This is a genomic window from Alcanivorax sp. HI0007 (assembly GCF_001635525.1).
Lineage (GTDB): Bacteria > Pseudomonadota > Gammaproteobacteria > Pseudomonadales > Alcanivoracaceae > Alcanivorax.
The window spans coordinates 55,845-104,950 of record NZ_LWEJ01000093.1 but is presented as its reverse complement, the minus strand read 5'-3'; the positions used below and the strand labels follow the sequence as shown (position 1 = coordinate 104,950).

Sequence of the window (49,106 nt, the reverse complement as noted above, 5' to 3'; positions counted from 1 at the left end):
GATCGGTACGAACACCGCCACCAGGGTCAGGGTGGTGGCCACCACGGCAAAGGCAACCTGGCGGGCCCCCTGGTAGGCGGCCACCAGACGGGTTTCCCCCTCATCGATGCGGCGCTGGATGTTTTCCAGCATGACGATGGCATCGTCCACCACCAGGCCAATGGCCAGGATCAGCGCCAGCAGGGTGAGCACGTTGATGGAGAAATCCATGATGCCCAGGCCGATAAAGGCCCCGATGATGGATACCGGAATGGTCACTGCCGGAATCAGGGTGGCCCGCAGGTTGCCCAGAAAGGCGAAGATCACCGCGATCACCAGCACCACGGAAATGCCCAGGGTCACCAGTACTTCCTTGATGGAAGCGCGGATAAACAGGGATTCGTCGTAGTTCACATCCAGGCTGATATCCGCTGGCAGGCTGGTGCGCACCGCTTCGATTTCCGCCTGCACGTTGTCGGAGACTGCCACGGTATTGGCCTTGGACTGGCGGATGATACCCAGGCCGATGGCGGTTTCGCCGTTGGCGCGCAGCACGGTGTCATCACTTTCCACGCCCAGTTCCACCCGGGCCATATCCCCCACCCGCAGCAGGTAATCGCCCTGGCGACGCACCACCAGATCCTCGAATTCGTTCACCGAAGACAGGCGGTTGTCGGCCCGCACGGTAAAGGCACGGGACTGGGATTCCAGCCGCCCGGCGGGCAACTCCACGTTGTTGCTGCGCAGGGCCTGTTCGATATCGGTGACCGTCACCTGGTTGGCGGCCATACTCTGACGGTCCAGCCAGACGCGCATGGCATAGCGGCGTTCCCCGCCGATGAAGACTTCCGATACCCCATCCAGCACCGCAAAACGGTCCACCAGGGAACGCTCGGCAAAGTCGGTGAGTTCCTGGGGGGCCAGGGTACTGCTGGTCAGGGTGACCCAGATAATGGGCCGGGCATCCGCGTCGGACTTGGCGATCACCGGAGTCTCCGCTTCTTCCGGCAGCCGGTTGAGCACCCGCGACACCGCATCGCGCAGGTCGTTGGCGGCCACGTCCACATCCCGGTCCAGGTTGAATTCCACACTGGTACGGGCGGAGCCCAGGCGGCTGCGCGACTCGATCTTGCGCACCCCTTCCACCCCGGCCACGGCCCCTTCGATCACCTGGATAATCTGGGTATCGATCACTTCCGGGGCGGCGCCGGCGTAGTCCACCGAGATGGACACTTCCGGCGGATCGATGTCCGGGTATTCACGCACCGACAGTTTCATCAAGGCGCTGATACCGAACACCACGATCAGCAAGCTGATCACGGTGGCGAAGACCGGTCGCTTGATGGAGATATCGGAAAGAATCATGCAGCGGCCTCGCTGTCCGCCTGATCGGCGTCCGGCGAGGCGGGTTCCAGCAGGGCCCGCTGGCCCGGCAGCAAGGCTTCCGGGTTATCCAGCACCTGCACCGCCTGACCGCTACCCAGCCGGGAATGGCCGTTGACCACCACATCCGGCTGGCCGGTCAGGCCGCTGGTAATTTCCACCCAGCCATCACGACGGCCACCCAGGGTGACCGGATGGCGTTCGGCTGTGTTGTCGCCCGTAACGGTGAACACATAGCTCTGTGCCCCCTGGGTAATGATCGACTGCTCGGGTACCAGCAGCGCATCACGCTCGGCCAGTTGCACCGACACACGCAGAAACTGCCCCGGACGAATCCGGTCCTGGGGGTTTTCCAGCCGGGCCCGGGCGGTCAGGCTGCGACTCGCCGTGCTCACCCGGGAATCCAGGTCGGTGATAGTGCCTTCGAACACCTGATCCGGAAACGCTTCATTGCGGGCCTGCACCGGCAGCCCGGAAACCAGCCGTGCCAGATAGCGTTCCGGCACCTGGAAATCCACTTCGATATAGCCCAGGTTATCCAGGGTGGTGATGGCATCGCCGGTTTGCAGGTAACCGCCCGCATCCACCTGTCGCAAGCCCACCACACCGGCGAAGGGCGCGCGGATGGTATGGTCATTCAGATTCGCCCGGGCGGCGTCGCGACTGGCCTTGGCCCCATCCAGGGTGGTGCGGAAGGTGTCCACTTCAGACTGGGAGATGGCGCGGCTCTTCACCAGTTTCTGGCCGCGCTGGAAATCGTTCAGCGCGCGCTGATATTCCGCCTCGCTGCGCGCCAGCTCGGCGCGGGCATTGCGATCATCCAGGGTGACCAGCACCTTACCCTGATCCACCTTCTGCCCCTGACGGAAGTGGATCTGCGCCACCCGACCGGGGACTTCGGTGAGGATCATCACTGCCTGGGCGGCCCGCGCCGTCCCCACCGCCTCCACCCGATCAAACAGGGAACGTTCGATGCTCGGCGCCAGATTGACCACCGTGGGCGGACGCTGCCCCATGGGGGCCGGCGCTGGTGCGAGGAGCCACCACAGGCCAGCACCTACCAGCACCACCAATATCAGGGCGGCGATAATCCGCTTCATGAACGTCTCCAAACGATGATTTGCAACAAACCGAAAAGGAAGCTTAGCGCCCAATTATGCAAGCAATTTGTAGAGGGAGCGTTAAAGTGACAGGTAATTATGAAGGAAATTCAGTTTTAGCGCAGATTGTTGCCACAGGAACGTCGCTGGCGGCGTGATGAAAGAACCGCGAGGTACGAGTTGCGAGAAGCGAAAATCTGCCTTTCCCGGTGTTCCGGTTTTGATTTTCGTCACTCGCTTCTCGCAACTCGAGACTCAGGTAATCGCGCCGCCAGCCACGCTCCTACAGTAAGGATGTGATCTCGGCGACCAGCCAATAAAAAGCCCGCCGGGTGGCGGGCTTTTCAATAGCGTCGCGCCTTCAGGCGTTACACCATTTCAGCGCGCATCTTTTTCTTGTCCAGCTTGCCCACGGAGGTGCGCGGCAGCTCATCCACGAAGATGACGCGATCGGGAATGCCATAGCGGCTGATGATGCCCTTGTCAGCGTAATCCGCCATTAGGGCCTTGATGCCTTCCTCATCCGCATCGCCGTTCTTGACCACCAGGGCCACCGGGCGCTCGCCCCATTTTTCATCGGGTACGCCGACCACGGCACACTCACCCACGCCCGCATGCTGCAGGATCATGCCTTCCAGGTCGATGGAGGAGACCCATTCGCCACCGGTCTTGATCACATCCTTGATGCGGTCAACGATCTTCAACCAGCCGTCTTCGCTCATCACCGCCACATCCCCGGTGTGCAGCCAACCGCCGGCCCACAGTTCCTCGGATTTCTCCGTGTCGTGCAGGTACCCCTGGGTCAGCCAGGGCGCGCGAACCACTACTTCCCCCTGGCTCTTGCCATCGTGGGGCACGTCGTTCATTTCCCCATCGACGATACGCAGCTGCACCATGGCCACCGGACGGCCGGTGCGGGTGCGGTAGTCCGCCTGGGTTTCCAGGTCGGCCTTTTCCAGTTCCGGGGTCAGTTGTGCCAGGGTCAACAGCGGACAGGTCTCGCTCATGCCGTAACCGGTGTAGATATCGATGCCGCGCTCCAGCGCGCCCATGGCCAGGGCCTTGGGCAGAGCGGAACCACCAATGATCACTTTCCAGCCACTCAGGTCGATGCTCTTGGCCGCTTCCGCCTGCAACAGCATCTGGATGATGGTGGGTACACAGTGGGAGAAGGTGACCTTCTTGGTGACCAGCAATTTCAGCAAGCTGGCCGGCTCATAGCGACCCGGGTACACCTGCTTCACACCCATCAGGGTGGCCATGTAGGGAATGCCCCAGGCATGCACGTGGAACATGGGGGTAATCGGCATGTAGACATCGTCTTCGTTGAAGCGACCCTGACCGATCCCGGACATGGTGTTGCGACCGGCAAAGGTATGCAGTACCAGCTGACGGTGGGAGAAGTACACGCCCTTGGGCAACCCGGTGGTACCGGTGGTGTAAAAGGTGGTGGCGCGGGTGTTTTCATCCAGCTCGGGGAAATCATAACGGGCCGGCGCCTTGGCCAGCAGGTCTTCGTACTCACCGGCGATGGGCAGCGCATCGCTGCTTTTCACGCCGTCGTCGTCGAGCAGAATGTAGGTCTTCACCGGCTCGATGCGGTCCTTCACCGCTTCCAGGATCGGCAGGAATTCGCTGTTCACCAGGATGGCGTCATCCTCGGCGTGGTTGATGGTGTAGAGCACCTGTTCCGGGCTGAGCCGCACATTCACGGTGTGCAGTACCGCCCCCATCATGGGAATGGCGAAAAACGCCTCCAGGTAACGGTTGGTGTCCCAGTCCATCACCGCCACGGTGTCGCCGGGCTTGATGCCCTGGGCTGCCAGGGCGCCGGCCAGACGGTGTACCCGCTCTTCAAATTCCCGGTAGGTAAAATCCCGATCACCGTAGGTGATGGTCTGCTCCGGCGCCTTGCCCACGCCGGCTTCGAGAATGCGGTTGATTACCAGCGGCGGCTCCACGGCGGAGGGGGTGCGCTGGATAGTGAGATTACTGCTCATAGTGGCTCCGTTACCTTGTTATTCTGCCGATAAGGGCGGGGCTGAAAGCGCCCATACCTGTGGGTATGTAAGGCGCTCCAGACTGACACAGTCCCCCGCACGGGTCATCCGTTCAGCTGTGCCAAAGGTAACAAAATACTACCCGGTGTAGACGCTGTGTCTAGCACGAGTTGCGACAAGCGAGTCACGAGGAGCGAAAAGCTGTGGGAAGGGTGCACCGCGCCTCAGTGCACCCTTCCCATTCAGGGGCGAGTGAGGGTTTTCGGGTCCAGCAGTTTTTCCAGTTCGTCCCGGGACAGGTCGGACTGCTCCTCGGCCACATCGATCACCGGGCGGCCACTGGCAAAGGCGTCTTTGGCGATCTTCGCTGCCTTCTCGTAGCCAATCACCGGATTGAGGGCCGTGACCAGAATCGGGTTCTTGCCCACCCCTTCCGCCAGACGGTCTTCATTGAAGGTCATGCCGGTGATGGCCCGGTCGGCCAGGTTACGGCAGCTGTTGGCCAGCCAGCCGGTCATGTCCAGCAGGTTGCTGGCCACCAGCGGCAGCATCACATTGAGCTGGAAGTTGCCGCTCTGGGCCGCCACCGCATTGGCTTGATCCAGCCCCATCACCTGGGCCGCCACCATGGTCACCGATTCGCAGATCACCGGGTTCACCTTGCCGGGCATGATCGAAGAGCCCGGCTGGGTGGCCGGCAGTTGCAGCTCGCCCAGACCATGGATGGGGCCCGAATTCATCCAGCGCAGATCATTACTGATCTTCATCAGTACGACCGCCAGGCCACGCAGGGCAGCGGACAGATTCAGCGGTGCATCCAACGCACTCTGGGCCACAAAGGGATGCGGCATTGGCGTGAAGTCCAGTCCGGTTTCCTCTGCCAGTTGCCTGGCAAAGGCCGCCGCAAAATCCGGGTGGGCATTGATGCCGCTGCCCACCGCCGTGCCGCCCTGGGGGATGGCCAGCATTTCATCCCGGGCCCGGGCCAAGCGGCTGCTGGCATCCTGCAATTGCAGCACCCAGGTCTGCAGTTCCTGCTCCACCGTCACCGGCATGGCATCCATCAGATGGGTTCGGCCGGTCTTCACCAGCTCCCGGCCTTCCCGGGCACGCAACCCCAACGTGGCGATCAGGTGTTCCAGTCCCGGGAGCAATTGTTCGGTGACGGCCAGTACCGACGACACATGAATGGCGGTGGGAATGGTGTCGTTGCTGCTCTGCCCCAGATTCACATCATCATTGGGATGAATCTCGACACCGGCGTCGGCGCACAGGTGCGCAATGACCTCATTCACGTTCATGTTGGTGCTGGTGCCAGAGCCGGTCTGGAAAATATCCACCGGGAATTGGTCCAGATGATGGCCGGCCAGCAAGTCATTACAGGCCCCGACAATGGCAGCCTGCTTGTCCGCTGGCAGCTGTTCCAGCCGGAGGTTGGCCTCCGCCGCGCAGCGTTTGATGCGTACCACCGCCAGAATAAACCGCTCCGGCAACGGACGACCGCTGATGGGAAAGTTGTCCACTGCCCGCTGGGTCTGGGCACCCCATCGGGCCGTTTTGGGCACCTGCACCTGGCCCAGGGAATCGGTTTCGATACGGGTGTCGGTATCGTGGCCGCTCATGATGGCCTCCTGGCAATGAATTTTCTCCATCATGGCACGGGAAATAGGTCAGATCATCCATCCTCCCTTCACCACATCATGGCGTTTTCCATGGATACTAGGGCCATGCTGCCAGATACCGATTCTTCCCCGGTGGACCCAACCCTGTTCACCGACCTGCCCTGCCTGCCGGGCGTCTACCGCTTTTTTGGCGAGCAGGATGAACTGCTCTATGTGGGAAAAAGCATCAATCTGCGACAACGGGTAAAGAGCCACTTTGCGGCCCGGCACCGGGATAAAAAGGAAGCCCGGTTGTGCCACCTGACCCGCCGTATCGAGCATCAGGTCACTGCCGGCGAACTGGGCGCACTGTTGCTGGAAAACCGGGAAATCAAACAACGCCAACCCATCTTCAACCGTCGTCAGCGCCGTTACCGGCAGCTGCATACCTGGCGTCTGCAAACCAACCGTCAGGGTTTTCTTGTTCCAGTGCTATACCGGCCGCTGGTAGATAATCATGGCTGGCAACAGGACAGCTATGGTCTGTTTCGCAGCCCGCGGCAGGCAAAAGGCATGCTGGATGGCAAGGTGCGTGAAGCCGGGCTCTGCCCGCGAATCTGTGGCCTGGAAGGGAACGGCAAGGGGGCCTGCTTTGCGCATCAGCTGGGCCGATGTCAGGGTGCCTGTTGCGGCAAGGAAACCGTGGAGAGTCACAACCAGAGGCTACAGAAAACCCTGGAAGACCAGCATATCCAGGCTTGGCCTTACCCGGGTGTGCTGGTGATCCGTGAGCAGAACCCGCAACAAACCGACTACCATCTGGTTGATCAATGGTGCCATCTCACCACCCTGCAACATAAACCGGAACCGATGACCATTACCCCGGATGCGGATGCCAGCTTTGATCTGGACAGTTACCGGGTGCTGATCCGTTTTCTGGATCAGGGGGTGGAACACTATGTGTTGTCGTGATCCTGCCAAGGCCTAGGGGGGTGGCACCTTGGCAATGATTTCGCTGTGCCAGGTGCCGCCCGGCATGGCAATGCGACCGTACTGCTGATCCCCAAAACTGACCTGCCCCACCAGCGGCATGCCGCCGCCGCTCTGGCCGAAGTCCGCGCTCTGCCCCAGCAAAAGTTCGTTTTCAATGGTCAGGCTGGGCAAGCCGTCACTGTTCTGATCACCGGATTTCAGCACCACGTTGCCGTTTCGCCAGCCGATACTGCCGCTGACATTGGATAGCCGGAACGCTGACTGGGGGCTGGATACTTCGGCCAGTGACAGGTATGCATTGCCATCCAGATTCATATAGCCCTCAAAGCCCAGGGTTGCCAGACCATCGGCAGTGGCCGGGTAGAGCACGAAACGAAACTGGTCCGCGGACAGATTGAAATCCCACAGTGCCACATTGGCGGTGGTTCCCCCCAGATCACTGAGACTGCCCGCCCCGAGCAGGCCCCGTACCTGGTAGTGAGACAGGGTATCGGTGCGCAGCATGATCCCTGACGCCAGATCCGGAAAGGCCGGGTCGGAGTCCCCCAACGTCAGGTACAGGTCCCTGGCTTCCCAGAGCAGGTCATTATTGAGCAGGCCTACCGCCACATCGCTGGCGGTGTTGGCGAACAAGAAATGGGAATGGGTCTGCCAGTTATCCGCCGCCGCCGCGCGCACCAACGGATCAGCGCTATTCGCCGCGTCCCAGAATCCAGGGGACTGCACCATAACGGTAGCGTCTGTCCGCAGACCCACATTGCCGGAGGGCCCTTGCGGATAAGCCAGGATATCGGCATCGAGCTTGCCCAGCGTGAGGACAACGCCCCAGTCATAACTGTCCGACCAACCGCTGGTGGGGTTGGTGACAGTCAACTGTTCACTGTAGGCATGCAGATGACCGTTGCGCAGCAGGACGGCAAACGCCGATTCACCGGCGGCGACCCGGGTCGGATGAAACACTCCCCCCGCACTGGTACACAAACCGCTATCCGGCTGCCCGCTGCTAAAGCCGCCACCAAAGCACAGGCCTGCCGGGCCGGTGCTGTTCTGCACCACATCCAGAATGGCATCCAGTGCAAACATGGGGCCGGAACCATTGCCGAGACGGCGCCAGTTCACCAGCTCCATACGGGTACGGTCACCGTCTGCATGGCCCAGGCGAAGCTGAAAATCCGTGTCGTAATCCCACTGGGTCTGTATCGTCAGGCCTTCTGAGCGGGGGGTATTGATTCCGGCATAATCCCAGTTGCCATTTGGCGCTGTACCATCATAGCCATAGCCGAGCCCACCAGCAGACACCCGCACACGGGCGTCTTTCAGCCCACCGAGCCAGGCACCGTAAAGCAGGGGCTGACGACCACTGCGATCAAAGTTTCCCGGCGATGCCTTATACATCAGGTCGAATTCCAGCGCGGTATAAGTGTGATCCGCTTCCAGCAACAAGCCATTGCTGTCGATACCGATAATGCCCGTGGCGGGTGCATGTCCCCCGGCGGAGCCGTTGGTAAACCGGTTCTGTATGATCAGATTACCAATGCTCATCTCCGCACTGCCGGCTCCGCCCTGGCGGTATATCCAGTCACCGGTCATGGAAAAGTCCAGATTCGCATGCTGGCCATTCGTGCTAAAGAGCCCCTGGTTTACCAACGTCAGGTTGCCTTGTGAATACAACCCGACCTGGCCCAAAGAGTGGCCCGCATAAGCTGGGTTCGTCCCGGTTTCCAGGGTCATCCCGTCCAGGGTAAAGAAGGAAGGCTGCCAGTCATACTGCAATGCCAGTAGCGGAACGCCGCCATCGCTGCCCACATCCAGCTGCAGTTGTGCACTCAGCGGATTGCCATCGCCCTGCAGGGTGAGACCATTCAGTTGCGTGCAGGCATGCTGGTCCGTCACTCCGCCACTGCAGGTTCCTGCTGGTGCGTTACCTCTATCGGTTATCCAGTTCAGCTGTTGGGCCTGAATGGCGCCACCGCTTTCCAGATTGACGGTGAGACCGTCCTGACCGCGGATATCAGCCAGACCACTGTCATCAAGAGGCGTCATGGCAGTGACCGCAGCGGACAGTGGCAATACCGCCAGGATCAACAGGGGCCGGCGATCAGAAACCATACAGAAACGCCCTCCCGTCAAAACGCATCTGCATGTCGCCGTTGGCGCTCGCCGAATCACTCATTCGAAATGCCATTGCACTACCAGGATTGTTATCCAGCATGAAACCGGGCGTAGCGCCATCGTCCACTTCCACCGCCATGCGTCCGATATTGAGAAAGGTATTCATGTCCTGATACTCGCCCGGCCCTTTCGCAAAGGGGTAATCCAGCTGAATTGCCGCCAGACCATCAGGGTTACAGGGGGAAAGCAGGCAGTTACCGTCAGCATCTTCAAAACGACTCAGGTCACGGTAGCTGGATCCGCTATTACTCAGATATGCCCCTTCCAGCCGGACATCTTCAATGGCAAGGCTGCCATAGAATTCTTTCAACACCAGCCAGTTTCCTTCCCTGGCGACAAACTCCAACCCAATACGACAGGGGTCCGGGTTGCCGCCACACGCAGTATCCGGTGCATTGTCCTCACCAACATTATTTCGCAGCCGCAGGGTTAGCTGAATGGCATCACCGCCAATGACTGAGTGAAGCTCACTGTCGTTAAGGGGAACCATGGAATCGGTTTTCCCCGTCTGAGGATAAATAATGCTTAGCAGCAACCATAGCGCCACAAACATAAAAGGGATGTATTTCGATGGCATACCATATCCAGACATATTTCCCTCTCTCAGCAGAACATGGTGCTGCCGTAGCAGTTTTGTTTCGGCGCCAGATCAAACTCGGGGTGTTCCAGCAGCAACCCCGGCGCCCCCAGCAATGCAATGGCTTCATCAATGCCGCGGTTACCAAGATCCGCATTGGGGTTGTAAACATCCAACAGCTTCACCGAAGGCGCGTTGAGCCACCATCCGGTATTCGCCGGCACCGCATAGCTGCTTGAGCAACGGGGGGTAGCATTACTGGTGGCACAGATATCAAAAGCGCCAGGAGGCAACTCTTCCGTCGGCGTCAGTTTGCTGTAACGGGGGTATGCAATGGGCTCTCTCTGGAAGGAAAGAAAGAAATCTGAGGTATCTTCAAATGTCAGTTTATGAACGTTACGAAGATCGGTATTGAGGCTGGCGAAAACCGTATCCATTACTGCCTCAGCGGCACAGGCAAGGGGGTTAAAAAAACCACAACTTCCCCCCAGGAACTCAAGGTTGTTGGTTTTCAGTTCTGCAGCTTGCAGGCCAAGCGTCTGCATTCTTGTGCCGGCAATATCAACAAAGAGTGCATCAGAAATATTATTGCCACAGTCATCATGTCCTATGCTGGTCCTTCCCGTACACCCTGTTGCTCTTATTGTAAAAATACTCAGCAACCGGGCCTCAATATCCATGGTCAGTGATAGTTCAGAACCCAGAAATCCGCTGACACTGTTTATCCCCGAATGGCACCCCACAACGCCAGAGCCTGTTACGGCACCGGTATTACAGGTAGTGGCAAACGCTGTGTTTTCCTGATTCACCGCATTGTTCGTGTAATACCGGCGCCCCGCACTGATAGCACCATCTGCGGATTGCGCGCCAATTTTTATACCGGCAATCTCACGTAATGTGGTTGAGTCGTCATTCTTAACCGCGAACTCGATATACGGCCTGTCCAGTGTAAAGGGGCTTACAGGATCGCCGATATCCGTGCCGTTTCTTCCCATCAGGCTCAGGTAATCAATATCAATATCACAACCTGCGTGACCGGAAAGATGATCGTTAATGCCGCCACAGCCGAGCTGTAATTTTGAAACGTTAAGATTTAACTGAAGCTCTCCGTCCAGACCAATTCGATAGAATTCAAAGGGTGTGGAATAGGGGTTGGGATTCGACAATGCGCTGCCTGATATTTTGTCGGAAACGATCAGTCCCTGACCCGTAACAGCTCTCATCTGATCCTCATCAAGAGGACTCATACCTCCAGCATTGAACGCGTAGGAAGATGAAAACCAGAACAATATAAGCGCAGCTGATATTTTTACTGACGGAATTTTTTTTGTTTTATTTTCCATAAAAATTCTCTAATCCCCTGCGCCATAGCTGGTAAATTTCATGTAATTCACCTGTAAACCTTCTGCTCTGGCATCTCCAAGGTTTGCAGCGCCTGTACGAATAACGGGGAGAGTGTTGGTACCGGGAACTCCCAATAACGTTGATGGGTTCATCTTGTTCACCGTGGTGTAATCAGACCCGGCACTGATGTTGTAGCTGCCTCCATAGCCACATTGGTAATCACTCCCGCTATTAGCGGTACAATTAACTGCCTGACGATAATAGCGATCCGCAACACCTCCGGAGCCTCCACGAGGGGCATAATCACCACAGTTGCTTCCCCCCGGGCAGGAGTACTGATCCTGTCCTGGCCGAACATCCACCGCCGTGATCATGTAAGCGAACGCATCAAAGTCATCGCAGCTTTCACACTTGCGAAAGAAGATGCCGTCACTGGTATCGTTGTAGGCATTGCGATTTGGAGAAACCGTTGTCGATACCGCTGGACAGCCAACCCCACGACAGGGATACCAGTCCCCCCAACGTGAGTAGCCATGGGTAACAAAGTAGGAATCATCCACCGCATGAGAAGGCGTTGCGCCAGGGGTGTTGCTCAATAACGCTGCCCGGGCAGTGATATAGCCGGCATCCGCACTGTCCGGTACTGCCAGCGAGTAGAAATGATCATGAACCGCTGTATGGGTAGGGACATCTGGAAGACGCGGGATTTCCAGAATGAAATTACCGTCCTGAGACGGCACCGTATCCAGGGTCAGCGCCTGATAGTAAAGCTGTCCCAGCGGAACATAGGCATCCACATTTTTGAAATGCAGACCTTCGAGGGCATCGAACCTCACCGGTTGCCCCACCACATCGCTGGCGCCCGGACCATCATGCTGTGCTGCAGAAAACCGGAAGTCGCCCTTCAGGCGACTGTGGTAAAGGATGGCAAAGGTTTCGTTACCCGGTTGGGTAAACTGGAAAAGGCGGAAGGCTGAATTGGCCGCATTACCGCGAATGATGGTCTGGGTTTTCAGCAAATCCCCGGTACCGACGGACAGGTTGTTATTATTACCGGAGCGACCTACTTCCAGTTCTCCCCAAAAGGAAAAGGTGTATTCCGGCTGGGCACTGGGTGCCAGATATTCATAGATGGTGCTGTCCGGGTTATTGGGATCACTGTTGAGGACGGTGCCTTCGTAGCTGACTCCGCGGGGCGAAAATGCGCGTAACAGGTACGGGTTATCATGGGACGCAAAGTCACTGATCAGTCCACCACGAGGGCAGCCGAGGCTTGAGGCATCACAGGACGTGCCGAAATTGCCGCCGCTTTCATCCCAGTGAAATCCCCCGGTACCCGCACCGGAAATGTTCACGCCATACCAGCGCAGGTCTCCGCGTTGCAACGTGGTGCTACCTACCGGATCTGAGCCCACCTGCTCGAAATAACTGGTGGGCTTGATCAACCAGCGAAAATCCTCGAAGCCGATAGCCAGGCCCGTGCCGGTCACCTGAGACAGGCTTTCTTCATCCAGGGATTCCAGTGCAGCCTTACCCACCATGGGGCCAGCCGCGAGGACAACCAGCAAAACACGGAATAACCTGATGCAGTGTCTGTATTTGGGTCTGGTGAGCATGCTCACCTCATTGCGTTTGTTATTGTTTTATGTAAAACCGTTCACTTTTGTGACCACCCGGTCACAAACAAACCTAGCGCAATAACTATGCAACTCAATGCTCAAAAAGAAACAATATGTTTACCTGGCAGATAGGCTTTTGATTTGAAAGGGCTTCGCCACTTATTTCTGTGATGAGCGGTTTGGTCAGAAATTGGGGATATTTGGCCAACCGGGAAGGTTGTGGGTAACTATTGCGGACGGGAGAGTGCTCCGCCCTGAATCCACGGCGGCTATGGCTCTTTCTTATTTACCAATACAGAAGGAGGAAAAGATACGCCCCAGCAAATCATCCGCGGTAAAGGCACCGGTGATTTCTTCCAGGGCTTTCTGGGCAGCGCGCAGGTCTTCCGCCAGCAGCTCGCCAGCGGCATGATCGTGCAATTGCTGCTCGCCATTGTCCAGGGCGGCGAGAGCCTGTTGCAGGGCCGTGATGTGGCGGCGACGGGCGGAAAAGCGGCTTTGCCCTTCACCCTGCCCCGTTCCTTTAAATCCGGCGACGGCTTTCAGGTGCTCCCGCAGTTCCGGCAAGCCGTCACCGGTGGTAGCTGAGATCACGAAGCTACCGTCATCCCGGGGCCCGGTCGGGATGCCGGACAGGTCTGCCTTGTTCAGCACCACCGTCACCGGCAGATCCAGATTTTCCAGTTGCTGCTGGCTCTGTGGTAGCAAGCTATGGATATCTTGTGGATTAACATCTCCCTCCCGGGAATCCACCATGACCAGCAGGCGGTCGGCTTTTTTCATTTCCGCATAGGCACGGCGAATGCCCTCCTGCTCCACCACATCGGCGCTGTCCCGCAGGCCAGCGGTATCAATCAGGTTAAGGGGCATGCCATCCAGCTGAATGGATTCGCGCAGCACATCCCGGGTGGTACCGGCGATATCGGTAACGATGGCCGCATCGAAGCCGGCCAGGGCATTCATCAGCGAGGACTTTCCGGCATTGGGTTTGCCGGCGATAACCAGGGTCATGCCCTCACGAACCAGGCGGCCCTGATTGGCTTCCTCCAGCACCCGCAGGCATTGCCCGCGTAACTCACGGAGATCCCCGGCCACCTTGCCATCAGAGAGAAAGTCGATTTCCTCTTCCGGGAAATCAATGGCGGCTTCCACATAGATGCGCAACCCGATGAGCTCCTCCACCAGGCGATTCACCTGGTCGGAGAACACCCCCTGCAGGGAATGCAGGGCGGCTCGTGCTGATGCACTGGTGCCCGCATCGATCAGGTCGGCGATGGCTTCAGCCTGGGTCAGATCCATCTTGTCGTTGAGGAAGGCCCGCTGGGAAAATTCCCCCGCCCGGGCCTGACGGGCGCCAGCCGCAATGCAGGCTGCCACCAGCATATCCAGGATCACCGGGCCGCCATGGCCCTGCAGCTCGACCACGTCTTCGCCGGTAAACGAGTGGGGTGCCGGGAAGGCAATCACCAGCCCCTCATCGATCACCTGGCCCTGGGCATCTTTGAAGCGGGCAAAATGCGCCATTCTAGGGGTCAGTGAGCGATCACCCACCAACTTCCCGGCGATCTCACTGGCCCCGGGACCGGACAGGCGAACCACGCCCACGCCGCCACGGCCTGGCGCTGTGGCAATGGCAACAATCGTATCCTGGGCAGTATTCGACATGGGCTAATTCAGGCAGACCGGCAAAGGAGCATCAGCATAAAACAAAACCGGCCGGGAAATCCCGGCCGGTTGATAAAGAACAGCAGCGCGGGGCTGTTACCCTTCGTTTTCGATCTTGCGGGTAATCGCCCACTGCTGGGCAATGGACAGCAGGTTGTTGGTCAGCCAGTACAGCACCAGACCTGCCGGGAACCACAACATGAAGACGGAGAACACCACCGGCATCCACTTCATCACCTGGGCCTGCATGGGGTCCGCCGGCGTCGGGTTGAGGCGGGTCTGCAGGAACATGGAAGCGCCCATCAGGATTGGCAGGACAAAATACGGGTCCATCACTGACAGATCGTTGATCCACAGGAAGAACGGGGCCTGACGCAGCTCCACCGACTCCAGCAGCACATAGTACAGGGCAATAAACACCGGCATCTGAACCAGCATGGGCAGACAGCCGCCCAGCGGGTTGATCTTCTCGCGCTGGAACAACTTCATGGTTTCCATCTGCGCTTTCTGCCGATCGTTCTTGTTCTGCTCCTTGATGCGCTGCATCTCCGGCGCCACCTTGCGCATTTTCGCCATGGAGCGATAGCTGGTAGCGCTGAGCTTGAAGAAGATTGCCTTGATAATGAAGGTCAACAGGATGATGGCCACACCCCAGTTCCCCACACCGGCACCGATGTCGATATCCATGCCAAACACGGACACCTCACCGCTCTGCAGGAACACCAGCAGGGCAAAGATGGGCTGGGAAATAAACCACAGCCAGCCATAGTCCACGGTCATGTTGAGACCGGGGCTGATCGCCTCCAGCTTGTCCTGCTGCTTGGGCCCGGCATAAAACTCGGCGTACAGCACTTTTTCTTCACCGGGAGCCACCTTGACGGTGGGAGAGACGAAGCGCAGCAGGTACTGGCCTCGCTTTTCCAGATGGACGCTGGAGTATTGATTCCGTTGCTGGGCATCCGGTACCCAGGCAGAAACAAAGTAGTGTTGCACCATGGCCAACCAGCCGCCCTCGACCGTCAGGTTCAGGGGCTGGTCCGCCATGTCGTCAAAATCGAGTTTATTGTAGGGCTTCTCGCTATCCCAGTAGGCAGCCCCCAAATAGGTGGGCATGGGGATAAAGCCATGGTTCGCCAGACCCGGGTCATCACTGCCGTCGCGCTTGATCTGGCCATACAGGGCACCGGACCATTCGCTGTTCCCCTGGTTGCGAACAATATGGCTGACGCGAACCAGGTAGCTACCGCGCTCGAAGGTGAAACGTTTGACCAGCTCGGCGCCATTGTCCTGACGCAGGGTCAGATCCACATTCAGTTCCTGGCTGCCCTCATCCAGCTGATAGCTCTGCTCGGCTGTACTCCACAGCGGACGGCCCGCACTGGAATCGGTTCCGTTCTTGCCAATCAGTCCACTCTGGGCCACATAGGTACGGTTGGCATCCTGCTCGAGCAACACAAAGGGCTGATCCGGGGTTTCCGCATGGCGAGGGAACTCCGGCAACGCCAGGCGGACGATATCGCCCCCCTTGGGATCGATTTCCACACGCAGCACATCGGTGCTGACACGGATACGTTCCTGACGGGTGGACTGCTCGCTGGATTCGGATGCGGGAGCTTGAGCCTGTTCTGCGGGAGCAGAAGGAATGCCGCTATCGGCAGTCTCGGCCTGAGGTTCGGGGAGATCCAGCCCGTCGTCATTGCCTTGCGCAGTCTGCGCAACCTCTTCAACGGCGGCTGGCTGGGTCGGGTTGGCATAATCCTGTTGCCAGGCCTGAATCATCAGGTAGGAAACGATGGCAATGCCGGTGATCACTAGGGCGCGCTGGATTTCCATAACAGGCTATTCTGTGGCGTGAAAAACGGGCCGCAGTTTCTCAAGCTTGCCCGCACTTAGCAAGCAGCTTGTCAAAGAGCTTGCCAAGCTGGTCTGTCACTTCTGCCGGATCCGGGTGATCAATGCGTCCGCGGACCAGCAATATAATGTCCAGTCCTGCCAGTTCGTGCTGGCGTAAACGGAATTGCTCCCGGGCTCTGCGTTTGACACAGCCACGGTCAACCGCCCGCTTTGCGCGCTTGCGGCCAATCACCAGGCCCAATCGGGGCAACTGCTGCTGATTCGGACACGCCAACAACAAAAACGCCGCATTGCCCACCTTCCATTTGGGGTGGTCGAATACGGTCTGATATTGGGTTCCGGTAAGAAGTCTGTGCTGGCGGGTAAAAGCCTGGGTTGTCGGCACTGTTACCTCAGCCAGGAGGGCGGAGTAAAACGGTTGGCTCAGGCAGCCAACCGCTTACGACCCTTGGCACGACGAGCGGCCAGAATTTTACGACCGTTTTTGGTCGCCATGCGAGCACGGAAACCGTGGGCACGTTTGCGTTTGAGTACGCTGGGCTGAAATGTGCGTTTCATGGTGTCTTCCCCATGGAATGAGACAGCAATTAGAAGGCCGGCAAGTCTAGGGAAAGGGAAATCCCCTGTCAATCGGCTTTTCAGCCTTGTGCAAAGCGGGCTGGAGAGAACTGTTAATAGAACTTAAATATTTAAATGTTTTTAGTAGTAGTAGTTTTAATAGGGGAAGCGGCTTTTTGTGGATAAGCAAGGAAAGTATATATTTATCAATGCGTTGCTTCGTTGATAACTTGCGTACCATTGTGTGTAAGTACTGGGGACGAGCGGGGGACGAGCTGTCATTAAATGTGGGTACAAATTATCCCGGTTGTTGTCCACCGGGTTGTCCCTGTATCCCCGCACAGGGTTATGGCCCTACTTATCCACAGAAATAAAGCCAGAAAAATCCCCGCTGTCCTGTGGATAGTTATCGCTTGGAGGGGGTAGAATGACGGGCCAAATTGCGGTTCGTTGACCGAAATTTCATTCAGTTCATAAAGACGATTCAGGGCCCGAAGTGCCGCTGGACTGTGAGTCCTTTCGCGGTCGGGTTCCTTGTTCTTTCGCGCCTGCGGGCAGAAGAGCGGTATCGTTCAGGATAATAAGGCGTGTGCGTGTCTGAAGAGCTCTGGCAACGCTGCCTGACCCGACTCGAGGATGAGTTGCCGTCACAGCAGTACAACATGTGGATCCGGCCATTACAGGTGGCTGCATCTGCGGATGGCGCCGAGCTGACGCTGTTTGCACCCAACCGGTTTGTGGTGGACTGGGTACGCGACAAGTACATGGATCGCATCGGTGAGGTGCTGGGCGAATTGCAGAGCGGTGCGCTGCCCCAGTTACGCCTGGAGGTGGGATCCAGCCGTATGCCCACCCCGCCGCCACAGACGTCCTCTCCGGCCCCTGCCAGCGCGGCTGCGCCCTCTTCCGGTCATATGCGTACCCCTGAGCTGGCAGAGAGCAAACCGCAGCCCACGGCGCTGGGCGGGGCCCGCAAACATCGCAGCAATCTCAATACCGGCTTTACCTTTTCTACCTTTGTTGAAGGCAAGTCCAACCGCATGGCGGCTGCTGCTGCCCAGCAGGTGGCGGAGAACCCTGCCAGCCATGGCTATAACCCGTTGTTGTTGTATGGCGGTGTGGGCCTGGGCAAGACCCACCTGATGCACGCGGTGGGTAATGAGCTGCTGCGGCGCAACCCCAATGCCAAGGTGGTCTACCTGCACAGTGAGCGGTTTGTGGCAGACATGATTTCTGCCCTGCGCAACAAGACCATTAATGAGTTCAAGCGCTTTTACCGCTCCGTGGACGCCTTGCTGATTGATGATATTCAATTCTTTGCAGGTAAGGAGCAGTCCCAGGAAGAGTTCTTCCATACCTTTAATGCGTTGCTGGAAAATGGTCAGCAGATCATCCTCACCTGTGACAAATTCCCCAAGGAAGTGGATGGTCTGGAGGAGCGGCTCAAGAGCCGGTTCGGGTGGGGGTTGTCCCAGCCCATGGAACCGCCGGAGCTGGAGACCCGCGTGGCGATCCTGAAAAAGAAGGCGGAAGAAGCCAAGGTGGATTTGCCCAATGACGCGGCCTTCTTTATCGCGCAACGAATCCGTTCTAATGTACGGGAACTGGAAGGCGCGCTGCGCCGGGTGATCGCCCATGTGCGGTTCACCGGGGCGCAGATCGATATCGGCCTGATCAAGGAAGCGCTGAAGGATCTGATTGCCCTGCAGGCACGGCAGATCAGTATCGACAACATCCAGCGGGTGGTGGCCGAGTACTACAAGATCAAGATCAACGACCTGCTCTCACCCCGGCGGACCCGTTCGGTGGCGAGACCCCGGCAAGTGGCCATGGCCTTGTCCAAGGAGCTGACCAGCCACAGCCTGCCGGAGATTGGTGAGAATTTTGGTGGCCGTGATCACACCACCGTGCTGCATGCCTGTCGCAAGGTCTTGCAGCTGCGGGAATCCAATCCGGAAATCGAGGAAGATTATCAGAGCCTGTTACGGACGTTGACGTCCTGATGGGGAAGTCCGGCCCGGTGGCCGGTTCTGTGCATAGTAAGGGGCCGGGAGCCTCTGGCCCAAATAACCAGAACGGGAAAGCGCGATGAAATTCTCAATCAATAGAGAACAACTGCTCAAGCCCCTGCAACAGGTGGCCGCAGTGGTGGAAAAACGGCAGACACTGCCGGTGCTGTCCAATGTCTTGCTGGAAGTCGGCGATGGACAGCTTTCCATGACCGGCACCGATCTGGAGCTGGAGCTGGTTGCTCGCCTGCCCCTGGAGGGGGAGCACCAGGCAGGTGAAACCACAGTCCCGGCCCGCAAGCTGGTGGATATTGCCAAGAGCCTGCCGGCGGAGGCCGACATTCGCTTTGAAGTGGATGGTGAGCGCATGCTGGTCCGTTCCGGTCGCAGCCGTTTCACCCTCTCTACCCTGCCTGCCTCCGAGTTTCCCAATCTGGAAGAAGATGCCGCTGGCTCCACGCTGGATATTCAGCCGGGGGTATTGCGGGGTCTGATTGATCGCACCGCCTTCTCCATGGCCCAGCAGGACGTGCGCTATTACCTCAATGGCATGCTGTTCGAGTTGAAGCCAGGGCGTCTGCGCGCGGTGGCCACCGATGGCCATCGTCTGGCCCTGTGTGATGCTGAGCTGGATATGCCGGTGGAAGAAGCCTCGGTGATTCTGCCCCGTAAAGGGGTGATGGAGCTGTCCCGTATTCTTGGCGATGCCGGTGAAAATGCTCGCCTGACCGTGGGGCGCAACCACGTCCGTATCGTGGTCGGGGCGATTACGTTTACCTCCAAGCTGGTGGACGGCAAGTTCCCCGAGTACGACCGGGTGATTCCGAAAGAGGGCTCTCGCACTATCATTGCGGATCGGGAAACCCTGCGTCAGGCCCTGGCCCGGGTAGCGATCCTGTCCAACGAGAAATACCGGGGTGTGCGGGTGCAGTTGTCTGAGGGCAGCCTGCGCATCGTTGCCAACAACCCGGAGCAGGAAGAAGCGGAAGAAGAAGTGTCCGTGGACTTCAATGGTCAGCCCCTGGAGATTGGCTTCAATGTGAGCTATCTGCTGGATGTGCTGAATACCATGGCCGGCACCCAGGCAGAACTGGAAATGGGTGACAGCAACAGCAGCGCCCTGGTGCTGGATCCGGAGAGCAAGGCGGCCCTGTATGTGGTGATGCCCATGCGGTTGTGATCGCTGGCTGATCCCAGGTCTGCAAAAACCCGGCTGCGATGCCGGGTTTTTTTTGGCTTAAGTGTTCTGTGTTCTGTTCCTTTCCATTTAGGCGCTGTGCCCTGCCCCTCTCCCTGGGCTACAATCGAGTGATTCATTTCTGGCCGCAATGACGGCCTCCCTGGTTGTGTAGTGGGTGGATTCCTTTCTATGTTGAGTCGTCTCCAGCTCGGAGATTTTCGCAATTACCGTCAGCTGGACATTGCCCTCTCCCCTTCCCTGAATGTGATCCTGGGCGACAACGGTAGTGGCAAGACCAGCCTGCTGGAGGCCATCTATTTTATTGGCAGCGGCGGCCGGTCGTTCCGTGGTGGCAGGTTGTCCCGGCTGGTCCGCGACGGTGCCCCGGCGGCTACCCTGTATGCGGAAGTCGTGTGCGAAGAGAAGCATCATCGGTTGGGGGTGCGACGTACGCCTGGGGGTATTGATGCCATCAAGCTGAATGGTGAGACGCCCAAAGCCCTCAGTGAAGTGGCTGGACTCTTGCCGGTCCTGGCGCTACACCCCACTTCAGTGGAGCTGGTTTTTGGTGCCTCGGCCCTGCGACGGCGTTTCATGGACTGGGGAATGTTCCACGTGGAACATGAGTTTATGCCGGTATGGCGCACTGCCTCGGCAGCCCTGAAGCAACGAAATGCCCTGCTGCGTACCGGGCGTCCGAACCCACGGGAACTGGGGTTTTGGGACCAGCAACTGGCCCAGACTTCTGATAGAATCGAAGGGTTACGCCGTCGCTATTTGCAGGCGCTGCAGACGGGGCTGGATACGGTGTTGTCCCATCTGGCACCGGAGCTGAAAATTCGCGTTCAGCTGCAGACGGGGCTGCAAAAAGATGAGAGCTATGCGGATGCGCTGTCTCGCCTGCGCCAGGATGATATCCGGCGTGGGTTTAGCCAGGCAGGGTTTCACCGCAGTGATATTCGTATTGAAACCCGGGGCGTGGTGGCACGAGATCGCCTCTCCCGGGGCCAGGCCAAGCTTGTTGCCTATGGCCTGGTGCTGGCTCAGCTGCCCCTGATCAGTCAGGCAGGTAAAGTCTGTACCTTGCTGGTGGATGATCTGGCGGCAGAGCTGGACGAAGAACACCGTAATCAGATGCTGGGGTTTCTGGCCTCCACAGGTCACCAGACACTGATTACCGCACTGGATCAGCCTCAATGGGAGGCGGTGGTGCAACAGAATAAAGCGTTACGGGCGATCGAGAGCAAAATGTTCCACGTGGAACATGGCCAACTTCGGCCCCTCACCGGGAGTGAATAAGGAAATACCATGGCGGAGAAAAATTACGATTCATCCAGCATCAAGGTGCTGAAAGGGTTGGACGCCGTTCGCAAGCGCCCTGGCATGTACATCGGGGATACGGATGATGGCACTGGCCTGCACCATATGGTCTTCGAGGTAGTGGATAACTCCATCGACGAAGCCCTGGCTGGGTTCTGCTCCGAAATCCGGGTGGTGATTCATCCGGATGAATCCGTGTCCGTCCAGGACAATGGGCGGGGTATTCCTGTGGACATGCACGAAGAAGAAGGCGTGTCTGCCGCTGAAGTGATCATGACCGTGCTCCACGCCGGGGGCAAATTCGACGACAACACCTACAAGGTGTCCGGCGGCCTCCATGGTGTGGGGGTTTCCGTGGTAAATGCCCTCTCCGAAGAGCTGAAATTGACCATTCGCCGTAACGGCCAGGTCCACGAACAGATCTACCGTCATGGTGTACCGGCGATGCCGCTGGAAGTGGTAGGCAATACCGACAGCAGCGGTACCGCCATTCACTTCCGCCCGTCTGCTGAGACCTTCACCAACATCAAGTTTCACTACGATATCCTGGCCAAGCGCCTGCGGGAGCTCAGCTTTCTGAACTCCGGCGTGCGTATCCACCTGCTGGATGAGCGTAACGGTGAAGAGGATGTGTTCGAGTATGAGGGGGGTCTGAGTGCCTTTGTCAGCTATCTGAACGAAAACAAGACGCCGCTGAACCAGGTATTCCATTTCCAGTTTGACCGGGAAGAAGACGGTATCGCCGTGGAAGTGGCCATGCAGTGGAACGATTCCTACCAGGAAAACCTGTTCTGCTTCACCAATAATATTCCCCAGCGGGATGGGGGTACCCACCTGGCCGGGTTCCGGGCTGCCCTCACCCGCACCCTGAACAGCTATATGGAAAAGGAAGGTCTTCTCAAGAAAGAAAAGGCCAACCCCACCGGGGATGATGCCCGGGAAGGGCTTACCGCGGTGATTTCCGTGAAGGTCCCCGATCCCAAGTTCTCCAGCCAGACCAAAGACAAGCTGGTGTCGTCCGAGGTGAAAAGTGCGGTCGAACAGACCATGGGCGAGCTGTTCCAGGATTACCTGCTGGAAAATCCCCAGGAAGCCAAGGCCATTTCCTCGAAGATCATCGATGCGGCCAGGGCCCGGGATGCCGCCCGTAAAGCGAGGGAAATGACCCGTCGTAAGGGCGCCCTGGATATTGCCGGCCTGCCCGGCAAACTGGCGGACTGCCAGCAGAAGGACCCTGCCCTGTCTGAACTCTATATCGTGGAGGGTGATTCTGCGGGGGGCTCTGCCAAACAGGGTCGAGACCGCAAGAATCAGGCGATCCTGCCGCTCAAGGGCAAGATCCTCAACGTGGAAAAAGCGCGTTTTGACAAGATGCTGTCTTCCCAGGAAGTGGGCACCCTGATTACCGCCCTGGGCTGCGGGATCGGTCGTGACGAATACAATGTGGAAAAACTCCGCTACCACCGCATCATCATCATGACGGATGCGGACGTGGATGGGTCCCACATCCGTACCCTGTTGCTGACTTTCTTCTTCCGTCAGATGCCGGAACTGATCGAACGGGGTTACGTCTACATTGCCCAGCCACCGCTCTACAAGGTGAAGAAAGGCAAGCAGGAGACCTATCTCAAGGATGACCTGGCCATGGAGGAGTATCTGACCACCCTGGCGCTGGAAAAAACCGCGCTTTATCCGGGGGACGATGCCCCGCCTATCAGTGGTGAGCCCCTGGCGAACCTGATTGCGGAATACCGCAATGTGATGAAGATTGTCGACCGACAGTCCCGGGTGTTCCCCAAGGAAGTGCTGGAGCAGATGATCTACATGCCCTCTCTCAGCGAAGAGGGCCTGAAGGATCAGGCGGCCATGGACGACTGGTGCCAGGTGCTTGGCAAACGGGTGGATGCCATTACCGATGCGACCCAGACCTTTACCATTACTGCTGCCAGGGACGAGGAACGGGGCCTGTATCTGCCACGTGTGCAAGTGCTCGCTCACGGCGTACCCCGCGAATACCGGGTAACTCTGGATTTTCTGCAGTCACCGGACTATCAGAAAATCAAGGCTCTCGGGGAAACCCTGGAAGGTCTGCTGGCCGCCGATGCCTATATCCAGCGTGGCGAGACCCAGCGCTCCATTCGCCACTTCGCGGATGCTCTGGAATGGCTGATGGTGCAGGCCCGTCGTGGTACCAGCTTCCAGCGTTACAAGGGGTTGGGTGAAATGAATGCGGAGCAGCTGTGGGAAACCACCATGGACCCGGAAAGCCGCCGCATGTTGCAGGTCACCATCGAAGACGCCATCGCAGCAGATCAGATCTTTACCTGCCTGATGGGTGACGATGTGGATCCGCGCCGGCAATTCATTGAGTCGAATGCCCTGCAGGTGTCCAACCTGGACGTGTAAGGGGTGATGTGGGACCCGCTTGCAGGTAATGGTATTTCGCTTGCAGGCAGGCTCCCATGCAAGGCGAGTCACCAGGTAGGAGTATCGAGTCGCGAAAACCGGAATGTTTGACTCTGGATTTTGCCTTTCGATACCCGCTTGTCGTCACTCGAGACTGTGGTGACACATAAAAAAAGCGAACCCGAAGGTTCGCTTTTTTTGTGCCTTGTCGGCTGAAACGCGCTGTGATTTATACAGCGAAATCTTCCAGCTTGGCGCCCTTCTCCAGTGCGCCCTGCAGCCACAGCGGACGTTTGCCACGGCCGGTCCAGGTGTTGCCGCTGTCGTTCGGGTCGCGGTATTTCACCTTGGCCGGACGACGCACGCCACTGGCTTTCTTCTTGGTGGCTTTCTTGCGGGTGGCTTTCTTTTTGCCGGCGGTGTCCTTCAGCAATGCTTCCGGAGAAACGCCCAGATCCTTGGCCATCTTCTCAAGTACCGCCTGGGCATTCTTCAGCTCAGCCTTGCGTTTCTTGTCCAGTGCGGATTCTGCTTGCTTGATCAGTTTTTCCAGTTCATCAACGGAAAGTTCATCAAGATTAATGCTCATTGAGTAGCCCTTGTTATCGATGATTAACAGCGGCACAAACTCTAGTTATTTTACCGGGCAAAGGCAATTAAACTCGTGGCAGATAAATAATAAAAAAACGATTTGAATCGCTTATCCAGGATAATGCTGGTGAATCCACGTTTCCGCTTCTTCGGTAATCGCTTTGGCCTTTTTCCCATCACTGTGAATCGGTGGGCTGATGCGAAGGGTAATGGTGCCCGGCAGGCGTATCCAGGAACGGGCCGGCCAACAGTTTCCACTGTTATGGCTGATCGCCACCACCGGCACACCGGCCTGGCAAGCCAGCATGGAACCACCGTGATTGAATTTCCCCAGGGTGCCCGGAGCCTGACGGGTTCCTTCCGGGTAAATGACCACGGGAATGCCCTGCCCCAGTCGTTGCTTGCCCTGTTGCAACACGGATTTTAACGCCGCACTGCCATTACGCCGATTGATGGTAATGGGTTTGAGCAATGCCAGACCCCAACCAAAAAAAGGCAGCCACAGTAACTCGCGTTTCAGAACCGTGGCCTGGGGGCTGATCAGCAACTGCATATAGAAGGTTTCAAAACTGCTCTGGTGATTTGCCAGTACCACGAAGGCGCCGGGGGGGAGATTGTCCTGGCCTTCCACCTTTATACGAACGCCATTGAGGTGTTTCAGCAACCACATGGCAAACCGGGTCCACAGGTTAACGAATTGATACCGGCGTCGGTAAGGCAGGAAGGGACCGATCAGAACACAGAAAAAACTGTGGATAATGCCAGCCAGGTTATACAGCACGAAGAAGAGGACGCTGCGGATCTTGATCGACAGCGAGTAATGCGTGTGCTGGGTCATGCCTAATCCTTCAACATATTATCCGTAAAATCGGCCAGAGAATGATAAACGTCCACCTGACCCAGTGTGGCGGGCAAACCCTTGTCCTGTGTTTTTAATCCCTTGCCGGTTAATACCAGTACCGGTTTGCAACCCCGGGCAACCCCGGCTTCCAGATCCCGTAGGCTATCACCAATCATGGGGACGCCGGTGACATCGCCATACTCGGTAACAATCTGGTCAATCAGACCGGGTGCGGGTTTACGACAGAGGCAACCATCATCCGGTCCGTGGGGGCAATAAAAGATCTTGCCCATCTCTCCACCGGCGTCACGGACCAGATCCGTCAGACGTTTATGCATGGCATCCAGTGTTGCCACCGTGAAATAGCCACGGGCAATACCGGATTGGTTGGTGGCGACCACTACGGTATAGCCTGCCCGGCTGAGCCGGGCAATGGCGTCAATGCTGCCCGGCAGGGGAATCCACTCGTCCAGTGTCTTGATATAGGCGTCGGAGTCTTCGTTGATGACACCGTCGCGGTCGAGGATGATGAGGTTGTTCATGGATTCTTGCCCAATACCAATCGTGTCCGCAGGAGCCATGCTCGCATGGCGAAAGGGTTTCAGGTTACGAACACGTTACCGGAAAAATTGAAGGCGCTCCTACGGATAAACAAAGGCCGCTGGAAAGCGGCCCTGTTATTTTCGCGTGCTTGCCTGAAGCGTGTTGCGTGCAAGCGCCCATTTATTCCTGCAGCAGACTGATATCCGCCACATTCAGGAACAGGTCGCGCAGGAAGGCCAACAGCGCCAGACGGTTATTGCGGACGGCCTCGTCTTCCGCCATCACCATGACGGTGTCGAAGAAGGCGTCCACCGGCTCACGCAGTTCGGCCAGCATTTCCAGCACGCCCTGGTAATCGCCCTTCTCCAGCAGCGGTTCGGACTGCTCGTAGCTGGCCACCACCAGGTTGGTGAGTGTCTGCTCGGCCTCGTCTTTCAGCAATGCGCCGTCGATTTCCTCCGGCGGTGCCTGATCCAGCTTGGCGAGGATATTGGACACCCGCTTGTTGGCAGCCGCCAGCGCCTGGGCTTCTTCCCGGGGCTGGAAGGCAGCGACGGCTTTTACCCGACGATCGAAATCCAGGGGCTTGCGGCAGGCGTCGTCGATGGCCAGCACCGACAGGATCACCGGCGTGGCAATGCCCTGCTCCTGGTAGATGGCCCGGTAGCGCCCCTTGATGAACTCGAAGGCTTCCGCGGCGTCGGCGCGGTTGATGCGCAGTTCCAGCTGATCACCGGCTTTTTCCAGCAGGTACTGCAGGTCCAGGTCCAGCTGGTTTTCGATGATGATGCGCAGCACCCCCAGGGTGGCCCGACGCAGGGCGTAGGGGTCCTTGGTGCCGCTGGGTTTCTGGCCGATACCGAAGATGCCCACCAGGGTATCGATCTTGTCGGCCAGGGACACGGCCATGCCGGTCTTGCTTTGCGGCAGTTTGTCGCCAGCGAAACGTGGCAGGTACTGTTCGTACAGCGCCTGGGCTACCTCGTCCGGCTGACCTTCCAGCCGCGCCAGATAGAAACCCATGATGCCCTGCATGGTGTCGAACTCGCCCACCATCTCGCTGTTCAGGTCGGCCTTGCTCAGTTCACCGGCCAGTTTTGCCTGTTCGGCATTGCCACCAATCTGCTCGGCGATAAGGGCGGCCAGGCCACCAATGCGGGCGCACTTGTCAGCCACGGTGCCCAGCTGCTGCTGGAACACCACATTGGCGAGCCCCTTGCCGTGCTGGGCCAGAGTCTTCTTGCAGTCGTTGTCGTAAAAGAAGGCCGCATCCGCCAGACGGGGACGAATCACCTTCTCGTTACCGTGGATCACCTGTTGGGCATCCTTGGACTGGATATTGCTGATGGTGATAAAGCGGGGCATCAGTTTGCCGTCGCCGTCCAGCACGGAGAAATACTTCTGGTGTTCTTCCATGGCGCTGATCAGGGCTTCCTGGGGCACACGCAGGAAGTCCTCATCGAAGCTACCCATCAGGGCCACCGGCCATTCCACCAGCGCGGTGACTTCGTCGAGCAGGTCCGGGTCGATCTGTGCGGCGCCGCCGGCTTCTTTGCCGGCGGCGATGGCCTGCTCTTCAATCATGGCCTTGCGGCGAGCAAAATCGGCGATCACATGACCGTCTTTTTCCATGCGTTCGGCGTACTCGCTGGCAGTGGCCAGCTCGATGGCGCCGGGGGCATGGAACCGGTGGCCGTAACTGGTGCGGCCGGCCTGCAGATCCAGCAGCTCGAAAGGCACCACCTCGTCACCGAACAGGGCCACCAGCCAGTGGGCCGGGCGCACAAACTGTACCTTGCGTTTGCCCCAGCGCATGCGCTTGGGGATCGGCAGCTTCTGTACCGCCTGGGCAACGAAGTCGGGAATCAGCTCAGCGGCGGGTTTGCCCTTCTCGGTGATCTGGGCTACCAGGCGCTCCCCTTTTCCGGTGTCCTGACGGCCCAACTGATCCACGCTCAGACCCAGAGAGGACGCAAACCCTTGCGCGGCCTTGGTGGGGTTACCGTCCTTGTCGAAGGCAGCCTGTACAGCCGGGCCCTGGCGTTCGATATCCCGATCCGCCTGCTTGTCATCCAGGCCGCGCACCAGCACAGCCAGACGACGTGGGGCGGCGAAGCTTTCTACCTCACCATGGTTGAGGCCGGCTTCGTCCAGTTGGCGGACAAACTCTTCTGTCAGCGCCGCACTCAGGGTGGGCAGTGCCTTGGGGGGCAGCTCTTCGGTGCCCAGTTCAATCAGTAAATCCCGGGACATTATTGCTTCCCCTTCTTTTTGTCGGCCTGCTTTTTCAATTCCGTCTCCACTTCCTCGCGGATGCTGGCATCCGCCATGGGAAAGCCCAGCGAACAGCGCTTGTCGAAGTAGGCCTGGGCCACGGCCCGGGCCAGGGTGCGCACACGCAGAATAAAGCGCTGGCGTTCGGTGACGGAGATGGCCTTGCGGGCATCCAGCAGGTTGAAGGTGTGGGAGGCTTTCAGCACATACTCATAAGCAGGCAGCGGCAGGCCCGCCTCGATCAGTTTGGTGGATTCGCTCTCAAACAGGTCGAACTGCTTGAACAGCTCATCCACATTGGCGTGTTCGAAGTTGAACGTGGACATCTCGATTTCGTTCTGCAGGAACACATCGCCGTAGGTGACCTTGCCGAAGGGACCATCGGACCACACCAGGTCGTAGACCGAATCCACGCCCTGGATATACATGGCCAGGCGTTCCAGACCGTAAGTGATCTCGCCGGTGACCGGGTAGCAGTCGATGCCGCCCACCTGCTGGAAGTAGGTGAACTGGGTCACTTCCATACCATTGAGCCACACTTCCCAGCCCAGACCCCAGGCCCCCAGGGTGGGGGATTCCCAGTTGTCTTCCACAAAGCGGATATCGTGGACCAGCGGATCAAAGCCCAGCATGCGCAAGGAACCCAGATACAGTTCCTGGATATTGTCCGGCGACGGTTTCAGTACCACCTGGAACTGGTAATAGTGCTGCAGCCGGTTGGGGTTTTCCCCGTAGCGCCCGTCGGTGGGCCGGCGGGAAGGCTGCACATAGGCACTGTTCCAGTTTTCCGGGCCAATGGCGCGCAGGAAGGTGGCCGGGTGGAAGGTACCCGCGCCCACTTCCATATCCAGGGGTTGTACGACCACACACCCCTGCTCGGCCCAGTACTGTTGCAGGGCCAGAATCAGGCCCTGGAATGTCATGATGTCCGTCTGCGGTTGTTCCGCCATGCTGAATCCCGTTGTTCGATTTCGATTTGCCCCAAAAAGCAGGCGCCAAGTATACCGGGCCGACCGGGCCGGTGATACCGCTGGCCGGATGACTACTGACAGCAGGGTGTCAGGAGAGAACCGGTAGAATGACGCACCAGGCCGGCTCGGGTAATGTCGAAGGCCAGAGGGACATCACCAGCGTGATAACAGGGAAAGAGCATGCGACGCGCGGAACGCTTGTTTCAGATCGTGCAGATTATCGGTGCCAGCCAGTGGACTACTGCCCAGGCGTTGGCCGAGCGGCTGGCGGTATCGGAACGGACCATTTATCGGGATATCGATCACCTCTCCGCCAGTGGCGTGCCGGTCTATTCCCAGGCAGGCAAAGGGTATGCGTTGCTCGAGGGCTACCAGCTGCCGCCGCTGATGTTCAGCGTGGAGGAATGGCAGGCCCTGCTCACCGGCCTGGCCATGGCCCAGGGCTGGGCGGGCCGGCGCCAGGCGGAAGCCCTGCGGGCGGTGCAGGAAAAACTGGCCATGGCGGTGCCGGCCCAGTTGCGCGCCATGACGCCACCGGTGAGCGCCCCGCCGCTACCGGAGCGGCGCATGCTGGGTGCCCTGCTGGATCCGCTGCAGCAGGCCATCGCCGAACGGGCCAAGGTGCGCCTGCATTACGGAGATCTGCAGGAGCAGCACAGCAAGCGGGTGATCTGGCCCCTGGGGCTGTACTTCTGGGGCCACTGCTGGACCCTGGCGGGCTGGTGTGAACTGCGCGGTGCGTTCCGGCATTTCCGGGTGGACCGTATTGTTATCCTGCAGACCCTGGAAGACAGCTACCCGGTGCGCCCCGGTCAGACCCTGGCGGATTACGAAGCGTCTTTTGACTGTGAAACCACAAAAGAGAAAAGTGATGAACGACCGCTGTCCCTGGTGCGGGGATGACCCGCTCTACCAGCACTACCACGATCACGAGTGGGGAGTGCCGGAGTATGAGGATCAGGCCCTGTTTGAATGCCTGAATCTGGAAGGTGCCCAGGCCGGGCTCAGCTGGATTACCGTACTGCGCAAGCGCGAGCATTATCGCCAGGTCTTCGATGGCTTCGACGCGCAGAAGATTGCCCGCTATGACGACCGCAAGGTGGCCGCCCTGCTTCAGGATCCGGGCATCATCCGCAATCGGTTGAAAGTGGCTGCCACCATTGGCAATGCCCGCTCCTATCTGGCGTTGCGCGAAGAGGGTCGCACCCTGAGTGACTTTCTCTGGGACTTTATGGAGGGGCAACCGCAGATCAATCACTTCCGCACACTCAAGGAGGTGCCCGCCTCCACCCCGGTGGCCGACGCCATGAGCAAGGCCCTGAAAAAACGGGGCTTCAAGTTTGTCGGCCCCACCATCGTCTACGCCTTCATGCAGGCCACCGGCATGGTCAACGACCACCTGACCACCTGCCCGCGGCATCGGGAACTCTTATAACGCCCTAACCTTTATCGTAGGAACGTAGCGAATAGCGTCGCTGGCTGCGCGATCACGGCAGTATCGAGTTGCGAGAAGCGAGTTTCGAAAGTCAAAGCCGGGACAGCCTGGTTTTCGCTTCTCGCTTCTCGTACCTCGCGACTGGGTTATAGCGTATTGAAAAGTTGGTACAGCCCTTGCTCTGTATAAGAAACCAGACAAGGACAGTACGGTGAACAGGCCATGAACAATGTAAAACCCATCGCCATCATCAAGACTGGCAGCACCTTCCCGCAGATCAGCGAGCACTACGGGGATTTCGATGCCTGGATACACCAGGGGCTTGGATCGACCACCGGGGTTATGGTGATTGATGCGGACCGCAGGGGGCGGCTGCCAGACTTGAGCGCGCTGGGAGGCGTGGTGATTACCGGTTCCCATGCCATGGTCACCGATCAGGCGCCATGGATGCGGCAGTTGATGCGCTGGCTGTATACCCTGATCCATGAAGCGGTGCAGGTGCCCGTGCTGGGGTTGTGTTTCGGCCACCAGCTGTTGGCTCGCACCCTGGGCGGTGAAGTGGCGGACAATCCCATGGGGCTGGAAGTGGGCACCGTGGCCCTGCGCCTGACCGCTGCCGGACGCCAGGATGCCCTGTTAGGTGCCATCGCGAAACACCCGTGGGCACAAGTGGTGCACCGTCAGTCAGTACTGACTCCGCCACCCGGCGCCACGGTCCTGGCCAGCAATGGCCACGACGCCTGCCAGGCCTTCCGTTACGGGGACCGGGTCTGGGGCGTGCAGTTTCATCCGGAATTCAGCGCCGATGTGATGCGCGCCTATCTGCAGGCGCTGCGTGGTGAGGGGCTGACCCAGCAGCAGGTGGACAGCCACCTGCCGGAAGTGCGCGAATGCGATGATGCCAGCGCTATCCTGGGTCGGTTTGCGAGATTGTCGGCGGTGCAGGTGGCGTAGCGAACCTGTGCCGTAGGAGCGTCGCTGGCGGCGCGATAACCCAACTTTTGGAATCGCGCCGCCAGCGACGCTCCTACCAAAAGCCCTGCTTACTCGCCCTGCCCCGAACCAAACACTGCCCCGAGTAAGGCACTGCCCTGCTGCATGGGATTCTGGCGGATTAGCGCTTCCTGTTCACCGATGCGGGTGTAGAGCTCGTCCATACTGTTGTCGATGACGTAGCTCTCCAGGTTCAGATTGGGCTTGTTAGTCAGTGGCAACTTATCGTAGACCGCAAGCAGGCTCTTGTATTGATCATAGAAGCCGGTCTTTTTCAGGTTGTCTTCCACGATCGGCTGGTAGCGTTGACGGAGACTGCTTTCGGTTTCCCCGCGGAAGTAGGATGTGGCGGCGGTATCGCCCCCGCGGATAATGCCCAGGGCGTCGTTGACGCTCATGTTGCTGATGGCCTGCTTGAACACCGGGGCGGCTTCGGCCACGGCCTGTTCGGCACCCCGGTTCATGGCCGTTTCCACCTTGTCCACATAGCTGCCGAAGCCGAATTGGCGCAGGGTATCGGCAACGGGCTGGGCCGCCGCGGGCAGCTTGAGATTGAAGGCTCCGGTCTGGGAAAGCTGGGTGCTGGCCCGGTCGGTGCCCGTGATCAGGGCTTCCTTGATGCCTGCTGCCAGTTTTGAGTCGGTGTCGTAGCCGGCGCTCTTGGCCATCTGGTTGCCCGCGTCTATCCAGGGCATCGCCCCTTCCATGGTTTTGCAGCCGGCCAACACCAGCAATCCCACCAGTACCCAAAGTTGTTTCATGCCACACTCTCCTTATGGTTTGCGGCCAATGCTACTGCATTCCGGGCTGGCTGCTAAATGCGTATTGCTTATTGTAGGAGCGGCGCTTGAGCCGCGAATCATAGTTGCGAGGCCTTCGCAGGCAGATTCGCGGCTCAAGCGCCGCTCCTACGGATATATCGAGAGTGCCATGACTCACCCCGACTACCGCGAACAGCACAAAAAACGCCTGGCCTATATGCCCTGGCTCTACGGTCGCCTGAAAGCAAAACATCGTGCCTGGGCGGAACCCTGGCAGCGGGAGATCCAGCAGCAATTGATGGCACTGGAGACCGTGCGTTTCGGGGAGGCCTGCTTTGTGGCGCCCCAGGCAGTCCTTCTTGCGGAGCCGGGTCGCGACATTATCGTGGCAGATGGCTGCCAGATCGCTGCAGATTGTGTTATCCATGGCCCGGTCCGCCTGGGTGAGCGGGTCAGTCTCAACCATCATGTGACCCTGGATGGCGGGGCCGCGGGCATCCACATTGGGAACGACACCCGCATTGCCGCTTACTGCACACTCTATGCGTTTAATCATGGACTGGACGCGGTTCGCCCCATCCGCGAGCAGCCAGTGACCTCGAAGGGTATCCGCATCGGCCGGGATGTGTGGATCGGCGCCCGGGCTGGCATCGTTGATGGGGTCACTATCGGTGACCACGCGGTGGTTGGCATGGGGGCCGTGGTGACACGGGACGTGGCGCCCTGGACCATCGTTGCCGGCAACCCGGCCCGCCCCGTGGGCCGACGGCCCGGGGCACCGGAGCCCGCGCGACCTGTCGATCCCTCCTGTTGAACACCCCGCCACATAATCGGTAACAGCTTCTTTGTTGAACAGCGTTTAGCTATGTTATTTATTAAACACTGTTGAACAAAAAGACGAGTCCGGTGTAGTGTCTGATTGGCGACTTGAGACCGAGCAAACAGGTTTTGCAGCCAATCCCGCAACGGCAGGCAGAATGGGGTCGCTTATGGCACAGTTGAGATCCACCGCGACGGGACGGTTCTGGCAAGGCTGCAACTGTCCGCAAACCCTGCCAATGTGGGCGTGACCGTTCTATGGCGCTCACAGGGGCCGCAAGGAACATCGTCATCAACAATAAGGAATCCAGGTGGCACGTCGTAACCAACACAGCCGTGAGGAACTGCAAGCGTTGGCCGTTCATGCGGTACGCGAGCTGGTGGCAGAACAGGGACTGGCGAAACTCAGTGTGCGCAAGGTGGCGGAGCGCATCCGCTATACCCCGGGCATGCTCTATCATGTGTTTGCCAACCTGGATGATCTGATTCTCCACGCCAATGCTGCCACCCTGGATGCGCTGTTGGCAGAGATTGAAACCGTCAGTACAGGCTCACCACAACGGGTCCTGCACCACATGGCCAGTGCCTACCTGGCGCTGGCAAGGGAGCAGACCGCCCTGTGGCAGATGGTATTCATGCATCGCATGCAGAAAGCGGCGCCGGTGCCGGACTGGTATCAGCAGCGTACGGCCAGTCTGTTTGCCCGGGTAGAGCGGCAGATGGCACGGCTGGCGGAAGGTCAGTCAGACAGTGCCATTCACCTGGCCGCCCGCACCCTGTGGAGTAGTGTTCATGGCATCGCGGTACTGGCAGCGGAAAACAAACTGGATGTGGCCGGGGATGTGGATGAACAGGCCATGCTGGATTCGTTGCTGGAAAACTATCTGAACAGCTGGGCGGGGTAGATCCACGGGAGACGGCTCCTCCAGGAAAAGAAAGGTCCCGCGCAGGGTGCAATGAGTCATGCGAATGGCACTGATTCATTGTGTAGTCACGAGGTACGAGTTTCGAGTAGCGAAAAGCAAAGCCGGGTTTGCCTCTCGAAACCCGTACCTCGTAACTCGCTCAACCTGAATGGATCCCGGCCTCGACGCCAACGGAAAAACCAATAAGGAAAGGACAGTGAAAAAAGGGTTGCTCTCTCTACTGGCGTCACGCCGATTCGGGCCTTTCTTCTTTACCCAGTTTCTCGGCGCCTTCAACGACAATGTCTTTCGCCAGGCGCTGATACTGCTGATTGCTTCCGGTGCGGTCACCGCGGTCAGCGTCAACACCCTGAACAACGTGGCCCTGGCCCTGTTCATTCTGCCGTTCTTCCTGTTCTCAGCCCTGGCTGGCCAGGTGGCGGATAAATACGACAAGGCCTCACTGGTCCGCAAGATCAAATTTGTGGAAGTCTGCATCATGTCCGCTGCCGCCGTGGGCTTCTTCTTTGACGCGGTGTATTTCCTGCTTGGCGTACTGTTCTGCATGGGCCTGCAGTCCACCTTCTTTGGCCCGATCAAGTATTCCATCATTCCCCAGCAACTGGACGACAAGGAACTGGTATCCGGTAATGCCCTAGTGGAAATGGGCACTTTCCTGGCCATTCTGCTGGGTTCCATTTCCGGCGTGCTCCTTAAAATGGAAGGTGTGGGCGATGGCGTGGTGGCCGTGGCAGTGGTGGGTCTGGCGCTGCTGGGTTATCTGGCCGCCCGGGGTATTCCCTCGGCGCCGGCGGCGGATGAGACGCTGACGTTGAACTGGAACCTGTGGAAGGAAACCTGGCATATCGTCGGTTATGCCCGGGAAGTGAAATCCGTGTGGATGTGTGTGCTGGGGATTTCCTGGTTCTGGTTTCTTGGCGCGGCCTACACCACCCAGCTCAAGGTCTATGTGGATGACTACCTGCTGGGTACCGACGGCCTTTATGCCCTGCTGCTGGGGACCTTCTCCATCGGTATCGGCCTGGGCTCCTTCCTGTGTGAAAAACTGTCCGGCAAACGGGTGGAACTGGGCCTGGTGCCGCTGGGCTCCATCGGCCTGAGCGTATTCGGTATTGATCTGTTCTTTTCCTATGCCGGGCTGGAAGGCAGCGGCCAGGTGGATATTTCGGGTTTCCTGCAGCAGGCCGGCGGCTACCGGGTGTTGATGGACCTGCTCGGTATCGGGGTGTTCGGTGGTTTCTACATCGTGCCGCTGTTTGCCTTTATCCAGCACCGCAGCAACCCCAAACACCTGTCGCGGATCATTGCCGCCAACAATATTCTCAATGCCCTGTTGATGGTGGGCTCGGCGGTGGCCGGCATCGTGCTGGTGGGCATGCTGGAGCTGACCGTGCCCCAGTTCTTCCTGGCCCTGGCCCTGGCCAATGTGCTGGTGGCGTCCTACATTTATTCGGTGGTGCCGGAATTCCTGATTCGTCTGCTGGTGTGGATGCTGACTCACACCATGTATCGGGTGAAGCATCATGGTATGGAACATATTCCCGATGAGGGACCCTGCATGCTGGTCTGCAACCACGTGAGCTATGTGGATGCGCTGCTCCTGGCCGGGGCTATCCGTCGCCCGGTGCGGTTTGTCATGTTCAAGCCGATCTATGACATGCCGTTGCTCAACTATATTTTCCGTACCGGCAAGACCATTCCCATCGATTCCAAAGTCCGTAACCCGGCGATCTACGAGCGGGCATTTGTGCGAATTCGCGAGGAACTGGAAGCCGGAGAGGTGGTGTGTATCTTCCCGGAAGGGAAACTCACCGACGACGGAGAGGTGGCGGAATTCCGCGCCGGTATCGAAAAGATCGTTGCTGATTATCCGGTACCGGTGATTCCCATGGCCCTGTCGGGCCTGTGGGGCAGTTTCTTCAGCCACAAGGGCGGCAAGGCCCTGACCCGGCTACCGCGCCGGTTCTGGTCGCGGATCAAGCTGGCAGTGGGAGAGGCCGTTGCGCCGCAACAGGTTCGCGCTGAGGATCTGCGTGAGCGGGTGCTGGCCTTGCGTGAGCGGCCATAGAGCATGGCTGGCACAGGTTGCGTAATCCATACGCACGGTAACTTGCACAAAAATGAAAACCGAGCACACTCAATAATAAAGAGGTCCTTGTTCCGTCGATCTTGCCCGACCCGGCGATAGCGATAAAACCTCGCCAAGCCTCAAGGACCCGAAACCACAATAAAAACAGGAAACAATCGTGTCTGATTCGCCACTCTCGCCCGCCGCCCTGCGGGCGCGGATACAGCATTTGTTATATCAACTGCCGCCGGTACAGCGTGCCGATGAACGCCTGCATCAGGTGGAGCAGGATGTGCTTCAGGGATTAAAGCATCGTCTCGAAGGGCTGGAGTCCCCCGGCAGCCTGGCGGGTGCAGCGGACAGTTTCCAGCAGTTGCTGGAAGTGTCCATGGAGCAGAGCCAGGAGCAGGCCCGTGCCATGCTGGTCAGCCAGATCCTGGCAGGCACCACCGCCGATGAAGCCCGTCTGCTGGCGGCGCTTTCCGATGGCAGTGGTTTCCCCATGCTGACGCTTTACACCGGTGGTCGTCTTTCGCCGGGGGTAGTCCATTATCGCCATTCCAATATCGGCAGAGCGGCCGGCATCCAGTGCACGGATTTTATCGCCTTCTATCTGAGCCGCCTGTTCGCCCGCGGTCTGGTGGTGGCTGCCGGCTTTAGCGAAGCGCGACGTACCGATTATGAATTGCTCGAAGGTGACAGCGATTACCGCAAGGCCGAAGAAGCGCTGAAAGCGCACTCCCCGAAACTGAAAGTCCGTCGTGAAACCCTCCACATGAGCCCGTTGGGCAGCAAGGTGTGGGCGTTGCTGGGTGAAGACGCAGCGAGCGAGGAGTAACCCATGATTACCGATATCAATCTGATTCTGGCGGACATCCAAGCCAACTGGCTGCTTTATCTGGCCATGCCGTTTGTGGCCGCAGCCATTGGTTATTACACCAAGGTGGTGGCCATCAAGATGATGTTCAAACCCCTGAACTTTGTGGGCTGGCGACCTTTCCTGGGCTGGCAGGGCATTGTGCCGCGCAAGGCCGCCACCATGGCCAGTATCGCCTGCGACCTGATGATGGAGCGGCTGCTCAAACCCGAGGATGTGTTCGACAAGCTGGATCCGCAACGGGTGGTAAAGGAAATCCGCGAACCGCTGATCCGCTCGGTGGAAGATATCACCCGCGAGGTAGCCGCCGAATACCAGCCCGGCCTGTGGGAGTCAGCGCCGGAATCGGTGAAGAACCTGATTATCCAGCGCATCCAGAATGAAGCACCGCACATGGTCGAGCAGATCATGACGGACATCAAAAGCAACATTACCCGGGTGTTTGATCTCAAGGATCTGGTCACCAGCGCGCTGGTGCGTGACAAGGAGTTGCTCAACCGGGTGTTTCTGGAAGCCGGCCATGTGGAGTTCAAGTTCATCCGCAACTCCGGCATCTACTTCGGTTTTGCCATCGGTATTGTTCAGGCCATTGTCTGGGCCATGACCCATAACATCTGGGTGATTCCGCTGTTCGGGCTGTTCACTGGCTGGTTCACCGACTGGCTGGCCCTGAAGATGATCTTCAACCCGAAACAGCCGGTGCGCTATCTGGGCCTGTTCGAATGGCAGGGCCTGTTCCTGCGTCGTCGCAAACAGGTGGCGGCCCGTTATGGGGAACTGGTAGCCACGGAGATCGTCACCCCGGCGGCGGTGATCGGTGCCATCCTTACCGGGCCCATGTCCGACCGGCTGTTTGGCCTGGTGCAGAAACAGGTGCAGCGGACCATGGACGAACAGGCGGGTCTGGCCAAGCCGCTGGTGGTCTTCGCCGTGGGCAGCACCCGCTATCAGGAAATGAAGCGCTCCGTGTCCGAGAAGGTGATGCAGCATCTGCCGGAAACGCTCACCCATATGGAAGCCTACGCCGAAGAGGCCATGGACCTGAAAAACCTGCTGGTCACCAAGATGCAGGAACTCACCGAGGAAGAATTCGAGGGGTTGCTCAGGCCGGCCTTCCAGCAGGACGAGTGGATTCTGATTACCGTCGGGGCGTTACTCGGGTTCCTGGTCGGCGAGTTGCAGGTGCATGTGATGCTCCACTTTGCGGTACCCGTGGGGTGAGTCGCGAGTGACGAGTTTCGAGAAGCGAAAACCGGTCCTTCCCGAATGCCGTTTTTGCCTTTCGAAACTCGCTTCTCGTTACTCGTTACTTGTTTCCCCAAATGTAAGACATTGCCCACTATCCTTTCCCGGAATGCCCTCTAGAATATTCCCCTTTCACGTTGACTGACTGGGGGAACATTCATGCTCAAGGACAAACTCAAAGGGTCCCTGCCCGTACCCAAACTGATCGGCGCCGTCATTGGTGTGCTGGTCCTGGTGGTGGTTGCCAATAAATCGATTTTCTATGCCGAACCCGGCTATGTGTATCACGTTCGCACTATTACCGGTCAGGAACAGGTGGTGTCGGATGTGGGTTACCAGTTCTTCTTCTTCGGTCGCTGGAATTCCTGGAAACGGGCGCTGACCGTTCAGGCGGTCAAAGGCGGCAGTGAAAACCTGGACTATGTGGAAGTGGAGAGCTCGGAGACCTCCGCCGCCCTGCCACCCCAGAACATCATGTTCCTGGACCAGGTGGACGCCAATGCCCAGGCCACGGTGCGGTTTACCATTCCTTCCGACAAGGAAAGTTTCCTGCAGCTGGCCCATGAATACCGGAACCCGGCAAACCTGCTGCGCACGGCGCTGATTCCCGCCTTCAAGGAAACCCTGCAGGCCAATGCGTCGCTGATGAGTGCGGAAGAGTACTACTCCGGCGGTCGTACCGAGTTCAATACCGAATTCGAAAACCAGATGATCAATGGCATCTATATCGTTCGCCGCGAAGAGATCAGCGAAAAGAGAGTGGGTGATGTGAGAGGCAGCGCCAATGTTGCCATGGGCACCCAGCAGCAGGACTACGGCGATGATTCCAAAGTGGTCTTCGTGGTGCGCAAGATGCTGGACGATACCGGCATCCCGCGCCGCAAGTCCCAGCGGTTTATCGACTACGGTGTGTCCGTGGTGGAAGCCCGTATCACCCAGATGGATCCGAACCAGCGCTTCGTCGAGCGTATGCAACTGAAGCAGAAAGCCTCTGCGGATCGGGCCATTGCCCGCGAGCAACGGGTGCAGGAAGAAGAGCAGCGACTGCTGGCCATTGCCCGGGGTGAGCGGGAAGTGGCCGAGCGTCAGGCCAAGGCCAAGGTGGACCAGATCCAGCGCACCACGGAAGCGGAAACCGAGAAACAGCTGGCCATTACCGAAGCGCAGAAAAAACAGGAACAGGCGGAAATCGACAAACAGACCGCCCAGGTGAACCTGGAGAAAGCGCGCATCGAGGCGGAAACCCGTCGCACCCTGGCCGATGCAGAGGCCTATCAGAAAAAGGCCGTGCTGCAGGCAGACAACGCCCTGGCCCAGAAACTGGATGCAGAAATCGAGATCCAGAAAATCTGGGCAGAAGCCTTCGCCCAGCGCAAGGTGCCGCAATATGTGTTTGGCGGTGGCGACGGGAATACGCCCACCGGCTCGGATTCCGAAACCAAGGCGTTCATGCAACTGCTGACCATGGATGCGGCCAAACGGCTCAACTACGACCGTGATGTGAAGAACTAATCACGCAAACAAACGCCTGCAGTGGTATCGACGACGCTGCAGGCGTGCTTCTTGAGGGAGGCCCCGGCGGCGCAGTCACTTGCTCCCCTTTCCCCGAAGCCGCTACAGTACCGCCATGCTGCAAATCACACCCAACCTGTCCCTGCCGGAACAGGAAATCGATCTTCAGGCAATCCGTGCCCAGGGCAGCGGCGGCCAGAATGTGAACAAGGTGGCCTCGGCGATCCATCTGCGCTTCGATATCCGGGCCTCTTCCTTGCCGGAACGGTACAAGGAACGGTTACTGGCCCTCAGTGACCAGCGCATCACCAGTGATGGGGTGGTGGTCATCAAGGCCCAGCAATTTCGCACCCAGGAAATGAACAAGGAAAACGCCCTGGCCCGGCTGGCCCAGTTGATCAAAGGCGTGACGGTGGAGCAGAAAAGCCGCAAACCGACCCGGCCCACCCTGAGCAGCAAACGGCGGCGCATGGACAGTAAAACCAAACGCGGCAGGACCAAGTCCCTGCGCGGCAAGGTGGATCCGGGCTAAAGGGAGAATCTGACGCCTTCGGCCAGGCCGAGGGCTGTCTTGTCGCCTGCCGCCGTCCTGACACAAACCCTCTTTCCCTTGGCGTCATCGGACCACACTCTTCACGCTCCCCTTTGTTAAGCTTGGGCTCGCTGAGTTCATCACGGAGCCAACATCATGAAAGCCATCACCACCACAGGCTGGGGCCTGTCAGCCAAACTGACCCTGGAAACCGCGTCCGCCCCTGCCCGTTTGGGCGCCAACGATGTGCTGGTGCAGGTACACGCCGCGTCTGTGAACCCCAAGGACTGGAAGCTGAATTACCACGCGGCGGTGGCCTTCACGCCATTGCTGGTGACCAAGTTGCCGCCCTTCTTCGGTGATGATCTGGCGGGTGTGATCATCGACAAGGGCAGCAAGGTGCAGGGCTTCGAGATTGGCGATGCGGTTTACGGGATGGACATGCGTCCACGCACCGCATCACTGGCCGAGTTGACCCGTATCGATCAGAAGCGGATTGCCAAGAAACCGCCGTCGCTTACGTTCCAGCAGGCAGCGTCCATGCCGCTGGCCGCCCAGACTGCCCTGCAAGGTCTGAAAAAGGGCAAGGCGGAAGCCGGCAAGACGGTACTGATCATTGGTGCTTCCGGCGGTGTCGGGACCTTCGCGGTACAGATCGCCAAGGCCATGGGGCTCCATGTCACCGGCGTATGCAGTGGCCGCAACGCGGAGTTTGTCCAGGAACTGGGTGCCGATGCCATCATTGACTATACCCAGGGGGATTACCGGAAGACCGTCGGTCCGTTTGATCTGGTCTTTGATGTGACCTCCTACGAATCCCCGCTCACCTGTGATGGGCTGATCGGTGACGATGGCTGGTTTATTTCCACCGGCGGTGATGCCCGCTCCATGTTGATCACCCCGTTCTACCGGGTGTTCGGCAAGCATTGCGGCACCGTGGTGGTGGAATCCTGGACACGGGACCTGGACACCCTGTCGGACCTGGTGGAGAGCGGCAAAGTGCGCCCCATCATCGACAGCGTTTTCCCTCTGGCGGAGAGCCAGCAAGCCTATGAGCGCAGCCGCACGGGCAGGTGTCGGGGCAAGGTGGTGATCGAGGTCGCAACCTGAGGGAAAGGAATTGTTGGAGCCTTGCTCGCAAGGCGAATTGCCCCGGGTGTTCAAGCCCTTCGCTTTGCGAGCAAAGCTCCAACGGTTAGCGGAAGCGGCAGTCAGCGATTGTTACGCCAACCCGGCCTTCGCCGCCCGCGCCGCGTGCAGTTTCCTGTAGCTTTCAATCAGGCGCTGATGTTTCTCCAGGCCTTCCAGCTGCATGCTGGTGGGCGTGAGGCCGTGGAAACGGACCGTGCCATTCACGGATCCCTCCACCGCATCCAGGGTCTCTTTACCAAACATGCGCTGGAAGTTAACCCGATAATCTTCCAGCTCCAGCTCGTCATCCAGGGTAACTTCCAGCACCGCACGCATGGCCTGGTAGAACAGACCGCGTGCCACCGTGTTGTCGTTGAACTGCAGGAACATGTCCACCAGTTCCAGCGCGTCCTCATGACGCTGTAGCGCCAGATGGATCAGCAGCTTCAGTTCCAGCACGGTGAGCTGGCCCCACACGGTGTTCTCGTCGAACTCGATACCGATCAGGGTAATGATGTCTGTGTAGTTGTCGATCTGGCTTTCTTCCAGCCGCTCGGCCAGCTGGCTGAGCTGGTCGTCGTCCAGACGGTGCAGGTTGAGAATGTCTTCCCGGTAATCCAGCGCCATGTTGGTGTTGTCCCAGATCAGGTCTTCCACCGGGTAGACCTCGGAAAAGTCCGGCACCAGGATCCGGCAGGCCGGTGCACCCAGTTGATCGTACACCGCCACGTAGGCCTCTTTTTCCAGATCGTCGAGAATGGCGAACAGCCGCGCGGCTTCTTCGTCATTGGTTCCGGAAAAATCCCACTCACAGAATTCTTCGTCCGCCCGGGCACTGAAGAAGCGCCAGCTCACCACCCCGGTGGAATCAATAAAGTGCTCCACGAAGTTATTGGGCTCGGTGACTTCCTGGCTGTTGAAGGTGGGCGGAGGTACATCGTTGAGGCCTTCGAAACTGCGGCCCTGCAGCAGCTCGGTCAGACTGCGTTCCAGTGCCACCTCGAAACTCGGGTGGGCGCCGAAGGAGGCAAATACGCCGCCGGTACGCGGGTTCATCAGGGTCACGCACATCACCGGGAACTGGCCGCCCAGGGAGGCATCCTTCACCAGCACCGGGAAGCCCTGTTCCTCCAGCGCCTGGATGCCTTCCACAATGCGCGGATACTTGGCCAGCACACTGTCGGGCACATCCGGCAGGGCAATTTCTTCCTCGATAATATGCTTCTTCACCGCCCGCTCGAAAATTTCTGACAGGCACTGCACCTGGGCTTCGGCCAGGGTATTGCCGGCGCTCATGCCGTTGCTGAGAAACAGGTTTTCGATCAGGTTGGAGGGGAAGTACACCGTCTCGCCGTCGGAGTGGCGGACAAAAGGCAGTGCGCAGATGCCCCGGTCCACCCGGCCAGAGTTGGTATCAATCAGGTTGGAGCCGCCCAGCTCCCCGTCCGGGTTGTAGATGCCCAGGCAGTAGTCATCCAGGATGCCTGCGGGCAGCGCATCATTGGGGCCGGGTTTGAACCACTTTTCGTTGGGGTAATGCACGAAGTCGCTGTCGGCAATGTCTTCACCGAAGAACTGGTCGTTGTAGAAGAAGTTGCAGTTGAGCCGCTCGATAAACTCGCCCAGCGCCGAACACAGGGCGGCTTCCTTGGTGGCGCCCTTACCGTTGGTAAAGCACATGGGCGAGGCCGCATCGCGGATATGCAGGGACCAGACATGGGGCACGATATTGCGCCAGGAGGCAATCTCGATCTTCATGCCGAGTTCCTCGAGGATGGCGCTCATGTTGGCGATGGTCTGCTCCAGGGGCAGATCCTTGCCCTCGATAAAGGTGTGGTGTTCGGCGTCCGGTTTCACCATCAGCAGGGCCTGGGCGTCCTCGTCCAGGTTGTCCACTTCCTCGATCTGGAATTCCGGGCCGGTCTGGATCACCTTCTTGACGGTGCAGCGGTCGATGGAGCGCAGAATCCCCTGGCGGTCCTTCTCGGAAATATCCTCCGGCAGCTCTACCTGAATGCGGAAAATCTGGTTATAACGGTTTTCCGGATCGACGATATTGTTCTGGGACAGGCGGATATTGTCTGTGGGGATATCCCGCGCCTTGCAGTACACCTTCACGAAATAGGCCGCGCACATGGCCGACGAGGCCAGGAAATAGTCAAACGGACTGGGCGCCGAACCATCACCCTTGTAGCGGATCGGCTGATCGGTGATGACGGTGAAGTCATCGAATTTGGCTTCCAGGCGAAGGTTGTCGAGGAAGTTGACGTTGATTTCCATGGCGGGGCTACCGGGGTTGCGAAATGGCGGGCGAAGGGTCGCCATTATCCCGGTTTTAAACGCTGTCGTCTTGGTTGTTGAATCCGGGCCTCCTGACGGGGCCCATGCCATGGCCATTATTTTTGCATAACAAGGTCGCAAGTGTGCGACAAAATGCCACATGTCCCCGCCCCGCCAATCCCCCTACACTCATCCGCCGCTATCGGGCCCAGTGCCCTGCCGTCCTTGCCGAATACCCCGGGGAATCGTTCATGCTGTCTTCACCGCGCCAACCGCTGCTTGCCTGCCTGTGTCTGTTGATCTCCGTGGATGCCATCGCGGCAGAGGACGAGGCCAATGTGCTGGCGCCGGTGACCGTAGAGGGCTCCGCGGAAAATGCCGCCGCGGAAACCCCAATCGAACTCCAGCGCGAGCAGGCCCTGACCCCCGGCGCGGTCACTCTGCTGGACACGCAGACGCTCAATGAGCGCAACGTGGTCAGTATCGGAGACATGCTGCGCTATGTGCCGGGCATATGGACCGCCACCGGCGCCACCGGGGATGCCACCTTTCTCTCCAGCCGGGGCTCCAATCTGGATGCCACCAACTTCGATGGCAACGGCGTCAAACTGATGATTGATGGCCTGCCGGTGACCGCTGCCGATGGCAACAACCACAACAGCTTTATTGATCCGATGGCCGCCCGCTATGCGGTCATTGCCCGGGGTGCCAATGCGCTTACCTACGGTGCCAGCACCCTGGGTGGGGCCATCGACTTTATCAGCCCCACGGCCCGTAACACCAACAACCAGATTTCCCTCAGTGGTGGCTCCCACGGCACCGTGCAAAGCCGGATTACCGGTGGTGTCGTGGCCGGTGACAAGGATGCGCTGGTGACTGTGGAGCAGCGCAGCTACGACGGTTTTCGGGATCATCAGGAACAGCAGCGCGGCAGCGTCTATGCCAACACCGGCTGGCAAATCAGCGACACGGTGGAGAACCGCTTCTACTTCTCCTATACAGACAATGATCAGGAGCTGGCCGGCTCACTCAACAAAGCCCAGTTTGATGAAGACCCCTATCAAGCGGGGGAGGACAACGAGCGCGGCAATTTCCTCAAGAATGTGGAAACCTGGCGTGTGGCCAACCGCACCCGCTGGCAACTCAGTGACACCAGCAATCTGGTGGTGGGCGTTTCCTTTGAAGACCAGTCGCTCTATCACCCTATTGTTGGTGGGGCTGATCCCGGGTTTAGCCTGTTGATCGACAACGACCAGACCACCTTTGGCACCACCGTGCGTTTCGACAAACAGATGGGCAACCATGATCTGCTGCTTGGGCTCAACTATGGGCAAACCTGGGTGAAAGGCGGCAACTACACCCACAGCGGCGGCATCCGCGATGCCCTGACCACCAAAGTGGATAACAAGGCAGAAAACCTGGAAATCTTCGCCATGGATCGCTGGCACTTTGCCGAGCGCTGGACCCTGGTCTACGGGGCCCAGGCGGTGACCGGGAGCCGGGAGGTAGATAATGTAAACGTATCCTCCGGTGCACAACGCAATCCCAACGACACCTACGAATCCTTCAATCCGCGCCTTGGGGTGATCTACCAGGTGGCCGATCGCAGCGAGCTGTTCGCCAATGTGAGCAAGCTCTATGAGGCGCCCACCCTGTACGAGCTGGAAGACGAGATCCAGGCAAACAATGACACCCTGGATGCCATGCAGGGTGTGGTTGGGGAAGTGGGAACCCGGGGTGTGGCACCGTTTGGCCAGGATAACGAGTGGAATTGGGAAGTGGCGGTCTACTACGCCCAGATCGAAGACGAAATTCTTTCTGTTGAGAAGCCGGGGGCTCCCGGCACCAGTCAGGTCACCAATGTGGAAGACACTATCCATGCCGGGGTGGAAGCCCTGTTCGGTGCGTCCTTCGCCCTGGGAGACGGCCAGCATCGTATCGAGCCACTGCTGAGCCTGACCTACAACGACTTCACCTTTGACAACGACCCGGTCTACGGCGACAACCAGTTGCCCGTGGCCCCGGAGTTCTTCATCAAGGGTGAAGTCATGTACCGCCATGCCAACGGTTTCTTTGCCGGCCCCACCTTCGACATCGTCGATGACCGTTTTGCCGACTTTGAAAACAGCTATGAGGTGGACGGCTACGAACTGGTTGGCCTGCGCACCGGTGTCACCCGTGATACCTGGGAAGTCTATCTGGAAGGCCGCAACCTGACCGATGAAGCCTACGTGGCCAACCTGACCGTACGGAATGACGCGAACATCAACGATGCCCTTCTTCAGGCAGGCGAACCCCGTTCCGTGTTCGCGGGCATCCGCTTTGATTTCTGACGAGAGGGTCTGCCCATGAACGCTGTCAATCCAGCCGGATCCGGGCCCACCCGCTTCTACCGGGCGGTGTGGCGCTGGCATTTCCTGGTCGGCATGCTGGTGCTTCCCTTCCTGTTTATGCTGGCGTTCACCGGCCTGCTGATGTTGCTAAGCAAGCCGCTGGATACGGCTCTGAACGCGTCCCTGCAGACGGTTGAAGCAGGGACCAATCCCCTGCCCGCCTCCGTGTTGCTGGAAACCGTGGAGCAACAATATCCGCATGCCGCAGTAAAACTCTACCTGCCGCCCCAGGCTGCCGATCAGTCCGCACGGTTTTCTCTGCAGCCCCATTCCCATGCCGGCCACGGTGGCCATCATGCGCCGGCCACCGTGGTCTATCTGAATCCCTATACCGGACAGATACTGGGTGACCGGGATCCCGCTGCCAGCCTCTATGCGCGTATCAAGACACTCCATGGCTCGCTGTTCCTCGGTGACCTGGGCGATGCCCTGATCGAAATCGCTGCCGGTCTGGCCGTACTGATGATCGTCACCGGCCTCTATCTGGCCTGGCCGAAGGGCGGCCTGCGCACCCTGATTCCTTCCCGGACCGTCAGCAGCCGGGCGGACTGGCGCGGCTGGCACCTGGGCATTGGCTGGCTGATTGCCCTGCCGTTGTTGTTCTTCCTGATCTCCGGCCTGGCCTGGACCAACATCTGGGGTGGCAAACTGGTGCAGCCATGGGGTTCCCTGCCGGGCACCCGCTTTGATGCCACACAGGTGGCCCCGGAGGCCGTCGACAGCCATCACGCCATGAACGAAGCCGGCCTGCATCGCGTGCCCTGGGCGGTGGAGCAGACCCCCATGCCGCAGGGCAGTGAGGGCGATCGGTCCCTGCGACTGGATGATGTGGTGAGCCAGGCCCGTGCACAGGGATTCGGCAATTTCCGTGTGCATTTCCCGCAACAGGACAATGGTGTCTGGACGGTCTCGGCCACCACCATCGCCGGCGACCTGACAAACCCGATGGACGAGCGCATCCTGCACCTGGATCCTGCCACCGGCCAGGCTCTGCAGGAAATCCGCTTTGCCGACTATCCGGCCATGGGCAAGGCCATGGCCGCCTCCATTCCGCTGCACCAGGGGGACCTGGGTCTGTGGAACTGGCTGCTCAATCTGCTGCTGGTGACCCTGATACTGGCGCTCACCGTCACCGGGGCCCTGCTCTGGTGGAAGCGCCAGTCCCGCCGTGCCCCGCCCCGCGCCGAACCGGCCCCGGCACGGACCGTGGCTGTGATCATGCTGGTGGTGGCTCTGGCCTTCCCGCTCTCCGCCGCGGCCTTGCTGGCCATCATTCTGGTGGATACGTTACTGGTGTTACGCAAAGCCGCCCCAGCGGCACCGTAACAGGGATGGCCCGTCGATGCCGGGAGTGCGCAACGTCCGCCCGGCAGTTCCCCCTGTCTTTCGCGCACAAACCTTGATCCATATCTACAATCGCCGTTTCGCCCCCTGCTAGCGTCAAGAACCTGCAGCACGGCAAACGGAGAAGGATCATGCGCATCCTATGGGGCCCGGCCTACGAACTGGGCATTCTGGTCATCGACCAGCAGCACAAACGCATTGTGGATTACATCAATGAGCTGGATCGCCTGGCCGACCAGCCGGACGCCCAGCTGGGAGTGGCCCGGGTGCTCTACGACCTGGTGGATTACACCGAATCCCACTTCAGCTTCGAGGAAGCGCTGATGGAGCGGGCCGGCTATGGTGAGCTGGATGACCATCACCATAAACACCGGCAATTCACCTTTCATATCGAATCCCTGTTACGCCGACATGAGCAAGGAGACGCCGTCACCGATGAATTACTGCGACTGCTGGAAGGCTGGTTGTTGCACCATATTCTCGAAGAGGATGGCGCCTACGCCGACGAGGTAAGGGATTTTATCAACAGCATAGGCCGGGAGCGGCTGGGCGGCTGGGTCAACGAAACGGTGCGCAAGCATTTCCGGGTGATGTAGGCATGTGACCCAGGCGCATATCCCGATACCAGTCACCCGGACAGCCCATTGCGGCGTCCGGGTGGCTTGGCGGTATCGTCGCTAGTTGCCCCGGTAGGTTGAGTAGCCAAACGGGCTGAGCAGCAGGGGGATGTGGTAGTGTGAAAGCGTTCCATCAACTTCGAAGACAACCGGGATTTCAGGGAAAAACGTTTCTGCATTGCGACGCTTCATCCAGTCACCGGTTTTGAACGTTACCTTATACACCCCCTCCTTAATTTTTTTCCCGGCAGGGTATAGGGCGGTGATACGTCCTTGCTCATTGGTTTTTGCGGCGTTCAGTGACACCCACTGGCCATTGTCGTAATACGCCAAGGTCACCTCAATGCCAGGTCCCGGAAGACCATTCTGGGTGTTGAGAACATGTACGCTGAGGGGATTATCTGCTGCGGAAACCGTTACAGAAGTGATCAGTAAAACCAGGGTGGCGAGTGCCTTCTTGAACATGTGAGCTCCTGTGGAAATCTGAAAACGATGACTGTCTCACCTGGTAGGAAAAGGATGCGTGCAGATAGGTTCCCAGCTTTTTCCTTTGCCGCCACGATGTTGCCCTCAATGAACGGACAACCTGGCACTCAGGCAGCGTTGGCCGAAAGCTGTCAGGATAGCGGGCCAATTCAACGTACGGCAGTACGACATTGGGAGCCAAGTCTTGGCCCGTGGGAGAAACCTTCTCTAAAGCGTAAAACCATGATGCTGCCCATCTGGCAGCTCAATATCCAGCCGCACTTTACCCCCAGCCGCTTCAATATAACGTTTCAGGGTTGAGAGCTTCAGATCCTGACCGGCTTTTTCCATGCCTGCGATGGTGGGTTGTTTGACCCCAAGCGCTGCGGCCATTTCCGCCTGGGTTTTATGCATCAGGGCGCGGATTTCAGCCAGATGGATATCCAGAAGGATGGCGTCAGCTTTCTTTTTGGCCTTTTCGACAATCTCTGGTTTTTCGGTTTCCAGGATCCGTTGCAGTGTTCTAGCCATTTGAGCCACCTCGGTTGAGTTTCTGGAGATGCGCGGTAAATTCTTGGTCAGCCACCGGAATCATCTCGTCGTAGAACCGTTTGTCTTTCCCTGTTTTCTCGCCGGCGCAGAGCAGAATCCCGGTTCGTTCCGGGTCAAAGGCGAAGAAAGCCCGGATGGGATTGCCCCTGCTCTGGACCCGCAGCTCCTTCATGTTC

General features: G+C 58.7%; 41 protein-coding genes (1 of these 41 only partly in view). 19 read left to right on the top strand and 22 right to left on the bottom strand.

The window, feature by feature from the left end:
• The 4 genes from A3714_RS05835 to A3714_RS05820 form a co-directional block, all read right to left on the bottom strand.
• Positions 1-1,344 (bottom strand): efflux RND transporter permease subunit (locus A3714_RS05835; protein ID WP_197463371.1); only part of this gene is annotated, 1,344 nt, incomplete at its 3' end.
• Entirely contained in the window at positions 1,341-2,462 is a 1,122-nt protein-coding gene (locus A3714_RS05830; protein ID WP_063509540.1) for an efflux RND transporter periplasmic adaptor subunit, read from the bottom strand. The genes A3714_RS05830 and A3714_RS05835, both read right to left, overlap by 4 nt.
• Before the next feature lie 368 nt (positions 2,463-2,830).
• Positions 2,831-4,462: a fatty acid--CoA ligase gene (locus A3714_RS05825; RefSeq protein ID WP_063509539.1), complete on the bottom strand. Its 1,632-nt coding sequence runs from the start codon at positions 4,460-4,462 to the stop codon at positions 2,831-2,833.
• A 242-nt stretch (positions 4,463-4,704) separates the two neighbouring features.
• Entirely contained in the window at positions 4,705-6,084 is a 1,380-nt protein-coding gene (locus tag A3714_RS05820; RefSeq protein WP_063509544.1) for a lyase family protein, read from the bottom strand.
• A gap of 90 nt (positions 6,085-6,174) precedes the next feature.
• Here A3714_RS05820 and A3714_RS05815 point away from each other — a divergent pair, with 90 nt between their 5' ends.
• A complete protein-coding gene (locus A3714_RS05815) occupies positions 6,175-7,035 on the top strand; it encodes a GIY-YIG nuclease family protein (RefSeq protein WP_197463370.1) in 861 nt (286 codons plus the stop codon).
• 12 nt (positions 7,036-7,047) lie between these two features.
• Here the strand turns inward: A3714_RS05815 and A3714_RS05810 are convergent, their stop codons facing one another.
• From A3714_RS05810 to rpmH, 8 genes are all read right to left on the bottom strand, one after another.
• Complete coding sequence (locus A3714_RS05810; RefSeq protein WP_063509537.1) at positions 7,048-9,165, bottom strand: DUF6160 family protein; 2,118 nt, start codon at positions 9,163-9,165, stop codon at positions 7,048-7,050.
• Positions 9,155-9,805, bottom strand: coding sequence for a hypothetical protein (locus tag A3714_RS05805; protein WP_156492977.1), 651 nt, complete (start codon positions 9,803-9,805; stop codon positions 9,155-9,157). The genes A3714_RS05810 and A3714_RS05805 overlap by 11 nt, the downstream gene beginning before the upstream one ends.
• Positions 9,806-9,831: 26 nt before the next feature.
• Positions 9,832-11,148 carry a hypothetical protein gene (locus A3714_RS17700; protein ID WP_156492976.1) on the bottom strand — a complete coding sequence of 439 codons (1,317 nt, stop codon included), beginning with the start codon at positions 11,146-11,148 and terminating at the stop codon, positions 9,832-9,834.
• 9 nt (positions 11,149-11,157) lie between these two features.
• Complete coding sequence (locus tag A3714_RS05795; protein ID WP_156492975.1) at positions 11,158-12,717, bottom strand: hypothetical protein; 1,560 nt, start codon at positions 12,715-12,717, stop codon at positions 11,158-11,160.
• A gap of 333 nt (positions 12,718-13,050) precedes the next feature.
• Entirely contained in the window at positions 13,051-14,433 is a 1,383-nt protein-coding gene (gene mnmE / locus A3714_RS05790; protein ID WP_063509534.1) for a tRNA uridine-5-carboxymethylaminomethyl(34) synthesis GTPase MnmE, read from the bottom strand.
• Between the two features lie 96 nt (positions 14,434-14,529).
• Positions 14,530-16,266, bottom strand: coding sequence for a membrane protein insertase YidC (gene yidC, locus A3714_RS05785; RefSeq protein WP_063509533.1), 1,737 nt, complete (start codon positions 16,264-16,266; stop codon positions 14,530-14,532).
• A gap of 40 nt (positions 16,267-16,306) precedes the next feature.
• Positions 16,307-16,672 (bottom strand): ribonuclease P protein component, encoded by a 366-nt coding sequence (gene rnpA / locus A3714_RS05780; protein ID WP_062815084.1) that lies wholly within the window; start codon positions 16,670-16,672, stop codon positions 16,307-16,309.
• A 38-nt stretch (positions 16,673-16,710) separates the two neighbouring features.
• Positions 16,711-16,845, bottom strand: coding sequence for a 50S ribosomal protein L34 (rpmH, locus tag A3714_RS05775; protein ID WP_011590025.1), 135 nt, complete (start codon positions 16,843-16,845; stop codon positions 16,711-16,713).
• A 593-nt stretch (positions 16,846-17,438) separates the two neighbouring features.
• On the opposite strand from rpmH, the gene dnaA reads away from it, so the two are divergent.
• The 4 genes from dnaA (at position 17,439) to gyrB (ending at position 23,760) form a co-directional block, all read left to right on the top strand.
• Positions 17,439-18,848: a chromosomal replication initiator protein DnaA gene (gene dnaA, locus A3714_RS05770; protein ID WP_062815479.1), complete on the top strand. Its 1,410-nt coding sequence runs from the start codon at positions 17,439-17,441 to the stop codon at positions 18,846-18,848.
• 85 nt (positions 18,849-18,933) lie between these two features.
• Positions 18,934-20,034, top strand: coding sequence for a DNA polymerase III subunit beta (dnaN, locus tag A3714_RS05765; RefSeq protein WP_062815085.1), 1,101 nt, complete (start codon positions 18,934-18,936; stop codon positions 20,032-20,034).
• Between the two features lie 189 nt (positions 20,035-20,223).
• Positions 20,224-21,333 (top strand): DNA replication/repair protein RecF, encoded by a 1,110-nt coding sequence (gene recF, locus A3714_RS05760; protein ID WP_063509532.1) that lies wholly within the window; start codon positions 20,224-20,226, stop codon positions 21,331-21,333.
• Between the two features lie 9 nt (positions 21,334-21,342).
• Positions 21,343-23,760 carry a DNA topoisomerase (ATP-hydrolyzing) subunit B gene (gyrB, locus tag A3714_RS05755; protein ID WP_062815087.1) on the top strand — a complete coding sequence of 806 codons (2,418 nt, stop codon included), beginning with the start codon at positions 21,343-21,345 and terminating at the stop codon, positions 23,758-23,760.
• Positions 23,761-23,989: 229 nt separating this feature from the next.
• On the opposite strand, the gene A3714_RS05750 is transcribed toward gyrB, so the two are convergent.
• The 5 genes from A3714_RS05750 to glyQ all read right to left on the bottom strand — a co-directional run bounded on the left by A3714_RS05750 (position 23,990) and on the right by glyQ (position 28,959).
• Positions 23,990-24,349 carry an H-NS family nucleoid-associated regulatory protein gene (locus A3714_RS05750; protein WP_063509531.1) on the bottom strand — a complete coding sequence of 120 codons (360 nt, stop codon included), beginning with the start codon at positions 24,347-24,349 and terminating at the stop codon, positions 23,990-23,992.
• 111 nt (positions 24,350-24,460) lie between these two features.
• Positions 24,461-25,189, bottom strand: coding sequence for a 1-acyl-sn-glycerol-3-phosphate acyltransferase (locus tag A3714_RS05745; RefSeq protein WP_062815089.1), 729 nt, complete (start codon positions 25,187-25,189; stop codon positions 24,461-24,463).
• Between the two features lie 2 nt (positions 25,190-25,191).
• On the bottom strand, positions 25,192-25,734 hold the full coding sequence (gene gmhB, locus A3714_RS05740) for a D-glycero-beta-D-manno-heptose 1,7-bisphosphate 7-phosphatase (RefSeq protein WP_062815090.1): 543 nt from the start codon (positions 25,732-25,734) through the stop codon (positions 25,192-25,194).
• A 181-nt stretch (positions 25,735-25,915) separates the two neighbouring features.
• The gene (gene glyS, locus A3714_RS05735; protein ID WP_063525665.1) at positions 25,916-27,988 is read right to left on the bottom strand and encodes a glycine--tRNA ligase subunit beta; all 2,073 of its coding nucleotides are present in this window, start codon (positions 27,986-27,988) and stop codon (positions 25,916-25,918) included.
• Positions 27,988-28,959: a glycine--tRNA ligase subunit alpha gene (glyQ, locus tag A3714_RS05730; protein ID WP_063508243.1), complete on the bottom strand. Its 972-nt coding sequence runs from the start codon at positions 28,957-28,959 to the stop codon at positions 27,988-27,990. Before glyQ ends, glyS begins: the two co-directional genes overlap by 1 nt.
• 201 nt (positions 28,960-29,160) lie before the next feature.
• Between glyQ and A3714_RS05725 the strand changes: the two genes are divergently transcribed.
• The 3 genes from A3714_RS05725 to A3714_RS05715 all read left to right on the top strand — a co-directional run bounded on the left by A3714_RS05725 (position 29,161) and on the right by A3714_RS05715 (position 31,369).
• Positions 29,161-29,883: a YafY family protein gene (locus A3714_RS05725; RefSeq protein ID WP_063508244.1), complete on the top strand. Its 723-nt coding sequence runs from the start codon at positions 29,161-29,163 to the stop codon at positions 29,881-29,883.
• Complete coding sequence (locus A3714_RS05720; RefSeq protein ID WP_063508245.1) at positions 29,852-30,415, top strand: DNA-3-methyladenine glycosylase I; 564 nt, start codon at positions 29,852-29,854, stop codon at positions 30,413-30,415. Before A3714_RS05725 ends, A3714_RS05720 begins: the two co-directional genes overlap by 32 nt.
• 222 nt (positions 30,416-30,637) lie before the next feature.
• Positions 30,638-31,369, top strand: a complete 732-nt coding sequence (locus A3714_RS05715) for a glutamine amidotransferase (protein WP_062815095.1) — start codon at positions 30,638-30,640, stop codon at positions 31,367-31,369.
• A gap of 89 nt (positions 31,370-31,458) precedes the next feature.
• Here the strand turns inward: A3714_RS05715 and A3714_RS05710 are convergent, their stop codons facing one another.
• Positions 31,459-32,169: a DUF4197 domain-containing protein gene (locus A3714_RS05710; RefSeq protein WP_063508246.1), complete on the bottom strand. Its 711-nt coding sequence runs from the start codon at positions 32,167-32,169 to the stop codon at positions 31,459-31,461.
• A gap of 169 nt (positions 32,170-32,338) precedes the next feature.
• Between A3714_RS05710 and A3714_RS05705 the strand changes: the two genes are divergently transcribed.
• The 8 genes from A3714_RS05705 to A3714_RS05670 all read left to right on the top strand — a co-directional run bounded on the left by A3714_RS05705 (position 32,339) and on the right by A3714_RS05670 (position 41,258).
• Positions 32,339-32,983: a DapH/DapD/GlmU-related protein gene (locus tag A3714_RS05705; protein ID WP_062815097.1), complete on the top strand. Its 645-nt coding sequence runs from the start codon at positions 32,339-32,341 to the stop codon at positions 32,981-32,983.
• A 316-nt stretch (positions 32,984-33,299) separates the two neighbouring features.
• Positions 33,300-33,893, top strand: coding sequence for a TetR/AcrR family transcriptional regulator (locus A3714_RS05700; protein ID WP_063508247.1), 594 nt, complete (start codon positions 33,300-33,302; stop codon positions 33,891-33,893).
• Between the two features lie 169 nt (positions 33,894-34,062).
• Entirely contained in the window at positions 34,063-35,982 is a 1,920-nt protein-coding gene (locus A3714_RS05695; protein WP_082844629.1) for an MFS transporter, read from the top strand.
• Between the two features lie 178 nt (positions 35,983-36,160).
• Entirely contained in the window at positions 36,161-36,820 is a 660-nt protein-coding gene (locus A3714_RS05690; RefSeq protein ID WP_231866000.1) for a hypothetical protein, read from the top strand.
• A 3-nt stretch (positions 36,821-36,823) separates the two neighbouring features.
• Positions 36,824-38,080: a DUF445 domain-containing protein gene (locus tag A3714_RS05685; RefSeq protein ID WP_063508249.1), complete on the top strand. Its 1,257-nt coding sequence runs from the start codon at positions 36,824-36,826 to the stop codon at positions 38,078-38,080.
• 183 nt (positions 38,081-38,263) lie between these two features.
• Entirely contained in the window at positions 38,264-39,616 is a 1,353-nt protein-coding gene (locus A3714_RS05680) for an SPFH domain-containing protein (RefSeq protein ID WP_063525664.1), read from the top strand.
• Between the two features lie 115 nt (positions 39,617-39,731).
• Positions 39,732-40,148, top strand: coding sequence for an alternative ribosome rescue aminoacyl-tRNA hydrolase ArfB (gene arfB / locus A3714_RS05675; RefSeq protein WP_063509917.1), 417 nt, complete (start codon positions 39,732-39,734; stop codon positions 40,146-40,148).
• A 156-nt stretch (positions 40,149-40,304) separates the two neighbouring features.
• Positions 40,305-41,258, top strand: coding sequence for an NAD(P)-dependent alcohol dehydrogenase (locus A3714_RS05670; RefSeq protein ID WP_063509918.1), 954 nt, complete (start codon positions 40,305-40,307; stop codon positions 41,256-41,258).
• 111 nt (positions 41,259-41,369) lie between these two features.
• Here A3714_RS05670 and A3714_RS05665 read toward each other — a convergent pair whose 3' ends face one another.
• On the bottom strand, positions 41,370-43,559 hold the full coding sequence (locus A3714_RS05665; protein ID WP_063509919.1) for an OsmC domain/YcaO domain-containing protein: 2,190 nt from the start codon (positions 43,557-43,559) through the stop codon (positions 41,370-41,372).
• A 251-nt stretch (positions 43,560-43,810) separates the two neighbouring features.
• Here A3714_RS05665 and A3714_RS05660 point away from each other — a divergent pair, with 251 nt between their 5' ends.
• The 3 genes from A3714_RS05660 (at position 43,811) to A3714_RS05650 (ending at position 47,892) form a co-directional block, all read left to right on the top strand.
• Complete coding sequence (locus A3714_RS05660; RefSeq protein WP_063509920.1) at positions 43,811-45,892, top strand: TonB-dependent receptor domain-containing protein; 2,082 nt, start codon at positions 43,811-43,813, stop codon at positions 45,890-45,892.
• Positions 45,893-45,907: 15 nt separating this feature from the next.
• Positions 45,908-47,278, top strand: a complete 1,371-nt coding sequence (locus A3714_RS05655; protein ID WP_063509921.1) for a PepSY domain-containing protein — start codon at positions 45,908-45,910, stop codon at positions 47,276-47,278.
• Positions 47,279-47,427: 149 nt separating this feature from the next.
• A complete protein-coding gene (locus tag A3714_RS05650; RefSeq protein ID WP_062815106.1) occupies positions 47,428-47,892 on the top strand; it encodes a bacteriohemerythrin in 465 nt (154 codons plus the stop codon).
• Between the two features lie 81 nt (positions 47,893-47,973).
• Here A3714_RS05650 and uraH read toward each other — a convergent pair whose 3' ends face one another.
• The 3 genes from uraH to A3714_RS05635 all read right to left on the bottom strand — a co-directional run.
• Positions 47,974-48,378: a hydroxyisourate hydrolase gene (uraH, locus tag A3714_RS05645; protein ID WP_063509922.1), complete on the bottom strand. Its 405-nt coding sequence runs from the start codon at positions 48,376-48,378 to the stop codon at positions 47,974-47,976.
• Between the two features lie 228 nt (positions 48,379-48,606).
• Positions 48,607-48,909, bottom strand: coding sequence for a helix-turn-helix transcriptional regulator (locus A3714_RS05640; RefSeq protein WP_063509923.1), 303 nt, complete (start codon positions 48,907-48,909; stop codon positions 48,607-48,609).
• A protein-coding gene (locus tag A3714_RS05635; RefSeq protein ID WP_063509924.1) for a type II toxin-antitoxin system RelE/ParE family toxin crosses the window boundary here: on the bottom strand, positions 48,902-49,106 show its 3' portion. The gene runs 158 nt beyond the window's last position; the window shows 205 of its 363 coding nt (coding positions 159-363); its start codon lies beyond the right edge, outside the window; it ends in the stop codon at positions 48,902-48,904. The genes A3714_RS05640 and A3714_RS05635 overlap by 8 nt, the downstream gene beginning before the upstream one ends.

Excerpts from the sequence above, each read along its gene's own strand:
- A3714_RS05825 (WP_063509539.1), bottom strand. The coding sequence starts at position 4,462 with ATGAGCAGTAATCTCACTATCCAGCGCACCCCCTCCGCCGTGGAGCCG.
- dnaN (WP_062815085.1), top strand. The coding sequence starts at position 18,934 with ATGAAATTCTCAATCAATAGAGAACAACTGCTCAAGCCCCTGCAACAG.
- A3714_RS05640 (WP_063509923.1), bottom strand. The coding sequence starts at position 48,909 with ATGGCTAGAACACTGCAACGGATCCTGGAAACCGAAAAACCAGAGATT.
- A3714_RS05670 (WP_063509918.1), top strand. The coding sequence starts at position 40,305 with ATGAAAGCCATCACCACCACAGGCTGGGGCCTGTCAGCCAAACTGACC.
- A3714_RS05715 (WP_062815095.1), top strand. The coding sequence starts at position 30,638 with ATGAACAATGTAAAACCCATCGCCATCATCAAGACTGGCAGCACCTTC.
- A3714_RS05805 (WP_156492977.1), bottom strand. The coding sequence starts at position 9,805 with ATGCCATCGAAATACATCCCTTTTATGTTTGTGGCGCTATGGTTGCTG.
- A3714_RS05830 (WP_063509540.1), bottom strand. The coding sequence starts at position 2,462 with ATGAAGCGGATTATCGCCGCCCTGATATTGGTGGTGCTGGTAGGTGCT.
- A3714_RS17700 (WP_156492976.1), bottom strand. The coding sequence starts at position 11,148 with ATGGAAAATAAAACAAAAAAAATTCCGTCAGTAAAAATATCAGCTGCG.
- A3714_RS05750 (WP_063509531.1), bottom strand. The coding sequence starts at position 24,349 with ATGAGCATTAATCTTGATGAACTTTCCGTTGATGAACTGGAAAAACTG.
- mnmE (WP_063509534.1), bottom strand. The coding sequence starts at position 14,433 with ATGTCGAATACTGCCCAGGATACGATTGTTGCCATTGCCACAGCGCCA.
- A3714_RS05725 (WP_063508244.1), top strand. The coding sequence starts at position 29,161 with ATGCGACGCGCGGAACGCTTGTTTCAGATCGTGCAGATTATCGGTGCC.
- uraH (WP_063509922.1), bottom strand. The coding sequence starts at position 48,378 with ATGTTCAAGAAGGCACTCGCCACCCTGGTTTTACTGATCACTTCTGTA.
- A3714_RS05650 (WP_062815106.1), top strand. The coding sequence starts at position 47,428 with ATGCGCATCCTATGGGGCCCGGCCTACGAACTGGGCATTCTGGTCATC.
- yidC (WP_063509533.1), bottom strand. The coding sequence starts at position 16,266 with ATGGAAATCCAGCGCGCCCTAGTGATCACCGGCATTGCCATCGTTTCC.
- gyrB (WP_062815087.1), top strand. The coding sequence starts at position 21,343 with ATGGCGGAGAAAAATTACGATTCATCCAGCATCAAGGTGCTGAAAGGG.
- recF (WP_063509532.1), top strand. The coding sequence starts at position 20,224 with ATGTTGAGTCGTCTCCAGCTCGGAGATTTTCGCAATTACCGTCAGCTG.
- glyS (WP_063525665.1), bottom strand. The coding sequence starts at position 27,988 with ATGTCCCGGGATTTACTGATTGAACTGGGCACCGAAGAGCTGCCCCCC.
- glyQ (WP_063508243.1), bottom strand. The coding sequence starts at position 28,959 with ATGGCGGAACAACCGCAGACGGACATCATGACATTCCAGGGCCTGATT.
- A3714_RS05660 (WP_063509920.1), top strand. The coding sequence starts at position 43,811 with ATGCTGTCTTCACCGCGCCAACCGCTGCTTGCCTGCCTGTGTCTGTTG.
- A3714_RS05665 (WP_063509919.1), bottom strand. The coding sequence starts at position 43,559 with ATGGAAATCAACGTCAACTTCCTCGACAACCTTCGCCTGGAAGCCAAA.
- A3714_RS05710 (WP_063508246.1), bottom strand. The coding sequence starts at position 32,169 with ATGAAACAACTTTGGGTACTGGTGGGATTGCTGGTGTTGGCCGGCTGC.
- A3714_RS05820 (WP_063509544.1), bottom strand. The coding sequence starts at position 6,084 with ATGAGCGGCCACGATACCGACACCCGTATCGAAACCGATTCCCTGGGC.
- A3714_RS05695 (WP_082844629.1), top strand. The coding sequence starts at position 34,063 with ATGGATCCCGGCCTCGACGCCAACGGAAAAACCAATAAGGAAAGGACA.
- A3714_RS05745 (WP_062815089.1), bottom strand. The coding sequence starts at position 25,189 with ATGACCCAGCACACGCATTACTCGCTGTCGATCAAGATCCGCAGCGTC.
- arfB (WP_063509917.1), top strand. The coding sequence starts at position 39,732 with ATGCTGCAAATCACACCCAACCTGTCCCTGCCGGAACAGGAAATCGAT.
- gmhB (WP_062815090.1), bottom strand. The coding sequence starts at position 25,734 with ATGAACAACCTCATCATCCTCGACCGCGACGGTGTCATCAACGAAGAC.
- A3714_RS05720 (WP_063508245.1), top strand. The coding sequence starts at position 29,852 with ATGAACGACCGCTGTCCCTGGTGCGGGGATGACCCGCTCTACCAGCAC.
- A3714_RS05810 (WP_063509537.1), bottom strand. The coding sequence starts at position 9,165 with ATGGTTTCTGATCGCCGGCCCCTGTTGATCCTGGCGGTATTGCCACTG.
- A3714_RS05815 (WP_197463370.1), top strand. The coding sequence starts at position 6,175 with ATGGATACTAGGGCCATGCTGCCAGATACCGATTCTTCCCCGGTGGAC.
- A3714_RS05705 (WP_062815097.1), top strand. The coding sequence starts at position 32,339 with ATGACTCACCCCGACTACCGCGAACAGCACAAAAAACGCCTGGCCTAT.
- rpmH (WP_011590025.1), bottom strand. The coding sequence starts at position 16,845 with ATGAAACGCACATTTCAGCCCAGCGTACTCAAACGCAAACGTGCCCAC.
- A3714_RS05680 (WP_063525664.1), top strand. The coding sequence starts at position 38,264 with ATGCTCAAGGACAAACTCAAAGGGTCCCTGCCCGTACCCAAACTGATC.
- A3714_RS05685 (WP_063508249.1), top strand. The coding sequence starts at position 36,824 with ATGATTACCGATATCAATCTGATTCTGGCGGACATCCAAGCCAACTGG.
- A3714_RS05655 (WP_063509921.1), top strand. The coding sequence starts at position 45,908 with ATGAACGCTGTCAATCCAGCCGGATCCGGGCCCACCCGCTTCTACCGG.